The 55,651-nt window shown below is 72.1% G+C and carries 50 protein-coding genes and 2 pseudogenes (1 of these 52 only partly in view); 20 read left to right on the top strand and 32 right to left on the bottom strand.

Annotated elements, in window-relative coordinates:
* The first annotated feature begins 160 nt into the window (after positions 1-160).
* Positions 161-1,489 carry a ferredoxin reductase family protein gene (locus ACK1X7_RS38745; protein ID WP_390795346.1) on the top strand — a complete coding sequence of 443 codons (1,329 nt, stop codon included), beginning with the start codon at positions 161-163 and terminating at the stop codon, positions 1,487-1,489.
* A gap of 86 nt (positions 1,490-1,575) precedes the next feature.
* Here the strand turns inward: ACK1X7_RS38745 and ACK1X7_RS38740 are convergent, their stop codons facing one another.
* Positions 1,576-2,784 (bottom strand): RNA-guided endonuclease InsQ/TnpB family protein, encoded by a 1,209-nt coding sequence (locus tag ACK1X7_RS38740; protein ID WP_413116371.1) that lies wholly within the window; start codon positions 2,782-2,784, stop codon positions 1,576-1,578.
* Between the two features lie 160 nt (positions 2,785-2,944).
* On the opposite strand from ACK1X7_RS38740, the gene ACK1X7_RS38735 reads away from it, so the two are divergent.
* From ACK1X7_RS38735 to ACK1X7_RS38720, 4 genes are all read left to right on the top strand, one after another.
* Positions 2,945-3,418 (top strand): FMN-binding protein, encoded by a 474-nt coding sequence (locus ACK1X7_RS38735; RefSeq protein WP_413116370.1) that lies wholly within the window; start codon positions 2,945-2,947, stop codon positions 3,416-3,418.
* Positions 3,415-4,206: an FAD:protein FMN transferase gene (locus ACK1X7_RS38730; protein WP_390795330.1), complete on the top strand. Its 792-nt coding sequence runs from the start codon at positions 3,415-3,417 to the stop codon at positions 4,204-4,206. Before ACK1X7_RS38735 ends, ACK1X7_RS38730 begins: the two co-directional genes overlap by 4 nt.
* 235 nt (positions 4,207-4,441) lie before the next feature.
* The gene (locus ACK1X7_RS38725; protein ID WP_216343672.1) at positions 4,442-5,998 is read left to right on the top strand and encodes an alpha/beta hydrolase; all 1,557 of its coding nucleotides are present in this window, start codon (positions 4,442-4,444) and stop codon (positions 5,996-5,998) included.
* Entirely contained in the window at positions 5,995-7,203 is a 1,209-nt protein-coding gene (locus tag ACK1X7_RS38720; RefSeq protein WP_413116369.1) for a serine hydrolase domain-containing protein, read from the top strand. Before ACK1X7_RS38725 ends, ACK1X7_RS38720 begins: the two co-directional genes overlap by 4 nt.
* 78 nt (positions 7,204-7,281) lie before the next feature.
* Here the strand turns inward: ACK1X7_RS38720 and ACK1X7_RS38715 are convergent, their stop codons facing one another.
* Entirely contained in the window at positions 7,282-7,680 is a 399-nt protein-coding gene (locus tag ACK1X7_RS38715; protein WP_385147830.1) for a DUF488 domain-containing protein, read from the bottom strand.
* 51 nt (positions 7,681-7,731) lie between these two features.
* Between ACK1X7_RS38715 and ACK1X7_RS38710 the strand changes: the two genes are divergently transcribed.
* The gene (locus ACK1X7_RS38710) at positions 7,732-8,322 is read left to right on the top strand and encodes a pyridoxamine 5'-phosphate oxidase family protein (protein ID WP_385147827.1); all 591 of its coding nucleotides are present in this window, start codon (positions 7,732-7,734) and stop codon (positions 8,320-8,322) included.
* 66 nt (positions 8,323-8,388) lie between these two features.
* Positions 8,389-9,414 (top strand): bile acid:sodium symporter family protein, encoded by a 1,026-nt coding sequence (locus ACK1X7_RS38705; RefSeq protein WP_413116368.1) that lies wholly within the window; start codon positions 8,389-8,391, stop codon positions 9,412-9,414.
* Positions 9,415-9,553: 139 nt separating this feature from the next.
* Here ACK1X7_RS38705 and ACK1X7_RS38700 read toward each other — a convergent pair whose 3' ends face one another.
* From ACK1X7_RS38700 to argC, 5 genes are read right to left on the bottom strand one after another with little or no spacing between them, the layout of a single operon-like run.
* Positions 9,554-10,120, bottom strand: a complete 567-nt coding sequence (locus ACK1X7_RS38700) for an arginine repressor (protein WP_014056149.1) — start codon at positions 10,118-10,120, stop codon at positions 9,554-9,556.
* Positions 10,121-10,128: 8 nt separating this feature from the next.
* Positions 10,129-11,331, bottom strand: coding sequence for an acetylornithine transaminase (locus ACK1X7_RS38695; RefSeq protein WP_413116367.1), 1,203 nt, complete (start codon positions 11,329-11,331; stop codon positions 10,129-10,131).
* The gene (gene argB / locus ACK1X7_RS38690; RefSeq protein WP_385147819.1) at positions 11,328-12,290 is read right to left on the bottom strand and encodes an acetylglutamate kinase; all 963 of its coding nucleotides are present in this window, start codon (positions 12,288-12,290) and stop codon (positions 11,328-11,330) included. The genes ACK1X7_RS38695 and argB overlap by 4 nt, the downstream gene beginning before the upstream one ends.
* A complete protein-coding gene (argJ, locus tag ACK1X7_RS38685; protein WP_385147816.1) occupies positions 12,287-13,441 on the bottom strand; it encodes a bifunctional glutamate N-acetyltransferase/amino-acid acetyltransferase ArgJ in 1,155 nt (384 codons plus the stop codon). The genes argB and argJ overlap by 4 nt, the downstream gene beginning before the upstream one ends.
* Positions 13,438-14,466, bottom strand: a complete 1,029-nt coding sequence (argC, locus tag ACK1X7_RS38680; RefSeq protein WP_398159708.1) for an N-acetyl-gamma-glutamyl-phosphate reductase — start codon at positions 14,464-14,466, stop codon at positions 13,438-13,440. The genes argJ and argC overlap by 4 nt, the downstream gene beginning before the upstream one ends.
* Positions 14,467-14,675: 209 nt before the next feature.
* Here argC and ACK1X7_RS38675 point away from each other — a divergent pair, with 209 nt between their 5' ends.
* A complete protein-coding gene (locus ACK1X7_RS38675) occupies positions 14,676-15,371 on the top strand; it encodes a DUF4232 domain-containing protein (RefSeq protein WP_390795325.1) in 696 nt (231 codons plus the stop codon).
* Positions 15,372-15,388: 17 nt separating this feature from the next.
* On the opposite strand, the gene ACK1X7_RS38670 is transcribed toward ACK1X7_RS38675, so the two are convergent.
* On the bottom strand, positions 15,389-16,189 hold the full coding sequence (locus tag ACK1X7_RS38670) for an SGNH/GDSL hydrolase family protein (protein WP_413116366.1): 801 nt from the start codon (positions 16,187-16,189) through the stop codon (positions 15,389-15,391).
* Complete coding sequence (locus tag ACK1X7_RS38665) at positions 16,176-16,745, bottom strand: PadR family transcriptional regulator (RefSeq protein ID WP_385147804.1); 570 nt, start codon at positions 16,743-16,745, stop codon at positions 16,176-16,178. Before ACK1X7_RS38665 ends, ACK1X7_RS38670 begins: the two co-directional genes overlap by 14 nt.
* 110 nt (positions 16,746-16,855) lie before the next feature.
* Between ACK1X7_RS38665 and ACK1X7_RS38660 the strand changes: the two genes are divergently transcribed.
* Entirely contained in the window at positions 16,856-17,287 is a 432-nt protein-coding gene (locus ACK1X7_RS38660) for a nuclear transport factor 2 family protein (protein WP_390795324.1), read from the top strand.
* 70 nt (positions 17,288-17,357) lie between these two features.
* Here the strand turns inward: ACK1X7_RS38660 and ACK1X7_RS38655 are convergent, their stop codons facing one another.
* Together ACK1X7_RS38655 and ACK1X7_RS38650 are read right to left on the bottom strand one after the other, a co-directional pair.
* Positions 17,358-18,938, bottom strand: a complete 1,581-nt coding sequence (locus ACK1X7_RS38655; RefSeq protein ID WP_385147799.1) for an alpha/beta hydrolase — start codon at positions 18,936-18,938, stop codon at positions 17,358-17,360.
* Between the two features lie 229 nt (positions 18,939-19,167).
* Positions 19,168-21,387 (bottom strand): NADP-dependent isocitrate dehydrogenase, encoded by a 2,220-nt coding sequence (locus ACK1X7_RS38650; protein ID WP_385147796.1) that lies wholly within the window; start codon positions 21,385-21,387, stop codon positions 19,168-19,170.
* 131 nt (positions 21,388-21,518) lie between these two features.
* Between ACK1X7_RS38650 and ACK1X7_RS38645 the strand changes: the two genes are divergently transcribed.
* The gene (locus ACK1X7_RS38645; protein ID WP_216343687.1) at positions 21,519-22,040 is read left to right on the top strand and encodes a GNAT family N-acetyltransferase; all 522 of its coding nucleotides are present in this window, start codon (positions 21,519-21,521) and stop codon (positions 22,038-22,040) included.
* Between the two features lie 9 nt (positions 22,041-22,049).
* Here ACK1X7_RS38645 and ACK1X7_RS38640 read toward each other — a convergent pair whose 3' ends face one another.
* Both ACK1X7_RS38640 and ACK1X7_RS38635 read right to left on the bottom strand, forming a co-directional pair.
* The gene (locus ACK1X7_RS38640; protein ID WP_093466036.1) at positions 22,050-22,622 is read right to left on the bottom strand and encodes a histidine phosphatase family protein; all 573 of its coding nucleotides are present in this window, start codon (positions 22,620-22,622) and stop codon (positions 22,050-22,052) included.
* A gap of 415 nt (positions 22,623-23,037) precedes the next feature.
* Positions 23,038-24,492 (bottom strand): PLP-dependent aminotransferase family protein, encoded by a 1,455-nt coding sequence (locus ACK1X7_RS38635; protein WP_398159709.1) that lies wholly within the window; start codon positions 24,490-24,492, stop codon positions 23,038-23,040.
* On the opposite strand from ACK1X7_RS38635, the pseudogene ACK1X7_RS38630 reads away from it, so the two are divergent.
* Both ACK1X7_RS38630 and ACK1X7_RS38625 read left to right on the top strand, forming a co-directional pair.
* Positions 24,491-25,447, top strand: a pseudogene (locus ACK1X7_RS38630) (DMT family transporter); the annotation flags it as partial. The gene ACK1X7_RS38635 and the pseudogene ACK1X7_RS38630 overlap by 2 nt on opposite strands.
* A 247-nt stretch (positions 25,448-25,694) precedes the next feature.
* Entirely contained in the window at positions 25,695-25,901 is a 207-nt protein-coding gene (locus tag ACK1X7_RS38625) for a DUF1918 domain-containing protein (RefSeq protein ID WP_014056134.1), read from the top strand.
* Positions 25,902-25,919: 18 nt separating this feature from the next.
* Here ACK1X7_RS38625 and ACK1X7_RS38620 read toward each other — a convergent pair whose 3' ends face one another.
* On the bottom strand, positions 25,920-27,152 hold the full coding sequence (locus ACK1X7_RS38620) for a glycoside hydrolase family 10 protein (RefSeq protein ID WP_398159710.1): 1,233 nt from the start codon (positions 27,150-27,152) through the stop codon (positions 25,920-25,922).
* Positions 27,153-27,495: 343 nt separating this feature from the next.
* On the opposite strand from ACK1X7_RS38620, the gene ACK1X7_RS38615 reads away from it, so the two are divergent.
* The 4 genes and pseudogenes from ACK1X7_RS38615 to ACK1X7_RS38600 form a co-directional block, all read left to right on the top strand.
* Entirely contained in the window at positions 27,496-29,814 is a 2,319-nt protein-coding gene (locus ACK1X7_RS38615; RefSeq protein ID WP_390795323.1) for a xyloglucanase, read from the top strand.
* A gap of 154 nt (positions 29,815-29,968) precedes the next feature.
* Complete coding sequence (locus ACK1X7_RS38610) at positions 29,969-30,826, top strand: 3-hydroxybutyryl-CoA dehydrogenase (RefSeq protein ID WP_385155207.1); 858 nt, start codon at positions 29,969-29,971, stop codon at positions 30,824-30,826.
* Positions 30,827-31,235: 409 nt separating this feature from the next.
* Positions 31,236-32,375 carry a methyltransferase domain-containing protein gene (locus ACK1X7_RS38605; RefSeq protein WP_390795554.1) on the top strand — a complete coding sequence of 380 codons (1,140 nt, stop codon included), beginning with the start codon at positions 31,236-31,238 and terminating at the stop codon, positions 32,373-32,375.
* A gap of 773 nt (positions 32,376-33,148) precedes the next feature.
* A pseudogene (locus ACK1X7_RS38600) lies at positions 33,149-33,286 on the top strand (XRE family transcriptional regulator); the annotation flags it as partial.
* On the opposite strand, the gene ACK1X7_RS38595 reads toward ACK1X7_RS38600, so the two are convergent.
* Positions 33,269-33,529, bottom strand: a complete 261-nt coding sequence (locus tag ACK1X7_RS38595; protein ID WP_385155201.1) for a helix-turn-helix domain-containing protein — start codon at positions 33,527-33,529, stop codon at positions 33,269-33,271. The pseudogene ACK1X7_RS38600 and the gene ACK1X7_RS38595 overlap by 18 nt on opposite strands.
* A 186-nt stretch (positions 33,530-33,715) precedes the next feature.
* Positions 33,716-34,528: an MgtC/SapB family protein gene (locus ACK1X7_RS38590; RefSeq protein WP_385155198.1), complete on the bottom strand. Its 813-nt coding sequence runs from the start codon at positions 34,526-34,528 to the stop codon at positions 33,716-33,718.
* Positions 34,529-34,743: 215 nt separating this feature from the next.
* On the opposite strand from ACK1X7_RS38590, the gene ACK1X7_RS38585 reads away from it, so the two are divergent.
* Positions 34,744-35,001, top strand: a complete 258-nt coding sequence (locus ACK1X7_RS38585) for a hypothetical protein (protein WP_211122818.1) — start codon at positions 34,744-34,746, stop codon at positions 34,999-35,001.
* A gap of 24 nt (positions 35,002-35,025) precedes the next feature.
* Here ACK1X7_RS38585 and ACK1X7_RS38580 read toward each other — a convergent pair whose 3' ends face one another.
* The 3 genes from ACK1X7_RS38580 to ACK1X7_RS38570 form a co-directional block, all read right to left on the bottom strand.
* Positions 35,026-35,589 carry an NUDIX hydrolase gene (locus ACK1X7_RS38580; RefSeq protein WP_385155193.1) on the bottom strand — a complete coding sequence of 188 codons (564 nt, stop codon included), beginning with the start codon at positions 35,587-35,589 and terminating at the stop codon, positions 35,026-35,028.
* Positions 35,590-35,637: 48 nt separating this feature from the next.
* Positions 35,638-36,978 carry a transcriptional regulator gene (locus tag ACK1X7_RS38575; RefSeq protein WP_385155190.1) on the bottom strand — a complete coding sequence of 447 codons (1,341 nt, stop codon included), beginning with the start codon at positions 36,976-36,978 and terminating at the stop codon, positions 35,638-35,640.
* 105 nt (positions 36,979-37,083) lie between these two features.
* Entirely contained in the window at positions 37,084-37,743 is a 660-nt protein-coding gene (locus tag ACK1X7_RS38570) for a trimeric intracellular cation channel family protein (RefSeq protein ID WP_385155187.1), read from the bottom strand.
* A 234-nt stretch (positions 37,744-37,977) separates the two neighbouring features.
* Here ACK1X7_RS38570 and ACK1X7_RS38565 point away from each other — a divergent pair, with 234 nt between their 5' ends.
* On the top strand, positions 37,978-39,228 hold the full coding sequence (locus tag ACK1X7_RS38565; RefSeq protein WP_385155184.1) for a metal-dependent hydrolase family protein: 1,251 nt from the start codon (positions 37,978-37,980) through the stop codon (positions 39,226-39,228).
* Between the two features lie 187 nt (positions 39,229-39,415).
* On the opposite strand, the gene ACK1X7_RS38560 is transcribed toward ACK1X7_RS38565, so the two are convergent.
* From ACK1X7_RS38560 to infC, 8 genes are all read right to left on the bottom strand, one after another.
* Positions 39,416-40,633 (bottom strand): PP2C family protein-serine/threonine phosphatase, encoded by a 1,218-nt coding sequence (locus tag ACK1X7_RS38560; RefSeq protein ID WP_398158703.1) that lies wholly within the window; start codon positions 40,631-40,633, stop codon positions 39,416-39,418.
* Positions 40,634-41,095: 462 nt separating this feature from the next.
* Entirely contained in the window at positions 41,096-43,621 is a 2,526-nt protein-coding gene (gene pheT, locus ACK1X7_RS38555; RefSeq protein WP_385149121.1) for a phenylalanine--tRNA ligase subunit beta, read from the bottom strand.
* Entirely contained in the window at positions 43,621-44,742 is a 1,122-nt protein-coding gene (pheS, locus tag ACK1X7_RS38550) for a phenylalanine--tRNA ligase subunit alpha (RefSeq protein WP_361512132.1), read from the bottom strand. The genes pheT and pheS overlap by 1 nt, the downstream gene beginning before the upstream one ends.
* 220 nt (positions 44,743-44,962) lie before the next feature.
* Positions 44,963-46,219, bottom strand: coding sequence for a sensor histidine kinase (locus tag ACK1X7_RS38545; RefSeq protein WP_413116365.1), 1,257 nt, complete (start codon positions 46,217-46,219; stop codon positions 44,963-44,965).
* A gap of 44 nt (positions 46,220-46,263) precedes the next feature.
* Complete coding sequence (locus ACK1X7_RS38540; protein ID WP_390795557.1) at positions 46,264-47,097, bottom strand: TrmH family RNA methyltransferase; 834 nt, start codon at positions 47,095-47,097, stop codon at positions 46,264-46,266.
* A gap of 414 nt (positions 47,098-47,511) precedes the next feature.
* The gene (gene rplT, locus ACK1X7_RS38535) at positions 47,512-47,895 is read right to left on the bottom strand and encodes a 50S ribosomal protein L20 (RefSeq protein WP_078639975.1); all 384 of its coding nucleotides are present in this window, start codon (positions 47,893-47,895) and stop codon (positions 47,512-47,514) included.
* Between the two features lie 97 nt (positions 47,896-47,992).
* Positions 47,993-48,187: a 50S ribosomal protein L35 gene (gene rpmI / locus ACK1X7_RS38530; protein WP_020867203.1), complete on the bottom strand. Its 195-nt coding sequence runs from the start codon at positions 48,185-48,187 to the stop codon at positions 47,993-47,995.
* Between the two features lie 148 nt (positions 48,188-48,335).
* Positions 48,336-48,953 (bottom strand): translation initiation factor IF-3, encoded by a 618-nt coding sequence (gene infC, locus ACK1X7_RS38525; RefSeq protein WP_240529178.1) that lies wholly within the window; start codon positions 48,951-48,953, stop codon positions 48,336-48,338.
* Between the two features lie 398 nt (positions 48,954-49,351).
* On the opposite strand from infC, the gene ACK1X7_RS38520 reads away from it, so the two are divergent.
* The gene (locus tag ACK1X7_RS38520; protein WP_014056105.1) at positions 49,352-49,717 is read left to right on the top strand and encodes a DUF1844 domain-containing protein; all 366 of its coding nucleotides are present in this window, start codon (positions 49,352-49,354) and stop codon (positions 49,715-49,717) included.
* A 79-nt stretch (positions 49,718-49,796) separates the two neighbouring features.
* Here ACK1X7_RS38520 and ACK1X7_RS38515 read toward each other — a convergent pair whose 3' ends face one another.
* The 4 genes from ACK1X7_RS38515 to ACK1X7_RS38500 all read right to left on the bottom strand — a co-directional run bounded on the left by ACK1X7_RS38515 (position 49,797) and on the right by ACK1X7_RS38500 (position 54,086).
* Positions 49,797-50,597, bottom strand: coding sequence for an aquaporin (locus ACK1X7_RS38515; protein WP_385149129.1), 801 nt, complete (start codon positions 50,595-50,597; stop codon positions 49,797-49,799).
* Between the two features lie 153 nt (positions 50,598-50,750).
* Positions 50,751-51,485, bottom strand: coding sequence for an SseB family protein (locus ACK1X7_RS38510; protein ID WP_216347370.1), 735 nt, complete (start codon positions 51,483-51,485; stop codon positions 50,751-50,753).
* A gap of 292 nt (positions 51,486-51,777) precedes the next feature.
* Positions 51,778-52,995, bottom strand: a complete 1,218-nt coding sequence (gene mycP / locus ACK1X7_RS38505) for a type VII secretion-associated serine protease mycosin (protein WP_385149132.1) — start codon at positions 52,993-52,995, stop codon at positions 51,778-51,780.
* Positions 52,992-54,086 carry a hypothetical protein gene (locus ACK1X7_RS38500; protein WP_413116364.1) on the bottom strand — a complete coding sequence of 365 codons (1,095 nt, stop codon included), beginning with the start codon at positions 54,084-54,086 and terminating at the stop codon, positions 52,992-52,994. Before ACK1X7_RS38500 ends, mycP begins: the two co-directional genes overlap by 4 nt.
* A gap of 212 nt (positions 54,087-54,298) precedes the next feature.
* Between ACK1X7_RS38500 and ACK1X7_RS38495 the strand changes: the two genes are divergently transcribed.
* A complete protein-coding gene (locus ACK1X7_RS38495) occupies positions 54,299-55,495 on the top strand; it encodes an amino acid deaminase/aldolase (protein ID WP_385149138.1) in 1,197 nt (398 codons plus the stop codon).
* Between the two features lie 38 nt (positions 55,496-55,533).
* Here ACK1X7_RS38495 and ACK1X7_RS38490 read toward each other — a convergent pair whose 3' ends face one another.
* Positions 55,534-55,651, bottom strand: the end of a protein-coding gene (locus tag ACK1X7_RS38490) for a DUF2510 domain-containing protein (RefSeq protein ID WP_413116363.1). It continues 842 nt past the right edge of the window; the window shows 118 of its 960 coding nt (coding positions 843-960); the start codon falls outside the window, past its right edge — the gene reads right to left on this strand; the stop codon is at positions 55,534-55,536.

Raw genomic sequence — 55,651 nt, 5'->3', positions numbered from 1 at the left:
ATTCCGGGCCCGAACCTGTGAACCCCGACCGAAACCTGTGAATCCCGGCGGCCTTTGAGTCATCCCGTGCTCGCGGCCGTATTCCCTTGCGCCGGAGCCCAAGGGAAGGGGACAGGCCGTGACGACGCTACTGAACAGCCGGGCCGGGCGGCGGCAGGCCATGCGCCGCATCCAGCCTCGCCGTTCGCCGGCCGTGCCGTTGATCCTGCTCAGTTGGGCGGGCGCGGCGGCGGTGCTGTCGCTGTGGTGGCAGAACACTCCGAACGTCGAGGGCACCGCACAGTGGCTGACCCACGCCGGGCGGCTCAGCGGGCTGCTCGGTGGCTATGTCCTGGCCCTCGTCGTCCTCCAGATGGCGCGCGTTCCGGCCCTGGAGCGGCGGGTGGGGTCGGACCGGGTGGCGCGGTGGCACGCGATGAGCGGGCGGTACGCGCTGTGCCTGATCGTGGCGCATGTCGGGCTGATCATCGCGGGATACGCGGAACAGGCCGGCACCGGCTTCGTCGACCAGTCGGTGACCGTGGTCACGGACTACCCGGACATGATCAAGGCGACGGTCGGCACCGGGACGCTGGTCGTCATCGGGCTGATCTCGGCCGGGATGGTGCGCCGCCGGATGTCGTACGAGGTCTGGTACTACCTGCATCTGCTCACCTACGCCGCGGTCTTCCTGACCTTCTGGCACCAGCTCGCGACCGGTGCGGAGTTCGTCGGGAACCAGACCGCGGAGACCGCCTGGTACGCGCTGTACGGCACGGTCACCGCGCTGGCGCTCTGGTACCGGCTGCTGGTGCCGCTGCGGCTGAATCTGCGGCACCGGATGCGGGTGGAGGCCGTCGTACCGGAGGCGCCCGGGGTGGTGTCGGTGCTGATCAAGGGGCGCAAGCTGCACCGGATCGGGGCACAGGCCGGGCAGTTCTTCCGGTGGCGGTTCCTGGCCCCGGGCATGCGCTGGGGCTCCCATCCGTACTCGCTCTCCGCGCCGCCCCGGCCCGAGCTGCTGCGGATCACGGTGAAGGCGGTGGGCGGCCACAGCACCGGACTGGCCTCGCTCCAGCCGGGGACGCGGGTGTGGGCGGAGGGGCCGTACGGCGCGATGACCGCGGCACGGCGCAGCCAGGGCAAGGTGCTGATGATCGCGGGCGGGGCCGGGATCACCCCGATCCGGGCGCTGTTCGAGACGCTGCCGGGCAAGGGCAGCGATCTCACCCTGCTGTACCGGGCCCGCAGCGTCGGGGATCTGGCGCTGTGGAACGAGCTGAAACAGATCGCGACCGAGCGCGGGGCCCGGCTGCTGTACGCCGTGAACGGCCCGGACGGCGCCCGGCCGGAGATCACCGCGGAGCGGCTGGGCCATCTGCTCCCCGATATCGAGGACCACGACGTCTATTTGTGCGGCCCACCGGGCCTGGCCGAGCACGCGTACGGGGCGCTGCGTGAGGCGGGCGTTCCGGATCGCCGGATCCACCACGAATCCTTCGAGCTGTGACCGAGACATTCGAGCCGTGACCCAGTTGTTCGAGCCCCCAGTCGTTCGAGCTGTGACCGAGGGGAAGCCTTGACTTCCGCCTCCGCTTATAGGCGGGGGATTCCAGCGGTTGCCCGCTGGGGTTCCTGCTTCACCGACGACCGCCCCGTCCGGGAGGACTCCCGTTGAGGTCTCACACCGTCTCCACAGGCAGACACCGCCAGCCCGGCGGCCAGGATATTGCGTGCCGCGTTCACATCGCGGTCATGCACGGTGCCGCAGTCGCACGTCCACTCACGGACGTTCAACGGCAGCTTCCCACGGACCGTGCCGCAGGCCCCGCACAGCTTGCTGGACGGGAACCAGCGGTCGACCGTCACGAGTTCACGCCCGTACCAGGCGCACTTGTACTCCAGCATCATGCGCAGATCCGTCCACGCCGCATCCGAGATGGCACGCGCAAGCTTGCCGTTCTTCAGCAGGTTACGGACGGTCAGGTCCTCGATCACGACCGTTTGGTTCTCACGGACGAGACGAGTCGACAGCTTGTGCAGGAAGTCCCGGCGCCGGTCAGCGATCCGCGCATGCACCCCTGCGACGCGGCGGCGGGCCTTCTCCCGGTTCGCCGAGCCCTTCGCCTTACGGGACAGCTCCCGCTGCGCCTTCGCGAGCCGCTTACGGTCGCGCCGTTCGTGCCGGGGGTTGGCGATCTTCTCCCCGGTGGACAGGGTCACCAGAGAGGTGACCCCGGCGTCGATACCGACCGCCGCGTTCGTGGCGGGGGCCGGGGCGATGGTGTCCTCGACGAGCAGGGAGACGAACCAGCGCCCGGCGGCGTCGCGGGACACCGTCACCGTCGTGGGCTCGGCACCCTCCGGGAGGGGACGCGACCAGCGGATGTCCAGCGGCCCGGCCGTCTTCGCCAGCGTCAGGCGCCCGTCGCGCCACGTGAAGGCACTGCGGGTGTACTCCGCCGACGCCCGCGACGTCTTCCGCGACTTGTAGCGCGGATACTTGGCCCGTTTGGCGAAGAAGTTCCCGAACGCCGTCTGAAGATGGCGCAGCGCCTGCTGGAGCGGGACCGAGGACACCTCCGCCAGGAAGGCCAGTTCCCCGGTCTTCTTCCACTCCGTCAGCGCGGCGGACGACTGCACACAGGAGATGCGACGCTGCTCGCCGTACCAGGCCCGCGTGCGCTCATCCAACGCCTTGTTGTACACGAGGCGGACGCAGCCGAACGTGCGCGACAGCTCGGCCGCCTGCTCGTCCGTGGGGTAAAAGCGGTACTTGAACGCCCGCTTGACCTGCTGCGTCACACCTCACACTCTATCAGCTCGCGTGTGAGTAGCGGATGTCGGCCGGAATTCGGTGAACGCCGGATCGCCCTGACGGCGATCCGGCCTTCCCTGCCCTGCTCCGCAGGAGCTTCGTTTCCTCCCCGGCCTGAAAGGCCGGGGTATCCACGAAGGAGTCCCGATGAAGAGGAAGCATCCGCTGCGCCGCATCGTCCTGGGCACGGCCGCCACCGTCTCCGGTGTGGTGCTGCTGCTCGCACTGAAGCAGCCGGGTTCGGGGGGCGGTGGCGCCGTCGCCCAGAACCAGCCGGGGCAGGCGCCCCCGGTCGCGGCCACGGCACCGCCGGGCGGCGGCGCGGGGGCCGGGGCGGGCGCGGGCGGCGCCCGTACGGTCACCGGCGACGTCGCGCAGACCCAGTACGGCCCGGTCCAGGTGAGCCTGACCGTCAGCGGCGGGAAGATCACCGGCGCACAGGCGGTCAAGACGCCGAACTCCGGGCCGCGGAGCGAGCAGATCGCCAAGGACTCCATCCCGAAGCTCAATCAGCAGGCGGTCTCCGCGGCGAAGGTGGACACGGTCTCCGGTGCCACCTACACGAGCGAGGGCTATGCCAAGTCCTTGCAGAGCGCTCTCGACAAGGCGGGTGCCCGATGACGTACCAGACGGACCGACCCGAGCCGCTGCGCCATGTCGAGCACGTCATGGGCACGGTCTTCTCCTTCGACCTACGCGAGGTCGCGGCCGCCGACCGGCCCCGGGTGCAGGCCGCGCTGGACGGGGCCGTGGTGGGGCTGCACCGGGTGGACGAGCTGTTCTCCACCTATCGCCCGGACAGCGAGATCAGCCGGCTGCGGCGCGGTGAGCTGACGCTGTCGCGGTGCGACCCGGAGGTCCAGGATGTGCTGCGGATGTGCGAGGAGGCCGAGCACCGCAGCGGCGGCTGGTTCAGCGCCCGCTACGCCGGTGGCCGGCCCGATCCGACGGGCCTGGTCAAGGGCTGGGCCGTGGAGCGCGCCGCCCGGATGCTGGTCTCCTCGGGCGCCGGGTCGGTGTGTGTGAACGGCGGCGGCGACGTCCAGGTGCACGGCGGCCCCTGGCGGGTGGGCATCGCCGATCCGCTGCGCCGGGGCGAGCTGGCGGCGGTCGTGGAGGCACATGGCGAACTGGCCGTGGCCACCTCCGGCCCGGCCGAGCGGGGCTGCCACATCCTGGACCCGCGCACCGGACGCCCCCCGGCCCAGGGCCTGGCCTCGGTCACCGTGATCGCCACCAGCCTGGCCGACGCGGACGCCTGGGCCACGGCGGCCTGCGCGATGGGCGCCGACCGCGCCCGCCCCTGGCTGGGACGGCTCGCCGACGCCGAGGCGTTCGTCATCACCGCCGACGGCGCCACCTGGCACACCAGCGGCTTCGCCCGCTATACGGCGGGGCTGTGCGTGTAGGGCCGGTGTCCGATCCGAGCGTCCCACTGACACTCCGAGCGGGAGTACTCAGGCACTCTGAGCAGGAGTACTCAGGTACCCGCCCCTCCCCTCCCCAGTGCGCTGCTTGGGAGTGGAGTCCGCTGCCTGTCAATACCGCACTCACCAGGAAATGTGAACCGGGCAGCCGCATGGTCCGGCGTCATGTGCGCTCCTAGCGTCGTGGGTGACAGCTTCGTCCGATCCGAGGAGCACCATGCGCGTCCCGTCCGCGGCCACCATCAGCCTGGGTCTGGCCGGTTTACTCACCGCGGCCGTGCCCGCCACGGCCGCACCACGTCAACCCACTGACGGTGCCCCTGCCCACCACCAGCGCCTCGTCTGGGGGCCCTGCTCAAAGGCTCAGACGGAGCTGAACGCGGCGGGGGCGGAGTGCGCCAAGGTGACCGTCCCCCTCGACTACTCCGACCCCGGCGGCCGTACCATCCAGGTCGCGATATCGCGGATCAAGGCCACCTCCACGGCCGGCAGGCGCGGCATTCTGCTGTCCAACCCCGGTGGCCCCGGCGGGACCGGTCTCGCCAACACCCTCGCGCTCCGCCCGGCGCTGAAGGAGGTGGCGGACACTTACGACCTGATCGGCTTCGACCCGAGGTTCCTCGGCGAGAGCACCCCCATCCGTTGCGCGCCCGGACATCCCTCGCCGCCACCCGGCCCGGTCACCTCCCCGCGCGAGGACTTCGAGGAGACGGTCCGGTCCGCGCGGGACACGGCTCGGCGCTGCCAGGAGTACGGGGACAACGCGGAGCTGCTGCCGCACGCCTCGACCCGGAACGTGGCCCGCGACATGGACGCGATCCGGGCCGCGCTGGGCGAATCCGGACTGTCCTACTACGGCGTCTCCTACGGTGCCGACCTGGGCGCCGTATACACCCAGTTGTTCCCCCGCCGGGCCGACCGCGTGGTCATCGACTCCTCCACCGATCCGGCCGCCACCCAGTACGAGCTGTTCCAGCGGGCCGGCGACCCGCTGGAGGCGGGGCTGGACGAGTGGGCCGGATGGGCCGCCCGGCACAACGACCGGTACCGGCTGGGCTCGACCGGCAGCCAGGTGCGGGCCACCGTTCAGGAGCTGCTCGATCACGCCGAGCGCCGACCGGTGGCGGTCGGCGGACAGCATCTGAACGCCCCCGTGCTGCGGCTGTTGCTCCGGCAGCTCGTCCAGCACCAGGAGAACGACGCCGCCCTGGCCTCGGTGGTGCGCGATCTGGCCGACGCCGACGCCGGGAAGCCGGTCGAGCCCGGCCCGGAGCTCGCCGCCATGCTCCAGTTGCTCAACTCGCCGGACCTGGAGGACAGCATGGTGGGCGGGGCGCTGTTCATGTGCGGTGACGGCGGCTGGCCCGCTGGAGGCTGGCCGAAGAACCCGGAGACGTACTGGCACAACAGCGTTCGCAGCCGCGCCACGCAGCCGGTCTTCGGCCCGGTGGTCAACGGGATGATCGCACCGTGCGCGTTCTGGAAGACCGAACCGCGCGAGCCGGGCACCTCCATCCACAACAACGTGCCCGTCCTGATGTTGCAGGCCCGTCGCGACAACAACGTCCCCTACGACGGCGCCCTGGCACTGCACCGCAGGCTCACCGGCTCGCGCCTGGTGACCGCGGACATCCGCTCGCACGGTGTCTACGGGCGGGGCATCGACGGCCACCAGCCCGTCCCCTGTGCCGACCAGGCCGTCAACGACTACCTGCGCGGCGGAACGCTGCCGGCCGACGACATCACCTGCGCCCCCACGGGAGCCGCCCGATGAGCCCGAGGGGACCGGTCATCAGCCGGCGCAAGGGTATGGCGGCTGCCGCGGCGGCCGTTCTGGTGGGCACCGGCTCCGGCACCGCCTCGGCGGTGCCCACCGCCGCGCGGCCACGCGGACACGACGCCCTCCAGGCCGACGTAGACGCGATCCGGGCGACCGGGGCCACCGGAGTGCTGGCGGAGGTGCGCAGCGCGCGGGGGCGCACCCTCGCGCGGGCCGGCACAGCGGATCTGACGGCCGGTCGCCCGGTGCCCTGGGACGCCTATTACCGCCTCGGCAGCGACACCAAACCCTTCACCGCCACCATCGCCATGCAGTTGGCCGGCGAAGGCAGACTCGCACTGACCGACGCCGTCGAACGGTGGCTGCCAGGGGTGGTCAAGGGGAACGGCAACAACGGCGGCAAGATCACCATCGCCAATCTGCTCCGCCAGACAAGCGGCCTGAACGACTACCTCGCCGCAGCGGGCGGAGAGGACGTGTTCACCCCCGAGGGCTACCTCAAGACACGGTTCCGGGCCTCCACGCCGCGGGAACAACTGGAGGCCGCCCTGAGCGAGCCTCCGCTGTGGGTGCCGGACGCCGCCGACCCGGCGGAGGAACAGCGCTGGGGCTACTCCAACACCAACTACGTCATCGTGGGCCTCATCATCGAACAGGTCACCGGAAACCCCTGGGCCCAGGAGATCCACGAACGCATCATCGAACCGCTCGGGCTCAGGAACACCCTCATTCCGGGCACCTCCGCGTATGTCCCGCAGCCGACCGCGACGGCATACACACAGTTCCCCGGCAGCCCGCATCTGACCGACACCTCCCTCGCCTCCGGCGGCGGCGCGGACGGCGGCATCATCAGTACCACCCACGACCACGCCGTCTTCCTGCGCGCGCTGCTGGGCGGCCGGCTGCTGCGCCCCGCCCAACTGTCCGCGATGAAACGGACCGTGGCGGCCGACGGCTGGATTCCGGCCGACGGCGTGCGCTACGGCATGGGCATCGCCTGGCGGCCCGGGGGACGGAACGGCGAGGGCATATGGTTCCACGGCGGAACCCACCTCGGAATCGTCTCGGAGAGCGGCGTCACAGCCGACGGCAGCCGCGCCGCGACCACCGCCACTTTCACGCTGCGCACCGACGAGGCACCAGCCGAGGCCCAGGCCAGGGCCGCCCTCCGCCTCGTCGACCACGCCCTGGCCCAGTGATGGCCGCTGATCTCCGTCGATGTCACGTCCCGGTGCTTCCACGACGACGACACACCGAGCGGCTGACCGTCACGGCGCTCACTCCTGGCCGCGGATCGCCTCGGCCAGCACCTGGACATGGCCGTGCTCGAGGTCCTTCACGGCCGTGAGGAGGGTCAGGGGGCCGGAAGTGGCCAGGGCGTGGAGGTGGTCGACGGCCGCCTGGCGCTCCGGGGTGGTGAGTTCGGCGCGGTAGCGGCGGGTGAATTCGGGGAAGCGGTCCGGTTCATGGCCGTACCAGCGGCGCAGTTCGGTGGAGGGTGCGACGTCCTTGGTCCATTCGTCCAGGTGGGCGTCGGCCTTGGCGAGGCCACGGGGCCAGACGCGGTCGATCAGGACACGGGTGCCGTCGTCCGGGCCGGGGGTCTCGTACACCCGGCGGATACGGATCGCGGGCCCGGTCGCGGACGCGCGCGCGGAGGCTTTCTTGGCGGCCATACACCCATGGAACCATCGCCCGGGCGGCCACCCGCGAGGATAATGCGCCACATGGGCAAGGTGTACGAACGCATCGACGGCAGACTCCGCACCTTCATCGAAGAACAGAAGATCTTCTTCACCGCCACCGCCCCGCTGGACGGGGACGGCACGGTGAACCTCTCCCCGAAGGGGCTCACCGGCTCCTTCGCCGTACTCGACGAACTGACCGTGGGCTACCTGGACTTCGCGGGGAGCAACGCGGAGACCATCGCCCATCTGCGGGAGAACGGCAGGATCACCCTGATGTGGTGCGCCTTCACCGGCCCGCCGAACATCGTGCGGGTGCATGGCCGGGGCGAGCCGGTGTTCCGTGACGATCCGCGCTTCGGCGCGCTGCTGAAGCACTTCCCGGGCATCGACATGGACGCCCACGGGCTGCGGGCGGTCATCGTGGTGACGGCCGAGCTGATCCGGGACACCTGCGGCTACGCGGTCCCCTTCATGGACTATCGCGAGGAGCGCACACTGCACGGCGACCGCTTCCGGCGGGAGGACGACGCGTCGCTGGACCGCTACTTCCACAAGAAGGAGCACATCGCCAGCAGCATCGACGGTCTGCCGGGGCTTCCGCTGCCGCTGCCGCCTCTCGGCTCACCATAGTGGGTGTAGTGACCACATAACGAGACGGTGTTGCGGAAGGTGCCTCCGGAAGCGTTCGATCACGCGGTGCGATCCGAATCGAAGAGCTCCGCGGCGGACCCCTCGACGACGGCGGCGCAGGCGCCCTCGCCGTCGCCGGAGTCCACCTCCGCCGACCGGGCGGCCCGGCGGGCCGTCACCGTCTTCCCCATCCTGGTCCTCGCCGCCGGGGCGGCGGGCCTCACCACGCCCGGCACCTTCAGCGGCTGGGCACCGAATGTGCCGTATCTGCTCGGCGTGATCATGTTCTGCATGGGGCTGACCATGACCCCGCAGGACTTCTCGGGTGTGGTCAAGCGGCCGTGGGCGGTGGCCCTTGGCCTGGTCGCGCACTATGTGATCATGCCGGGGCTGGGGTGGCTGATCGCCAACGCCCTCGGTCTCTCCCCGCAGTTGGCGGCCGGAGTCATCCTGGTCGGCTGTGCGCCGAGCGGAACCGCCTCGAATGTGGTCACCTATCTGGCACGCGGCGATGTGGCCCTGTCGGTCTCGGTCGCCACCGTCTCCACGGTGCTCGCGCCCCTGGTCACCCCGCCGCTGACGCTGCTGCTGGCCGGGGAGTTCCTGCCGGTGGACGCGGGGTCGATGGTCACCGACATCCTCAAGACCGTGCTGCTGCCGGTGATCGGGGGCCTGGTCGTACGGCTGGTCGCCGGGCGGTACATCCACCGGGTGCTGGGGCTGCTGCCCTGGCTGTCCGCCGTCACCATCGGCGTGATCGTCGCGGTCGTGGTGGCCGCCAGCGCGGACGCCATCAAGTCGGCGGCGGCCCTGGTGCTGCTCGCCGTGGTGCTCCACAACGGGCTCGGCCTGGCGCTGGGATACGGCGCCGGGAAGGTGGCCCGGCTGGGCGCGCCCGCCAGCCGGGCCATGGCCTTCGAGGTCGGCATGCAGAACTCCGGGCTCGCCGCCTCCCTGGCCGCCGCCCACTTCAGCCCGCTGGCGGCGCTTCCGGCCGCCGTGTTCTCCGTCTGGCACAACGTTTCGGGCGCGGTGGTGGCGGCCTGGATGTCGTACCGGGCGCGCGGGGCGGAGAAGTCGGCGAGCGCCTAGGGGGTCTCCGGGCGGTTTTCCCCTCCCCGCCCTTTCCCGCTACCAGGGGCTCCGCCCCCTGGACCCCGGCGCCTGGGGCAGAGCCCCACCACGCGGCGGAGCCGCACATCGACACGGCCCCGCGCCCAAACGGGGCGCCTCAGCGTTCCTTCTGGGCCAGGCGCAGCAGATGGTCCGCCAACTGCTGGCCGCCCACCGGGTCGCGGCTGATCAGCATGAGGGTGTCGTCGCCCGCGATGGTGCCGAGGATGTCGTGCAGCTCCGCCGAGTCGATGGCCGAGGCGAGGAACTGGGCGGCGCCCGGTGGGGTGCGCAGCACCACGAGGTTGGCCGACGCCTCCGCCGAGATCAGCAGCTCGGCCGCCAGCCGGGCCATCCGCGCCTCGCTCGCCGACTCGCCGAGCGGGGCGCGCGGCGTGCGGTCGCCGCCCTCGCTCGGCACCGCGTAGATCAGCTCGCCGCCGGTGTTGCGGATCTTCACCGCGCCCAGCTCGTCCAGGTCCCGGGAGAGCGTCGCCTGGGTGACGGAGAGCCCGTCGTCGGCGAGCAGCTTGGCGAGCTGGCTCTGGGAGCGCACGGCCTGCCGGTTCAGGATGTCCACGATCCGGCGGTGGCGTGCGGTGCGGGTCTGCGGCACGGCCGGTCCGCCGTGGTTGGCGTCCTGCACGTCGGTGTGCTGCGCGTCGGTGTGCTGCGCCTCGGTCATCGGTGTCGTCAGTCTCCGGCTCGTCGTTCCCCGTCACCCTCGCGTGCGGCGTCCAGAACGGCGGGCAGCTCCCGGAGGAAGGTGTCCACTTCCTCGTCGGCGATGACGAGCGGCGGGGCGAGCCGGACCACATCCGGCGCGACCGCGTTCACCAGGAGTCCCGCGTCCTGAGCCGCCTGCTGCACCTGCGGTGCGAGGGACTCTGTGAGCACGATACCGAGCAGCAGCCCGGCGCCGCGGACCCGGGCTACCAGAGAGTGGTCGAGCGATTCGATTCCGTTACGCAGCCGCTCCCCCGCCCGCTTGACCCGGTCCAGGATGCCGTCGGCGGCGATCGTGTCGAGGACGGCGAGCGCGGCGGCGCAGGCGACGGGGTTTCCGCCGAAGGTCGATCCGTGCTGACCCGGGGTCAGCAGGTCGGCCGCGGGCCCGAAGGCGAGGGTGGCGCCGATGGGCAGCCCGGCGCCGAGCCCCTTGGCGAGGGTGACGACATCGGGCTCGACGCCCTGCGCCTGGTGCTCGAACCAGTGCCCGGTCCGCCCGATGCCGGTCTGGATCTCGTCGAGCACCAGCAGGGTGCCGGTGGCCCGGGTGATCTCCCGCGCCGCCGCCAGATAGCCGGCCGGCGGCACGACGACGCCGTTCTCGCCCTGGATGGGCTCCACGATGACGAGGGCGGTGTCGGTGGTGACGGCCACGCGCAGCGCCGCCACGTCCCCGTACGGCACATGCGTGACGTCGCCGGGCAGCGGAAGGAACGGCTCCTGCTTGGCGGGCTGGCCGGTCAGCGCGAGGGCGCCCATGGTGCGGCCGTGGAAGCCGCCGGTGGTGGCCACCATATGGGTGCGCCCGGTGCGCCGCCCGATCTTGACGGCGGCCTCGACCGCCTCCGCGCCGGAGTTGGAGAAGTACACGCGTCCGGAGCGGCCGAAGAGCTGGAGCAGCCGCTCGGCGAGCGCCACCGGGGGCTCGGCGACGAAGAGGTTGGAGACATGGCCGAGGGTGGCGATCTGGTCGGACACGGCCCGGACGACGGCGGGGTGGGCATGGCCGAGGGAGTTGACGGCGATACCGCCGACGAAGTCGAGGTATTCGGTGCCGTCCGCGTCCCAGACCTTGGTGCCCTTGCCGTGGGTGAGCGGGAGGCGGGGGGTGCCGTAGTTGTCCATGAGCGCCCCCTGCCAGCGCTGCTTCAGCTCCGCGTTGCTCACTGGTCCTCCCCCTGGTTGTCCTGGTGACCCTTGTCCTGCTGGTCGATCACGGTCCCGTCCGGCAGGACCATCGTGCCGATGCCCTCGTCGGTGAAGATCTCCAGCAGGATGGCGTGCGGTACGCGTCCGTCCAGCACACGGGCGGTGGTGACCCCGTGGCGCACGGCGTACAGACAGCCCTCCATCTTCGGCACCATGCCGCTGGCCAGCTCCGGCAGCAGCTTCTCGAGCTGGCTCGCGGTGAGCTTGCTGATCACATCGTCGCTGTTGGGCCAGTCGGCGTAGAGGCCCTCGACATCGGTGAGCACCACCAGCGTCTCGGCGCCCAGCGCGACGGCGAGGGCGGCGGCGGCCGTATCGGCGTTGACGTTGTAAACTTGGGCCCTTTCATCAAAATCGTCGGCGCTGCGGGCGATGGAGGAGACGACCGGGATCCGGCCGTCGTCCAGCAGGGCCTGGACCGCGCCGGTGTCGATCTCGGTGATCTGGCCGACCCGGCCGATGTCCACCTGTTCGCCGTCGATCTCGGCGAAGTGCTTGGTGGCGGACATCAGATGCGCGTCCTCACCGGTCATGCCGACGGCGAGCGGGCCGTGCCGGTTGAGCAGCCCGACCAGTTCGCGCTGGACCTGTCCGGCCAGCACCATCCGTACGACGTCCATGGCGTCGTCGGTGGTGACCCGCAGTCCGGCCTTGAACTCGCTGACCAGACCGTGCCGGTCGAGCTGCGCGCTGATCTGGGGGCCGCCGCCGTGGACGACGACGGGGCGCAGGCCCGCGTGGCGCAGGAAGACGACGTCCTGGGCGAAGGCGGCCTTCAGCTCGTCGTCGACCATGGCGTTGCCGCCGAATTTGATCACCACGGTCTTGCCGTGGTGCCGGGTCAGCCAGGGCAGTGCCTCGATGAGGATGCGGGCCTTGGGCAGGGCGGTGTGTTTCCGGGCGGTCGGCTCGCTCATGACGAATACGCGCTGTTCTCGTGGACGTAGTCGGCGGTCAGGTCGTTGGTCCAGATGACCGCCGAGGCGCCGCCCGCCGCCAGGTCGGCGGTGATGCGGACCTCTCGGTAGCGCATGTCGACCAGTTCGCGGTCCTCGCCCACCGAGCCGTTCTTGCACACCCAGACGTCGTTGATCGCGACGTTGAGCTGGTCCGGTTCGAAGGTGGCCGAGGTGGTGCCGATCGCGGAGAGCACTCGGCCCCAGTTGGGGTCCTCGCCGTGCACGGCGCACTTGAGGAGGTTGTTACGGGCGATGGAGCGGCCCACCTCCACGGCGTCGTCCTCGGTGGCCGCGCCCACGACCTCGATCCGGATGTCCTTGGAGGCACCCTCGGCGTCCCCGATCAACTGGCGGGCGAGATCGGCGCAGACCTCGCGGACCGCCTCGGCGAACTCGGCGGCCTCGGGCGTGACCCCGGAGGCGCCGGAGGCCATCAGCAGCACCATGTCGTTGGTGGACATGCAGCCGTCGGAGTCGATCCGGTCGAAGGTGGTGCGGGTGGCCACGCGCAGCGCGGTGTCCAGCCCGGGGGCGTCCACATCGGCGTCGGTGGTGAGGACGACGAGCATGGTGGCCAGCCCCGGGGCCAGCATCCCGGCGCCCTTGGCCATACCGCCGACGGTCCAGCCGGCGGGGCTCTGCGCGACGGCCGTCTTGTGCACGGTGTCGGTGGTCCTGATGGCGATGGCGGCCTTCTCGCCGCCGTGCGGGGAGAGCGCCTCGGCGGCCTTGCCGATCCCGGACAGCACCGCGTCCATGGGCAGCCGGACGCCGATGAGTCCGGTGGAGGCGACGGCGATCTCGCCCGCGCTGTGGCCGAGGGCGTCCGCGACCTTCTCGGCGGTGGCGTGGGTGTCCTGGAAGCCCAGGGGGCCGGTGCAGGCGTTGGCGCCACCGGAGTTGAGGACGACGGCCGAGACCTGGCCGCCCTTGAGGACCTGCTCGGACCACAGGACGGGGGCGGCCTTGACGCGGTTGGAGGTGAAGACGGCCGCGGCGTCGAGGCGCGGGCCGGTGTTCACGACGAGTGCGAGGTCGGGGTTTCCGTTCTCCTTGATGCCTGCCGCGACGCCGGCGGCCGTGAAGCCCTGGGCTGCCGTAACGCTCATGGAGCGACTCCGATCGTGGAAAGTCCCAGCTCCTCGGGGAGGCCGAGGGCGATGTTCATGCTCTGCACCGCGCCACCGGCGGTGCCCTTGGTGAGGTTGTCGATGGCGCTGATCACGATGGCGCGGCCGGCCGCCTCGTCATGGGCGACCTGGAGCAGCGCGGCGTTGGATCCGTGGACGGCGGCGGTGGCGGGCCACTGGCCCTCGGGGAGGAGGGTGACGAACGGCTCGTCCCGCAGCGCCTTCTCGTACGCGGCGCGCAGGCTCTCCCCGGTCACCCCGGGCCGGGCCTTGGCACTGCACGTGGCGAGGATGCCGCGGGGCATCGGGGCGAGGGTCGGGGTGAAGGAGACCGAGACCCGCTCCCCCGCCGCGGCCGACAGGTTCTGGATCATCTCGGGGGTGTGCCGGTGGCCGCCGCCGACGCCGTACGGGCTCATGGATCCCATGACCTCGCTGCCCAGCAGATGCGGCTTGGGCGCCTTGCCCGCGCCGGAGGTCCCGGAGGCGGCGACGATCACCGCCTCGGGCTCCAGCAGCCCCGCGGCGTACGCCGGGAAGAGCGCGAGGGAGACGGCGGTGGGATAGCAGCCCGGAACCGCGATGCGCTTGGTCCCCTCCAGCGCGGAGCGGGCCCCGGGCAGCTCGGGGAGGCCATAGGGCCAGGTGCCGGCGTGCGGCGAGCCGTAGAACTTCTCCCAGTCCGCCGCGTCCTTCAGCCGGAAGTCGGCGCCGCAGTCGATGACCAGCACCTGGTCGCCGAGCTGCTCGGCCACGGCGGCGGACTGTCCGTGCGGCAGCGCCAGGAAGACCACGTCATGTCCGGCCAGCGCCTCCGCGGTGGTGGGCTCAAGCACTCGCCCGGCCAGCGGAAGCAGATGGGGCTGGAGCCCGGCGAGGGGCTGCCCGGCGTTGGAGTTGCCGGTCAGGGTGCCGATCTCCACCTCGGGGTGGGCGAGCAGCAGACGCAGCAGTTCGCCGCCCGCGTATCCGCTCGCGCCCGCCACCGCAGCACGTATGGCCATTGCCGTCTTCCTCCCTCACACGATGGCATGACTATACGATTGATCGCAGTGTTATGCAAAGCCCTCCCCGCCGCTCACGGTTCGTTTGCGGGACGTGAGTGAGACGTGAGTGCGGCGTTTCCAGAACGTCAGCGGCCCCGGGAAGAGTGGTGTTCACACCGCGGGACACCAAAGAAGGCTCCCGCACAAGGCGCAGGAGAAACCTGATCATGCGTACTTCCCGGATTCGTACCGCCGCGCTGGCCACCGTCACCGCCGCGCTGGCGCTGGGCCTGACCGCCTGCGGCGGCGCCGACGGCGACTCGAAGGCGGCGGGCGGCGACAAGGCCGCCGGTACCTCGCAGAGCCGGTCGGTGTCCAACGGGGACGCCAAGGGCGGCGCGGAGCAGGTCAAGAGCGGCGGTGACACCAAGACGGGCGAGCGCTCGACGACCGCCTCGGGCGGGTCGGACGAGCTCACGAACAAGGCCGCCACCGCCGCCCAGCAGTGCCGCGGCGACGAGATGATGGTCACCGCGGTGCACCAGCTCGCCGGGCAGCAGGGCGACCACCTGCTGATCACCGCGTCGAACGAGGGCGACAAGCCGTGCTGGGTCACCTCGTACCCGTCCGTGAAGCTCGACGGCGACGTCGACAGCGAGACACTCCCGCTTTCGAAGAAGGACGACACGGCCGGCGACAAGCGCATCACGCTCCGGCCCGGCGGCACGGCGTACAGCGCGGTGAACCTCTTCGACTACGGCTCGAAGAACCAGACGGCGCAGTCGTTCGCCATCGCGCTGCGCGGCGCGGACGGTCAGGACGGCCCCTTCTACTCCGTCGACTCCAAGGGCGAGCAGCCGGAGTTCCGCTGGAACGAGGCCGACGTGCTGAACTGGAGCACCGAGAAGCCGTACGACTTCTGACGGTCGCACCGCTCCGCTCAGCCCGGGCGCCTCGCGTCCACCGGGCCCAGGTCCGGGCGCTTGGCGGTGTGACCGTCGCCGGAGGAGCGGCCACGGAGGCGCCGGGTGAGCCAGGGGCCGAGGAAGGTGGCGGTCCAGCGCAGTTCGCCGGGGGCGGCGCGCCATCCGGTGGGCACGGGTGTCGCCAGCGGGGGCAGGGGATGGGTCCAGGTGTCGTCGGTGCCGGGCAGGCCGAGGGCGTGGGCGAGGGCGGCGGCGATGCGCTGATGGCCGAGGGGGCTGGCGTGCAGACGGTCGCTGCTCCACAGCCGGGGGTCGGCGACGACGGGGTGCCGGCTGGTTTCGGCGACGGTGACCCCGTGGCGCCCGGCGGCTTCGCGGATGCGCTGGTTCAGGGCGACGACGCGCGGGGCGAGGGGACGCGCCAGCGGGGTGATGCGGGCGGGGTCGGGGAAGGTGAGCGTGGCCACGCGGGCGCCCTGGGCGGTGAGCGCGGCGAACATCGCCTCCAGGTGGTGGGCGACATGGTCGGCGTCGAAGCGGGGGCGCAGCAGGTCGTTGACCCCGGCGACGACGGTGGCCAGGTCGGGGCGGAGGGACAGCGCGGGTGCGAGCTGCTCGGTGTGGACCTGCGCGGCCAGGCGGCCCCGTACGGCGAGGTTGGCGTAGGAGAGGCCCGGGTTGTGGTGGGCGAGGTGTTCCGCGAGGCGGTCGGCGAAGCCGCGCAGACCGGTGGCCTCGTCGCCGTCGCCCAGCCCCTCGGTCTGGCTGTCGCCCAGCGCGACATAGCGGCGGTAGGGCACGTCAGTGCCGGGCATGGGTGTGCTCCCTCTGTCGCAGGACCGTGATCGTGCGCTCGCACCAGTCGCGGTTGCCCTGTTCGAGGGCCAGACCGCGCAGACAGGTCAGATACGGGCCGATGGGGCGGCCGCGGCGAAGGAACTCCTCCTCGGCGAGGTCACCGCGGATCTTGCGCAGCAGCTTGCCGAAGAGGTCGATCTTGGCCTGGGCGAAGGCGGCCCGCTCGGTGAGCTGGCCGATCAGGGTCTCGGTGTCGACGTGGTCGGCGGCCTGGACCTTGACGAGCAGGTCGTCGCGGATGAAGGAGGGCTTCGCGAAGGCGGCCGTGAACTCCTCCAGCTCCGCCAGCCCGGCGTCGGTCACCCGGAACAGCCGCTTGGTGGGGCGGGTCTCCTGGGCCACCTCCCGGCCCGCGATGAGCCCGTCCTTCTCCAGACGGGTCAGCTCGGCGTAGAGCTGCTGCGGCTGGGCGTGCCAGAAGTTCGCCACGCCGATGTCGAACGCCTTGGTGAGCTGGTATCCGCTGAGCTCCCCCTCGAGCAGTGCTGCCAGCACGGCGTGCCGTAGGGCCATGGGACCGCCTCCTTCATGCCGCTGCCTTCATGCCTCTGCCGCCGGACACGGAACCATGGTAGTCATGAAAATGACTAATCACATCCATGACTAGCGAAGGTGGGGCCGCGATGAACGCTGCCGACCGTTTCCGTGCCGCCGTCGACGACAAGGACCTGACGGCCCTGGACGAGCTGTTCACCGAGGACATCCGCCTCTACAGCCCCGTCAAGTTCACCCCCTTCGAGGGCAAGCCGATGGTGCTGGGCCTCTTCGGGGTCCTGCTGCGCACCTTCGAGGACTTCCGTTACGTCGGCGACTACACCGGCACCGCGCGGACCAGCACCGACGGCACCTCCGCCGCGTCGGCGGTGCTGCTCTTCCGCGCCCGGGTGGGCGACAAGGAGATCCACGGCATCGACCTGCTGCACTTCGCCGACGACGGCCGGATCAAGGAGTTCACCGTCATGGTCCGGCCCCAGTCCGCCGTGCACGCCCTCGGCGAAGCGGTCCTCGCCGGGCTGGTCGAGGACGGTCTCGCACCGGCGCCCGCGGGCCGGTAGACGCACCTACGTGAGGTGGGGCCCCAGCCCTGCTGGAGCCCCACCTCACCGCATCGTCCGGCGGAACGGATCAGAAGCCGTTCGTCGTCCCCGGGAGTCCCGAAGGCGCGGGCAGGGGCAGCTTCTTGAAGCCCTGCTCGCGCTGTGACGCGGGCGTACGGCACGTCAGGTCCTGCGCCGGGAGACGGCCGGTGGACAGATAGCCGGTGGCCGACTTGTCCGCGCACGACTTGGTGTAGCCGTAGACGCCGTGGCCCTCGCCTCCGGCGACGGTGACCATCCGCGAGCCCTTCATGGCCCGGTGCATACCGCGACCGCTGGCCAGCGGCGTCTGCGAGTCCCACTCGTTCTGGAGGATCAGCGCGCCGACCTTGTTGTCGACCTTGGTGGCGGGCTCGCTGCCGTCCTTCTTCCAGAAGGCGCACGGCTTGATGGTGGATCCGAAGTCGCCGTACAGCGGATACTTCGCCTTGTCCCGCAGCGCGTCGCTACGGTACTGCTCGGGGTCGCGCGGCCAGTTGCGGGTGTCGGAGCAGACGACGGACCAGAAGGCGGCGGTGCCGTTGTCCGGGGCCGCGGCGCTGCCGAAGGCCGGCCGGCTGGGACGGCTGGGCGCCGTGGACTCGCCGGTGCGGGCCGGAGCCCCGTCGGCCGCCTTCTTCAGCCTGGCGATGGCCTCCGCGCCCTCGCGCACCGTGAAGAGCGAGGCCCGGATGCCGCCGCGGATGTCGTCACCGGTCAGCTTCTGGCCGTCGAGCTCGATCGGCTCACGGTCGGCCTGGGCGACGAGGTCCCAGAAGGTCTTGCGAACGGCCTCGGGGGTCTTGCCCAGTTTGTAGGTGCTGTGCCGCTGGGCGGTCCACTCGCTCCACCGCGTGAAGGCGGGTTCGGCGCCCTCGGCCCAGATCTGGATCATGCCGCGCCATATCCGCTCCGGGTCCACGGAGCTGTCCAGCACGAAGCGGTCGGCGCGCCGGGGGAACATCTGCGTGTAGACGGCGCCGAGGTAGGTGCCGTACGAGTACCCCAGGTAGGAGATCTTCTTCTCGCCCAGCACGGCCCGGATGACATCCATGTCGCGCGCGGTGTTCCGGGTGGTGATGTGGCGCAGCTTGTCGCCTTGTTCCTTGTCGCACTTCTCGGCGACGGTGCGCGCCCACTTCACGTCCCGGGTGAACGTCTCGTCCCGGTAGGGGCGTTCCCAGCTCTCCTCCTTGCCGGTCAGACCACAGGTGACGGGGGAACTCCGGCCGACCCCGCGGGGGTCGAAGCCGATGAGGTCGTACTTCCGCGTCACCGACTTCGGCAGCTCAGTGGCCAGCGAGAGCGGCATGCCGATGCCCGGGCCGCCAGGGCCGCCGGGGTTGAGCAGCAGCACACCGCGGCGCTCGGCCGCGGTGCTGGTCTTCATGCGCGATATCGCGAGATCGGTCTTCTTGCCGTCGGGGCGGCTGTAGTCCAGCGGGACCTTGATGGTGGCGCACCGGTAGGAGGCCGGAGTGTCGTCGGCGCAGCGGTGCCAGGCCGGCTTCTGACCGAGGTACGGCTCCAGGGGGTTGCCCGCGGCGGAGGCGGTGGCCGGGGCGAGGGCCGGTACCAGGGCCGCGAGGGTGCTCGCCGCCAGGACATGGACGAATGGTCTGGTTCGCACGTGGGGAGTCCTTATGGGCAGTCTGTGTTGTGACGCAATCACCCTTTCTCATGGGGCAGTTGAGGAGAAACCCTCGCTGGGATGGGATGCCCTACGCCGCTGGGGGTACGGACCGGCGGGCAAATGGCTCTGAAGTCTTACGCCATCGGCAGCAGGACAGGCCATGGCGGAGAAAACGCAGCGCCCCGGCCGGAGAGTTCCGGCCGGGGCGCAGCGGTGCGCCGGGGCGTCAGCCGAGGGTGGCGAGGGCCTGGTTGAAGGTCGCGGACGGGCGCATGACCGCCGCGGCCTTGGCCGTGTTCGGCTGGTAGTAGCCGCCGATGTCGGCCGGGGAGCCCTGGACGGCGAGCAGCTCGTCGACGATGGTCTGCTCCTGGGCGGTGAGCACCTCGGCGAGCTGGGCGAACGCCTTGGCCAGGGCCGCGTCGTCGGTCTGCCGGGCCAGCTCCTGGGCCCAGTACAGGGCCAGGTAGAAGTGGCTGCCGCGGTTGTCGATACCGCCGACGCGACGGCTGGGCGACTTGTTCTCGGCGAGGAAGGAGCCGGTCGCCCGGTCCAGGGTGTCGGCGAGGACCTGGGCCCGCGCGTTGCCCGTCTTCTGCGCGAGGTGCTCGAAGCTGACCGCGAGGGCGAGGAACTCGCCCAGGCTGTCCCAGCGCAGGTAGTTCTCCTTGACGAGCTGCTGGACGTGCTTGGGCGCCGAGCCGCCCGCGCCGGTCTCGAACAGCCCGCCGCCGTTGATCAGCGGGACGACCGAGAGCATCTTGGCGCTGGTGCCCAGCTCCAGGATCGGGAACAGGTCGGTCAGGTAGTCACGCAGGACGTTGCCGGTGACCGAGATCGTGTTCTCGCCGCGGCGGATCCGCTCGAGCGAGAGCTTGATCGCGTCGACCGGCGAGAGGATCTTGATGTCCAGGCCCTCGGTGTCGTGCTCGGGCAGGTACGCCTTGACCTTCTCGATGAGGTTGGCGTCGTGGGCACGGCCCTCGTCGAGCCAGAAGACGGCCGGGTCGCCGGTGGCGCGGGCGCGGGTGACGGCCAGCTTGACCCAGTCCTTGATCGGCACGTCCTTGGTCTGGCACATCCGGAAGATGTCACCGGCGCCGACGACCTGCTCGATGACCACGTTGCCCGCCGCGTCCAGGACGCGGACGGTGCCCGTGGTGGGGATCTCGAAGGTCTTGTCGTGGCTGCCGTACTCCTCGGCCTTCTGCGCCATCAGGCCGACGTTGGGCACCGAGCCCATCGTGGCCGGGTCGAAGGCGCCATTGGCGCGGCAGTCGTCGAGGACGGCCTGGTAGATCCCGGCGTAGCTGCTGTCCGGGATCACCGCGAGGGTGTCGTGCTCCTCGCCGTCCGGGCCCCACATGTGGCCGGAGGTGCGGATCATGGCCGGCATGGAGGCGTCGACGATGACGTCGGACGGCACATGCAGGTTGGTGATGCCGCGGTCGGAGTCGACCATGGCCAGCTCCGGGCCCTCGGCCAGCTCGGCGTCGAAGGACGCCTTGATCGCCGCGCCCTCGGGCAGGGCCTCCAGGCCCTTGAGAATGCCGCCCAGACCGTCGTTCGGGGTCAGCCCGGCGGCGGCGAGCGCCTCACCGTGCTCGGCGAAGGTCTTGGGGAAGAAGGCCCGTACGGCGTGGCCGAAGACGATCGGGTCGGAGACCTTCATCATCGTGGCCTTCAGGTGCAGCGAGAACAGCACGCCCTCCGCCTTGGCGCGGCCGACCTGCGCCGAGAGGAACTCGCGCAGCGCCGCGACGCGCATCACGGAGGCGTCCACGACCTCGCCCGCCAGCACCGGCACCGACTCGCGCAGCACGGTGGTGGAGCCGTCGTCGCCCGCCAGCTCGATGCGCAGCGAACCGGCCTCCTGGATCACCGCGGACTTCTCGGTGGAGCGGAAGTCGTCGGTGTCCATATGGGCCACATTGGTCTTGGAATCGGCCGTCCAGGCGCCCATGCGGTGCGGGTTCGCCTTGGCGTAGTTCTTCACCGAGGCGGGGGCGCGGCGGTCGGAGTTGCCCTCGCGCAGCACCGGGTTCACGGCGGAGCCCTTGACCTTGTCGTAACGGGCGCGGATCTCCCGCTCCTCGTCGGTCTTCGGGTCGTCCGGGTAGTCCGGCAGCGCGTAGCCCTGCTCCTGGAGCTCGGCGACCGCGGCCTTGAGCTGCGGGATCGAGGCCGAGATGTTCGGCAGCTTGATGATGTTGGCTTCAGGGGTCTTGGCAAGGTCACCGAGCTCGGCGAGGGCGTCGGGGATGCGCTGGCCCTCTTCGAGGTGCTCCGGGAACTGGGCGATGATCCGTCCCGCCAGAGAGATGTCCCGGCTCTCCACGGTGACCCCGGCCGTCGAGGCGTATGCCTCGATCACCGGCAGGAACGAGTACGTCGCGAGGGCAGGGGCCTCGTCCGTGTGCGTATAGATGATGGTCGAGTCAGTCACCGGGTGCTCCGCTCCACGTCTGCAACATTGCTCGACATCAAGATATCTGGTGCCGGGCCCTTTCCCGAAAGGGCCCTGGGCAGAACGACGCGCCCTGGCCACCGCCCGCGGTTCCTGGGATCGTCCCGACCATGCCGAGAACCCTGCGGGGCGCACAGGTGGTGCTGCGCCCCACCGACCCCTCCGATGTCCCCGTCCTGGCCGCGATCCGCGCGAAGCCCGAGGTCCACGCGCGCTGGCGGGGCGGCGAGGACCTGGTGGCGGCGGTGCGCGAGGACCTGGCCGAGCCCGGCGCCGAGCATCTGAGCATCGAGTACGGGGGCGCGGTGATCGGCATGATCCAGTGGGCGGCGGAGGACGAGCCCGACTACCGGCATGCGAGCATCGACATCTATCTGGACCCGGCGGTGCACGGGCGGGGGCTGGGCACCGACGCCGTACGCACCCTGGCCCGCCATCTGATCACCGACCACGGCCACCACCGGATCGTGATCGACCCGGCGGCGGACAACGCCGCCGCGATCCGCTGTTACGGCAAGGTCGGCTTCCGGCCCGTGGGCATCATGCGCTCCTACGAGCGCGGCCCCGACGGCACGTGGCACGACGGCCTGCTGATGGATCTGCTGGCCGAGGAGATCACCGAGGCGCCGTGAGCGCTGCCCTCACACCCCGTCCACGCGCAGCCGCCACTCGCCCGCCCGGCCGGTGAGGGTGACGGTGGAGAGCGGGCGTATGTCGACGTTCCAGTAGCAGTGCGGCGGCGCCTTGATGGCGTACATCAGGGCGGCGCGGACCACCCCCGGGTCGGCGACGGCCACCATCTTGGCGTGGTCCTCGGCCGGGCGGGTGTCCAGCCAGCCGCCGATCCGCATGATGAACGCGTGCAGCGACTCCCCGCCGTGCGGCACCGAGCGCGGATCGCCTAGCCAGGCGTCCACCTCGCCCGGTTCGCGTGCCATCACATCGGCGAGGGAGCGGCCCGCCCAGCGGCCCATGTCGCAGTCGCGCAGGGCGAGTTGGACCAGCGGGGTGAAGCCCAGCGCATCGCCGGTCTCCCGGCTGCGGGCCGACGGCGAGCAGTAGCGCAGCTCGGCCGCGGCCAGCGGTACGAGCGCGGGGGCCGCGCGCTCGGCGGCGAGCCGGCCCTCCGGATCCAGCGGCCGGTCGTCACCGAAGCGCTCCCCCAGCCGGGAGGAGCTGCGACCGGCGGCGACCAGCGTCAGCCGAAACGTCATCCCGGCATCGTACGGTCACGGCCGCGGCTCCAGGACCCGTAACCAGGAAGAAGAGCAGGGCCTTTCGGTGTGCGCCGGGTCACCGGGCGGCTCGAAGCGGCCCTCTCATGAACACCGTGCGCATCGTGGGTGGCGGGCAGGGTGCGACGCGGGCCGCCGGGGCGCCCTGAAGGGCGCGGGCTGTGTCGATGTGCGGCTCCGCCGCGTGGCAGGGCTCCGCCCTTGGACCCCGGGCCTGGGGGCAGAGCCCCGGTACCGGGGCCTGGGGGCCAAGCCCGGTTTCGGGGTCTGGGGCGCCCGGTCCGGGGTCTGGGGCGGAGCCCCGCACGCGGCGGAGCCGCATATCGTCAGGTATCGGGAAGGGGCGGGGAGGGGAACAGCCCGCCGCGGGCGGCAGGACCCGCACCGGACACCGCTACGCCCCCGCCAGCACCTCGTCCCACGCCGTGCTCAACCGCCGTACGCCCTCGGCCAGTTCGCCGACGCCCGCCACCGACGCGAAGCTCAGCCGCACATGCGGCGCGGGCGGTTCCGCGCAGAAGTACGGGCCGCCGGGGGCGACGGCGACCCCGGCACGCAGCGCGGCGGAGTCCAGCGCGGTCTCGTCGGTGCCCTGGGGCAGCCGCAGCCACAGGTGGTAGCCACCGGGCGGGACATAACGCAGCTCCAGGTCGGGCAGTTCGCGCCGGACGGCGGTGACGAGCGCGTCGCGGCGGGTGCGCAGCTCGGCGGCGACGTTGCGCAGATGGCGGGGCCAGGAGGGGGCGCCGACGAGTTCCAGGGCGGCCTCCTGGAGCGGGCGGGGCACGAAGAAGCTGTCGACGACCTGGATCGCGCGCAGCCGTCCCAGCGCGGGGCCGCGGGCGGCGAGCGCGCCCACCCGCAGGCTGGGCGAGGTCGGCTTGGTGAGCGAGCACACATGGACCACCACCCCGTCGGGGTCGTCGGCGGCGAGCGTGGGGGCCAGCGGGGGCGCGTCCTCATGGACGAGCCGGCGGGCGAAGTCGTCCTCGACCACGAACGCGCCCGCCGCACGGGCGATCCCGATCACCTCACGGCGCCGCTCGGGGGCGAGCATCGCCCCGGTGGGGTTCTGGAACAGCGGCTGGCAGACGAAGACCCGGGCGCCGGTCGCCCGCAGCGCCTCGGCGAGCAGCTCGGGCCTGACCCCCTCGGTGTCCACCGGCACCGGGACGGGGCGCAGCCCGGAGGCGCGGGCGGCGGCGAGCACCCCGGGGTAGGTCGGGGATTCGACGAGGACGGGCGCGCCGGGCGGGGCGAGGGCGCGCAGCGCGCAGGTGAGGGCGGACTGGCCGCCCGCGGTGATCAGCACGTCGGCGGCGCCGAGGGTTCCGCCCGGGCCGCCGATCTCGCGGGCGAACCAGGCGCGCAGCTCGGGGAGCCCCTCCACCGGGGGGCGCTCCCATGCCCCGGGCCGCCGTCCGGCGCGGGCCAGGGCGGCGGACAGTGCCCGCTCCGGCTGGAGCGAGGAGTGCAGATAGCCGTTGTTGAACTCCAGGATCCCGTGCGGTGGGGCGGCGAGCGTGGCCAGGACGCCGGAGGCGTCGACCGAGCGCCGCACCGGCTCGCCGGCCGTCTCCACGCTCAGCGCGACCTCCTGCCAGGAGGTGTCGCCCGGGCGGGGAGCCCGGGCCCCGGGGCGGTCGGCGCGGAAGGCACCGGCGCCGGGGCGGGTGACCACCAGCCCTTCGGCGGCGAGGGCGGCGAGGGCGCGGGAGACGGTGACCGGGCTCACCCGGTGGCGCTCGACCAGAACACGGCTGGACGGCAGCTTCTCTCCAGGTGAGTAGCGGTCCAGCTCCTTCCGCAGCGATTTCGCGAGTTCGGCCACACTGCTACGCTGTTCCATGACAGCACAGGATAGCGCTACTGAAGACAGTGCGATAGCGGTGAGCGGCGGCCCCACCGGGTGCCGGGACGACACCGCCCCGGGCCGGGACGACACCCCGTCCGCCGCCCGCACCGGCACCGTGCTCGCCATGCTCGGCGTGGCCGCCTTCTCCCTGACCTTCCCCGGCACCGCCTGGGCGCTGACCGGCCTCGGCCCCTGGTCGGTGACCACCTGCCGGGTGGTGCTCGCCGCACTGATCGCGGGCGGCGCGCTGGCCGCCCTGCGGGTGCCGGTGCCGGACCGCCGCCACTGGCCGGGGCTGCTGGTCGTGGCGGCCGGGGTCGTCGTGGGCTTCCCGCTGCTGACCACGCTCGCCCTCCAGACCTCCACCACGGCACACGCGGCCGTGGTGGTCGGCCTGCTGCCGCTCACCACCGCCGCCCTCTCCGCCGTACGCACCGGGGTGCGGCCCTCGCGCACGTTCTGGGCGGCGGCGCTGGCCGGGGCCGCGGTCGTGATCGCCTTCGCGCTCCAGCAGAGCGGCGGCGCGCCCACCGCGGGCGATCTGTATCTGTTCGCCGCGCTGCCGGTGTGCGCGGCGGGCTATGCCGAAGGCGGACGGCTGGCCGGCCATATGCCGGGCTGGCAGGTGATCGGCTGGGCACTGGTGGGCTGTCTGCCGCTGGCGGTGGCGGGCGCGGTGCTCGCGGTGTCGGCCGAGGACGTCCACCTCGGCGGCCGCGCGGTGGCCGGACTGCTGTGGCTGGCGGTGGGCTCGCAGTTCGTGGGCATGGTGGTCTGGTACCGGGGGATGGCCGCCATCGGGGTGACCCGGGCCAGCCAGCTCCAACTGGCCCAGCCGCTGCTCACATTGGTGTGGTCGGTGCTGCTCCTCGGCGAGAAGCTCACCCCCGCCGCCCCGATCGCCGCCGTGGCGGTGCTGGTGTGCATCGGGGTGACGCAGCGGGCACGGGTCCCTGCGGCGAGGACCGTGCGCACCCCGGCGGTGGCGGGCCGGGCACAGGGGCCCACGGCGGCGGACCGGATCCCCGAAGCGGCCGACCGGACTCCCGAAACGGCGGACCGGATCCCCGAAGCGGCGAGCCGGGTCCCCGAAGCGGGGGACCCGAATCACCCCCTGGCGGGGGCAAACCAGGACAACCGGCCATAGACTGGCCACAGGGATCGCATTGCCCTCCAGCGGACAGGAGGTCACGCACATGGAGGCGACCGTAGGCGACAAGCTGCTGGTGCACGGCAGGGTTGTCGGGATTCACGATCGTGTAGCGGAGATCATCGAAGTGCTCGGGACCGACGGGGAACCGCCCTACCGCGTGCGTTACGAGGACGACGGACACGAGTGCCTGTTCTCCCCCGGGCCCGACTCGGTCGTCCGCCATCTGGCCGCCGGACCCGGGCAGCGTTAGCGAGCCCGGTGCCCCGGCTCAGCGGGGCGGACGGACACGATGGGGATAGTGGTCGGCGACCACACGCGCCATGGCGCCGTTGTGGTCGGCGGCCACTTCCTTGGCCGAGAAGTACACATTGCCGCGCACCTGCGGAAAGCCCTGGTCGAAGGTGAGGTGCCGGGACAGCTCCGCCGGGTCCTGCCAGGGTGCGGGCTGCGCCGGATCGCCCGCCTTGTAGAGCGCCTCGCCGATGTAGAGGTTCACCCCCGTGCCCCGGACCGCCTCCGACCACCAGGGCACGAGCGCGGCGTAGTCGGCGGCGGCGAAGCCGATGTTCCAGTAGACCTGCGGGACGATGTAGTCGAGCCAGCCCCGCCGCACCCAGCCGCGGGTGTCCGCGAAGAGGTCGTCGTAGGTCTGCACCCCTGCCGTGGTGGCGGAGCCCAGCGGGTCGGTGGCCTGGTTGCGCCAGACGCCGAAGGGGCTGATGCCGAACCGCACCCGCCGCTTCAGCCGCTTGACGCGCACGGCCGTCTCGTACACCAGCCGGTCGATGTTGTCGCGCCGCCAGGCCGCCCGGTCCGGGAAGTCCGCGCCGTAGCGCGCGTAGGCCGCGTCGTCGTCGAAGACCTGGCCGGCCACCGGATAGGGGTAGAAGTAGTCGTCCCAGTGGACGGCGTCGATGTCATAGCGCGCGACCGCGTCCAGCATGGCGTCCTGGACGAAGCGGCGGACCTCGGGCAGCCCGGGGTTGTAGTAGAGCTTCCCGCCGTACGGCACCACCCACTCGGGGTGCACCCGGGCCGGATGGGTGGGGATCAGCCGGGAGGGGTCGGTGTGGTTGGCGATCCGGTACGGGTTGAACCAGGCGTGCAGCTCGAGGCCGCGCCGGTGCGCCTCGTGCACGGCGGTGCCCAGCGGATCCCAGCCCGGGTCCCGGCCCTGGACGCCGGTGAGGCACTCGGCCCACGGCTCGTACGGTGAGGGCCACAGGGCGTCCGCCGTCGGCCGTACCTGGAAGACCACCGCGTTGAGCCGGCGGCGCACGGCGGTGTCCAGGAAGCTCAGCAGCTCGGCCCGCTGCGCGTCCGCGGTGAGACCCGGCTTGGACGGCCAGTCGCGGTTGGCGACGGTGGCCAGCCACATCCCGCGGAACTCGGGCCGGTGCCCACCGCCCCGCCCCTGTGCCAGCGCGTCCCCCGCGGTGACGGTGGCGGCCAGGGCTCCGGCGGCCGCCGCCGTCAGACTTCTGCGCGTGATCCGACCCATGCCCAACTCCTCGCCTCGGTCGTGTCGCCTACGTGGCGCCGCCGCCCGCCACCGGCCCGGACCGCGGCCCCGGGAGGCCGTCACCCTTCCGGCCCCGGGCAGGCATCGCGCCGGAGGAGGCAACTCCCGCTGATGATGGGGCCCTTGTGGGGCGCCCGGCAATGCCTATCGCGAATCCGGGCCACGCAAGCCCAACCCCCCTTGAGGACCGCTTGACTTCACCCTTCTCGCACGGCCATCCGGCCGCTAGCATCGGATGACGCACGCATGGGAGCGCTCCCAAATAGCCTCGCCCGCAGGGCCCGCACCCCTCACTACCCCCACGTCCGGAGAGGAAGTTCCCGTGCGCAGCAAAGGCAGCAGACCGCTCGGCGCGCTCATGGCCGCGCTGGCACTCGTCGGCGGCTTACTCACCGCCGCCGCCTCCCCCGCGGCGGCCCGCCCCGAACCGGCCCCCGCCCGGGGCACGGCCCAGGCCGACGCCTACACCTGGAAGAACGTCCGCGTGGACGGCGGCGGCTTCGTCCCCGGCATCGTCTTCAACCGCAAGGAGAAGAACCTCGCCTACGCCCGCACCGATATCGGCGGGGCGTACCGCTGGGACCAGTCCGGCAAGCGGTGGGTGCCGCTGCTGGACTCGCTGGACTGGGACCACTGGGGCTGGACCGGGGTGGTGAGCCTGGCCAGCGACTCCGTGGATCCCGACAAGGTCTATGTGGCGGCCGGTACGTACACCAACGGCTGGGACCCGGGCAACGGTGCCGTCCTGCGCTCGTCCAACCGGGGCGCCACCTGGCAGTCCACCACCCTCCCCTTCAAGCTGGGCGGCAATATGCCCGGCCGCGGCATGGGGGAACGGCTGGCGGTCGACCCCAACCGGAACAGCGTGCTCTACCTCGGCGCGCCGAGCGGCAACGGGCTGTGGCGCTCCACCGACTCCGGGGTCACCTGGTCGAAGGTGACGTCCTTCCCCAACCCCGGCACCTATGTCCAGGACCCGAGCGACACCAGCGGCTATCTGAGCGACAACCAGGGCGTGGTGTGGGTGACCTTCGACGAGCGCACCGGTTCTTCCGGCAGCGCGACGAAGACCGTCTACGTGGGCGTGGCCGACAAGAACAACACCGTCTACCGCTCGACGGACGCGGGCGCCACCTGGTCGCGGGTGGCCGGGCAGCCCACCGGCTATCTCTCCCACAAGGGCGTCCTCGATACGAAGAACGGCTATCTGTACCTGACCACCAGCGACAAGGGCGGCCCCTACGACGGGGAGAAGGGCCAGGTGTGGCGGTACACCACGGCCACCGGGGAGTGGAAGAACATCAGCCCCATGACGGACGCCGACACCTACTTCGGCTACAGCGGGCTCACGGTGGACCGCGCGACGCCCGGCACGCTGATGGTGACCGGCTACAGCTCCTGGTGGCCGGACACCCAGATCTTCCGCTCCACCGACTCCGGCGCCACCTGGACCCGGGCCTGGGACTTCACCAGCTATCCCAACCGGTCCCTCCGCTACACCCAGGACGTCTCGTCCGTCCCCTGGCTGACCTTCGGCGCCAATCCCTCGCCGCCCGAAGTGACCCCGAAGCTGGGCTGGATGACCGAGGCGCTGGAGATCGACCCGTTCGACTCCCGCCGGATGATGTACGGCACCGGGGCGACGGTCTACGGCACCCAGAACCTCGCGAACTGGGACACCGGCGGCACCATCACCATCACCCCCATGGTCAAGGGCCTGGAGGAGACGGCGGTCAACGATCTGGCGAGCCCGCCCACCGGCGCCCCGCTGCTCAGCGCGCTCGGTGACATCGGGGGCTTCCGCCACACCGACCTGGACGCGGTGCCCGCGAGGATGTACACCTCGCCGACGTTCACCACGACCACCAGCCTGGACTACGCCGAGACCAACGCGAACACCGTGGTCCGGGTGGGCAACAACGACTCCGCCCCGCGGATCGCCTTCTCGACCGACAACGGCGCCAACTGGTTCCAGGGCAGCGAGCCGTCCGGGGTCACGGGCGGCGGCACGGTGGCCGCGGCGGCCGACGGCAGCGGCTTCGTCTGGGCCCCGGAGGGCACCTCGGCCGTCTACCACACCACCGGTTTCGGCAGCTCCTGGTCGGCGTCGAGCGGCATCCCGGCCGGGGCGGTCGTGGAGTCCGACCGCAAGAACCCGAAGAAGTTCTACGGCTTCAAGGCGGGCACCTTCTACGTCTCCACCGACGGCGGCGCCACCTTCACCGCCAGGGCGTCCGCCGGGCTGCCGGCCGACGGCCCGGTGCGGTTCAAGGCGCTGCCGGGCGCCGAGGGCGACATCTGGCTCGCGGGCGGCAGCGCGGCCGGGGCGTACGGGCTGTGGCACTCCACGGACTCCGGCGCGACCTTCACCAAGCTGAGCGGCGTCCAGCAGGCGGACACCATCGGCTTCGGCAAGGCGGCGCCGGGCGCCTCGTACCAGGCGCTCTACACCAGCGCGAAGATCGGCGGGGTGCGCGGCATCTTCCGCTCCACCGACGCCGGGGCGAGCTGGACCCGGATCAACGACGACGCCCACCAGTGGGGCTGGACGGGCGCCTCGATCACCGGCGACCCACGCGTCTACGGCCGGGTCTACGTGGCCACCAACGGCCGCGGCATCCTGCGCGGCGACACCTCGTGACCGCGGTGTGAGAGCCCCGTGCACAAGACGGGGACGGGGGCGGGCCGGGGCCGGGAATCCGGCCCCGGCCCGCCCCTCGCCGATAACCGGAGGGTAACGTCTGGGGCGACAGGGGGACGGCACAACGGACAGTTGGACCAGCGAAAGGCACGATGTGACCGACATCGAACGCGTCGGAGTGGTGGGCTGTGGCCAGATGGGTGCGGGCATCGCGGAGGTGTGCGCCCGATCCGGCCTGGACGTCATGGTCGCCGAGACCACGGGTGAGGCCCTGGAGATAGGGCGCACCCGGCTGACCAACTCCCTCGGCAAGGCCGCCGAGCGCGGCAAGATCACCGAGGAGCAGCGCGACGCGACGCTGGACCGGCTGAGCTTCACCACCGACCTGGGGGAATTCGCCGACCGTGACCTCGTGATCGAGGCGGTCGTCGAGAATGAGCAGGTCAAGACGGAGATCTTCCAGGTCCTCGACCAGGTGGTGACCCGTCCGGACGCGATCCTCGCCTCCAACACCTCCTCCATCCCGCTGGTCAAGCTGGCCGTCGCCACCTCCCGCCCGGATCAGGTGATCGGCATCCACTTCTTCAACCCGGCGCCGGTGCAGGCGCTGGTGGAGCTGATCCCGGCGCTCACCACCGGTGACGAGACCATCAAGCGCACCGAGGCGCTGGTCCACGACGTCCTGGACAAACACGCCATCCGCGCCCAGGACCGCGCGGGCTTCGTGGTCAACGCGCTGCTCATCCCGTATCTGCTCTCCGCCATCCGGATGTTCGAGTCCGGGATCGCCAGCCGCGAGGACATCGACAACGGCATGGAGATGGGCTGCGCCCATCCGATGGGCCCGCTGAAGCTGTCCGATCTGATCGGCCTGGACACGATCGCGGCGATCGCCGACTCGATGTACGCCGAGTACAAGGAGCCGCTGTACGCCGCTCCCCCGCTGCTGCTGCGCATGGTGGACGCGGGCCGGATGGGACGCAAGTCGGGCTCGGGCTTCTACTCGTACTGATGACCAGCGCTGACACCCGCTCGAAGAGGTAGCCCGCAGGTCTCTGCGGACATCAGTAGGGCGGCCATCCCGGACCACGGACAGCCGCCCCTACCGAGGATCGTGCCGTTCACGCGCACGGTCCGGCCGCCGGTGGGTGAGGGCAGTCTGGACGATGACGTGCGGGGCACGGGCCATACGCCCAGCCCGGTGCCACACCTCGGCGCGCGCACCCCCAGGCAAGCACCCGTGCGCCGTACCGCACACCCCAAGCCCGCGCCACCATGGCCCTCACTTCAACGAGACGAGGGAGCGCCATGGGCAAGCACAGCGGCAAGCCGGACGTAGCCGAAGGCGACGGGCACAAGCCCGACAAGCCCATCCCTCCAGCCCAGCCGACCCCACCCAGGCCCCAGCCGAAGTAGGCGGCATGCTCACCGCGAACGGCCCCGCCGCACTCACCCAGATGCTCAGCCACGGCGGCCACCTCTCCGCCGACTGGCGCGGCCCATTTCTGCGCGTCGACCGTGCCCGGTTCATCCCTGACCGCATCTGGGTCCGCGGCGACGACGGCTACACGCCCCTCGACCGAGCCGCCGACCCCGACCGGTGGGAGCATCTCGCCTACGCCGACGAGGCACTGGTAACCCAGGTCGAGGACCCGCCCGACGCCGAGGTGGCGCGCACGCCGTCCAGCTCGGCGAGCATGCCGCGCATCGTCGCCCGCATGCTCGCCGCACTCCGAGCCGAGGACGGTCACCGCGTACTGGAGATCGGCGCGGGCACCGGCTACAACGCAGCACTCCTCGCGGCCCGGCTCGGCGACGAGCAGGTCACCTCGGTGGAGGTCGACGCCGAACTGGCCGAGCGGGCGCGCGCCAGCCTCAAGACCGCGGGGTACGCACCCACCGTGGTCACCGGTGACGGCGCTGAGGGCTGGGTGGCGCGTGCGCCGTACGACCGGCTCATTGCGACCTGCTCCGTGCACGACGTGCCGCGCGCCTGGATCGAGCAGACCAAGCCGGGCGGGATCATCGTGATCCCGTGGGGCACCATGCTGCGCAACGGCGTGCTCCTCCAGCTCACCGTCGAGCACTGCCCCGACGGACCTGTGGCATCCGGCCGGGTTGTGGACGACGCGGCGTTCATGTGGATGAGGGCACAGGCACCGCCGCGGGACGTCATGGCCATCACCCGGGCCGGGGGCGAAACCCACGACAGCCACACCGGACTCGACCCGCACGTCCTCGGCAACGATGACGCCTGGTTCGCGGTCGGAGTGCTGGTTCCCGGCTGCCAGTGGGCTACGGGCCAGGGGCCTGACGGTGCGTGGACGCTATGGCTCGCCGACGCGGGCACCGGGTCGTGGGCGTCGGTCGACTACGAGCCGGACGCTGTCGAGTACGACGTGCAGCAGCACGGCCCGCGCCGGCTGTGGGCCGAGGTCGAGGCGGCCCACGCCTGGTGGGCGGATGCTGGTCGCCCGGCCCGCACGCAGTTCGGGCTCACGGTGACGCCTGCCGGTCAGCAGGTGTGGCTGGACGACCGGGGCAACGCGCTGCCGGTGTAGGGGGCCTACTCGGCGGCGGCCGGCAGCCGAGTCCGGCCGCCGGCTCGACCGCGGCGTCGGCCCCGGGGCCACCCTGCTCGTAGCGCAGATGCAGCAGCGCCACGGTGGCGCGTGCTTCGCCTCGGGTGATCAGCGGCTCGCGCTTGCCGGGCTCCTCGATCATCGCCCACGTCTGCGCCTCGTCCATGCGCTGCCCAACCGCCGCATGGGCGCCGTGGTCACGGCCATACTGGGCGGAGTGTGTGCCCGCGCGGGGGAGCTCAGTCAGCTCAGAGCAGCCGGGCGCCGGTCCGGTGGGCGCGGGTTCGAATCTGCGCCCCCTGAGGGCGCGCAGGTACGACGGAGCCCCACCCGAGATCAGATCGGGCAGGGCTCCTCTGCTGTGCTGCCTACTCCCCAGTGGGACCCGCGGGTCCGCCGGGCGCGGACGGGAAGGACGGCCGGGATGGGGCCGATGGGCGGGACGGGCAGACCTGCCCGGACGGGTACAGCCTCCAGCCGCTGCCGGACGACCCCGACGCCCTCGTCTGCCGCCGCAACGGACCACCTGCCCCGGAGCCCGACCCGAGCCCGACCACGCCGACCGCGCTTGCTCCCGACCGGCGCCGCCTCTGACACAAGATGCCCCCTCGTCTGAATCTTCGGACCGGGCGAGGGGGTTTCGTCGTGTCAAGGAAGCGCGGCGGCCCCACCGAAATGGGGGCCGACCGACCGTGCCCCGGCACTGACCGGGGGTACCGTTCAGAGTGTCTACGTCAGAACGGAGCACCAGTATGCCCCATCAGACAGACATGCCGGACGGAACACGGACCAACGGGCAAAGGCTCAAACGTCTGCGCATGCGCCGCCGTTGGGATCAGCGGAAACTCGCCGAAGTGACCGGCTACTCTCTCTCAGCCGTGAGGAAGTTCGAACAGGGCCAGCGCAGTCTGGACCGCGCCGAAGTGATCCTGGCCTTCTCCAAGGCTCTGGAGGGTGTCGAGCCCTGGCGCCTGGTACCCCTGTTCGATTCGGTTCACGGACCGCCGGTCCATGTCGCACTTCTCAGCGAGCTTCTCCTGAGTGAGGTTGCGCCAGGTCCGCAGTTCGCGGATGCGGTCGCCGACGGCCCTGCGACGGGCAAGGGTCCAGTCGGGCGGCGGGGCGGACGGCACTCGTCAACGGTCGAGCTCCCCCGCTGCTGCTGCGGATGGTGGACGCGGGCTGGATGGGACGCAAGTCGGGCTCGGGCTTCTACTCGTGCTGAGCACGCACCGGGCGCTGTCGCCTCGTACTCCTCCTCGTCGCCCCGAGCCGTCGAGGTCACTCCGAGCCGTCGAGGTCACTCCGAGCCGTCGAGGTCACTCCGAGCCGTCGAGGTCATGGCCCGCGTCGGCGCCGAGGACGCCCTCCAGTTCGGAGATCGCCCCGACCAGCCGGAGGACGTCCCCGGTGCCCTCGAGGGCGAGCTGCACCTCGGCGACACCGGTATCGGCGGGCCGGGCCTCCTCCTCGGCGCGGACGATCCGGGTGGTGCGGTCCCGGCCCTTCCAGGGCGCCCGGTCCACCCGGACCCGCAGCACCCGGTACCCGGCGGCCGTACACAGCTCCAGGACGCGAGGCAGCAGCCCGGCGCCCACCCGGTAGGAGAGCTGCAACTCCACCCGTTCGGCCGACCAGAGGGCCGGCAGCCGGCGGGTGAGCAGCGGATAGCCGCGGATCACCAGGAAGTGCACCGCGGTGACCGCGGTGGCCAGCAGGGCCAGACCACCGCCGCAGGCCATGCCCACCGCACAGGTGAGCCAGACGGTCGCCGCGGTGGTCAGCCCATGGACGGCGTCGCGCCGCACGAAGATCAGGCCGCCGCCGATGAAACCGATACCGGAGACGACCTGCGCCGCCACCCGTGAGGGGTCCAGGCCCACATGGTCGCGCAACAGCACATCGGTGAAGCCGTACTGGGAGACCTGCATGAACAGCGCGCTGCCCACGCCCACCAGGGTGTGGGTACGCAGCCCGGCGCTCTTCTGCTGCACCGCCCTCTCGAGCCCGATCAGAGTGGACAGCACCAGCGCGATGCCGAGCTCGGCGAACTGCCTCACTCCCTGGTCGACACCGAATGCCCACATCGGAGCGGCGATCAGTCGCACATCCGTCCCTTCTGCCCGGTCCATCCGATCCATCCGGTCTGTCCGCCCCGCGCGGTCCCTCCCCCGACCGCCGTCCCCCATGAGTACCCGCCGCGTACCCGCTGAGTACCGCCTTTCGCACGGGGTGTGCGCCGGTGACTCACACACCATCCCCACACACGCTCCCGCACCACCTGAGCATGCGCTTGACTCGGAGCGTCACCACTGCACGGACGTTACATCCGGAAGGGGATCAACCCGTGACCACCGAGCCCGAGCAAGCCGCGTTAGCCGTGGAGCTGACGGAACTGCGCCGGACCGTCGAAGTGGGCTTCACCCGCGTCGACGGCCGGCTGGCCCTGCTCGACCACCGAGGAGAGCAGGCCGAGGAGGATGTGAACCAACTGGGCGGACGGATGCGGATGCTGGAGCACGGACGCTGGCCGCTGCCCTCCATCGCCGCCCTGACCGGGGTGACCGCCCTGGCCCTGGCGATATGGCAGGCAGCGGGACACTAGCGCCGGTGCGGACGGCGGCCCGGCCTACCCGAGCCTGATGTGGTGGAGCAGCAGCAGCGCCGCCGCCATATTGGCCGCGGGCACCTCACCGCGTGCGACCAGGTCGGGCACCAGCTTCAGCGGCACCCACTCGCGGCGGTCCGACTCGAAGTCGTCCTCCGGGGGCCCGACGTACGACGCCTCCTCGGCCCAGTAGATGTGGTGCCGTGCGTCGGTGAGCCCGTTGGACGGCTCGACGGAGAGCAGATGGCGCAGCGGGCCGGGGCGCCAGCCGGTCTCCTCCTCCATCTCCCGGGCCGCGGCGTCGGCGATGTCCTCACCGTCCTCGACGACGCCCGCGGCCAGCTCCCAGCCCCAGGCGTCGGTGATGAACCGGTGGCGCCACAGCAGCAGCACCTCGTTGGCCGCGTTCACCACCGTGGCCACGGCCACGGGACGGAGCCGGATCAGATAGTGGTCCAAATGGCGCCCGTCGGGGAGCCGGACGTCGGCGAGGTTGACCCGGAACCATCGGTTCTCGTACACGGTCCGCTCCCTGAGGTTCTTCCATCGCACTGTCAGCCACCTTTCGTCGAAACGGGAGGCCATCGTGGGCCACCCGCTGACGAGAGTGCGGACCGCGAGCGGAACCGCTGGTCACAGAGGAACGCGCAGTGCCCCGTCGATGAGCGCGGCGGCCTCGGCCGTCGCGGCGCTTCCGCTGGCCGCGAGGTGCTCCCGTACCGCCCGCAACCGGTCGCGTAACCGCTGGGACTCCATGCCCCGCGCGCGCTCGGTCATCTCCACCGCCGTGGCGCCCGCCCGGTCCACGTCCCCCTGACGCAGCTCGATATGGGTGAGCATGGCGAGCCGGTGCACCCGGCCCCGGTCGTGCGCGGGGGTGCCGACCGCGGCGGTGGCGTGCTCGCGGGCGCCGCCGAGGTCGCCGAGGCTCAGCAGCGCCTCGGCCACCTGGACGTTCACCAGACCCGGCTGGACGTAGCCGGTCTCATCGGGCTCCTGCCCCGGTCTGATCCGGTCGGCGGCGGTCTCGGCACGCCGGATGCAGGACAGCGCCCCGGCGCCGTCGCCGAGCCGGGCGTACGCCTTGGCCTGCATGGCGTAGAGGTCGGCGGCGAGCGCGGGGGTGATCTGGGAACCCGCGGCGCGCAGCGCCGATTCGGCGAAGGCGACCGCCTGCCGGTACTCCTTCATGAAGAGGGACTGATTGACCAGCAGCGCTATGACATAGGCCCCCAGGCCCCGGTCGCCGCTGGCCTTGGCGAGCCGCAGCGCCTGGTGGAAGTAGCGCTGGGCCAGGCCGTGGGTGTTGGAGTCGTACGCGCAGATCCCGGCGATGGCCACCAGGCCGCCGGTCGCCCGGTGCAACTGGCGGCCGGTGTCGTCGGCGTAGCTGCCGCGCAGCAGCGGTGCGGCCTCGGAGTTGAGGAACCCCACCACCCGGGTGCGGGTCGCGACCCCACCGGCCTTCCTGTACATCTGCTCGTAGTGGGCGCGGGCGGCGCGCAGCGTCTCGATGTCGGTCATGCTGACCCGGGTGAGGCCGCGCCGGGAGACATCGGAGTCCTCGGGAGGGTTCTCCCACTCCCACACCGGGATGACGGCGGGGGTGCCGGTGACCGCCGGGGCCTCGACGACATGCGGGCGCTGCTGTTCGTCGGAGCGCCACAGTGCGGTGGCGCGCTCGACGAATCCGGCGAGCGGGGTGGCGGGGCCGCCCCGGCGGCTGCCGGGGGTGCCGAGGCCGATGTCATCCAGGGTGAGGGCGCGGTGCAGCCGCTCGCCCAGCACCTCGCAGATGAGGTCCGGCACCTGGCCGCGCGGCCGCTGGCCCTTCAGCCACCGGGCCACCGCGGTGTGCTCGTACCGCAGCTTCATCCCCCGGGCCCGGCCTGCCTCATTGACATGCGCGGCCAGTCCGGCGTGGGAGACTCCGGCCTCGTCGAGCACGGAGTCGAGCAGTGTATTGGGCTCCATCTCGCCCTCCCGAAACGCTCGGTGGCGCCAGCGTAGTGGAGGGCGGTTCGCACGGGGTGTGAATCGGGCCGGGGGAAGAGTACTGCTGCCCGGTCATTTCCCTGGCTACCGGGCCGTTTTGTCGTCGGACCCGGCAATGCCGTCTGCGCGGTGCGGCCCTGGCGCGTTGAGCCCGTAGTGAGCGCCGATCATCCGCAGCGTGAAGCAGGCGATGGCCGCCCCCAGCGCGGCGGGCACACCGTAGACGCCGGTGCGTTCGCATGCGACGGTGATCCCAGCCCCCAGCAGCGCGGGGATCGCATACAGATCTGCGTACAGCATCGTCGGCAAGCGCAACACCAGCACGTCCCGTAACGTGCCGCCACCGACTCCGGTCACCATGCCGAGCAGCACGGCCTGCGGCGCGCCGATGTGATACTCCAGCGCGGTGGTCGCTCCGGTCACCGCAAACAGACTGAGGCCGGCCGCGTCGAACACCGTGATCAGCGTCGTGTAGCGCTCCAGGTGCCGCCACAGCAGGAACGTGACCATGCCGCCGGCTACCGCGACCGCCAGGTACCGCCAGTCGCTGAACGTTGCCGGGGGCAGTGCGCCGGCGAGCACGTCCCGGAGCACTCCGCCGCCCAGGGCGGTCACCATGGCGAGCGCGAGCACGCCGACGATGTCCAGACGTGCCACCCGCATCGCGGTGAGCGCGCCGTTCAACGCGAACGCGAAAGTGCCCAGCAGGTCGAGTACGAGGTGCAACATTCCATAGCCGTGCATCGTCGACCCCTCGCACCTCCCGCCGTCGCTCGTCTTGACGTCCCCGGCACTGTCTCACCAGGTCACAGTGCGCGCACCGCTTTGACCCGAACGGCCGACACGCGATGCGCGGCCTGTCGCCGCGCTGGCATCCTGGACCCCGGCGGGACCGATGGCGAGCGAGTGATACCTGGTGGGGCGCGAGCGGAGGGTAACGCTGTGACAAGACGTGGCTGTGACACGGAACAGGGCGCGGTGGTGCTGGTCGCCGACCGGAGCTGGGACGGGCTCGCGGACCGGCCCTCCGGGCGCACCGAGGTGGCCGTGCGCGACGGTCGGATCGCCGAGGTGGGTCCGACTGTCGACCGCATCGGCGCCGAGGTGGTCGAACTCGGCGATCGCATGCTGCTGCCGGGACTGATCGACTGCCACATCCACACCACCGTCGATCCCACCCGGCTCCTGCGTGCCTTCGCATCCGACGGGTCCGCGGCGATCGCGCTGAGCGCCGTGCCGGTATTGCGCAACCTGCTCCACCGCGGCTTCACCACAATCCGCGACCTGGCCACCTTCGCCGCCGAGCCGGTCACGCTGTATCTGCGCGACGCCATCGCCCGTGGTCACATCGTGGGGCCGCGGATGATCGTCGCGCCGTACCTGATCTCCGCGCGGGGCGCGCACGGCGACGCCTCGACACTCCTCGCGTCACACTTCGACCGCGAGATCGGCGCGCTGGCAGACGGCACGGACGAGATCACGCGCAGGGTCCGCGAGAACATCCGTGCCGGCGCCGACTGGATCAAGTTCGGCGCCACCGGCGGCTTCGCCACTCCCTCAGACGATCCCACGCAGACCACCTACACGCAGGAGGAGATGAACGTGCTGGTCGCCACGGCGCTCGACTTGGGCATCCCCTGCACGCCGCATGCCTACGGTGACGAGGGCGTGTCGCGTGCCGTCACCGCCGGTGTTCGCTCGATCGAGCACGGCAACCTCGCTTCGGCGTCGACACTGGCGCAGATGACTGAACGGGGCGTTTTCCTCGTGCCGACCCAGTTCATGGTCCTCGACGCGCTCGACCACCTCGACGACGACAGCTACTGGGAGGGTAAGGATCCAGCGGAACGGGTGAAGTTCACCCGCTACGCCGACCAGCTCCGGGAGTCCGCGCACAACGTGGCCGCAAGCGACGTGCGCATCGCGTTCGGCACCGACGCCGGCATGTTCCCGCACGCCGACAACTGGCGCGAGTTTCCGGCGATGGTCAAGACCGGTATCGCCACCGTGCGGGCCCTTCGCGCTGGCACCAGCGTCGCCGCCGACCTGCTCGACCGGCCCGACCTCGGACGCCTCCAGCCCGGCGCGACCGCCGACCTGATCGCACTGCCCGCCGATCCCTTCGACGACATCACGGCCGTTGCGGACATCGATTTCGTCATGCAAAAGGGCACTGTGCACCGCGGTCCCACCCCTGGTATCGCGGGCAAGCCCCCAACGGGCCACTAGCTAGTGCCGCATCATGCCCCGCTCGCCGCCCTGGCACGGCCGCCCCCAGCTACCGCTGGGAGGTGCCCCCGGCGGCGTTGCCGAACCGACCGAGCAGGCCCGCCCCCGCGAGGCCGGTTCGGCGCCTTGCGGCTGACCGCACCAGGACGCCTCGCTACCGGGCAAACCTTGACTGACGCGGCACTAGCTAGCCCCGGTGGGCGTCGGCGGCCGGGCGGGTGAGGGCCGTGGTGGCGGACAGCGGGCAGCGGTCGAAGCGCAGCGCGAGCAGCGCGACGTCGTCGGTGAGCCGCCCACCGGTATGGCGCAGCAGCGCCGACCGCACCCCCGCCACCACCGCCGCGGGGACGAGCGGCCCGGGGCCCGCGGCCTCGGACAGGGCGCGGCGCAGCGGGAAGAACGTGCCGTGGGCGTCGCGCACGTCCTCGGCGCCATCGGTGTGCAGCACCAGTGTGTCGCCGACGCCCAGGGCGCTCCAGCGGGCGGTGGGGAGTTCGGCGGGCAGCGGGAAGAGGCCGAGCGGCGGCAGCACCTCGCCGGGCGCGGTCTGCCGGGCCATGGCCGGACCGACCGGCTGTTCGTGGAGGCGGTACGGCCAGGGGTGGCCGCAGTTGAGCGCGGTGACCTCGCCGTCCGCGCGTACCTCCAGCAGCAGGACGGTCACGAACTCCTCGTCCACATGGCTGTCCAGCGGGCACTCCCCGCTCGTGCGCGCCCGCAGATGGCGCTCCAGGGCGCGGTCGAGCCGGCGCAGCACCCCGCTGAGCAGCGGTTCCTCATGGGCGGCCTCGCGGAAGCTGCCGAGGACGGCGGCGACGGTGCCGATCGCGGCGAGGCCGTGCCCGCGCACATCGCCGATGATGACGCGGACGCCGTACGGGGTGGCCAACACCTCGTAGAGATCGCCCCCGACGGCGGCGCCCCGGCTGGCCGAGAGGTGGCCGCCCGCCAGCTCGATGCCCTCCAGTCGGGCCGGGAGCGGCCGCAGCACCACGTCCTGCGCGGCGGTGGCCACCGCCCGGAGCTGTTCCAGTTCGCGCAGCAGCCGAAGCTTGCGGCCCGCCGTGAGATAGCAGGCGACGGCCACGCCGAGGGTGGCGCAGCAGGTGACCAGGGCGGCGTGCGGCTCCTTCCCGTCGCCGTCGGGCTCCAGGGCGGTCGGAGGCGCGAGGGCGAACAGCAGGCCGGCGCCGCCGAGCAGCACGATGCATCTGCGGCGGCCGCTGGTCGCGCAGGCGATGGCGGGTGCCGCGGCGAGGAGGGCCACGACCTCGGTGTGGTGCGGGGTCAGCAGCGCCCAGCAGAGGGCGCCGAGCACCCACAGACAGGGGGCCACGCGGGTGACCGCCCGCAGACTCCGTGCCCTCCGTACGAACGCGCCGCCGACTGCCGATGTCCCGATCATGTGTCGCCCCCAACGCCGGCCAATGAGGCGGTCGGCCGGGCCCCTGGACGGTCGATCCCGCGCGGGCCGTGCGACCGGCACGATTCTGGCGACAGCTCCTGCCAATTGGACCAGCACCTTCCGGATCTCACCTGATCGAGTGACCGCACCTCGGGCAGCCACCCGAACACCCCACCGCCCCGCGGACGCGGTGTCGGCTGTTCGCCGCCCACCGAGACGACGCGGCGCCGGGCCACGACCCCAAGCCCCAAGCCCCGCACCCGCGGCCCGCGGCCCCACCCCGCCGGAATCGCCGACAACGCCCGGCCCACCCCGCCACGACACTCGCGGCGCCCCACGCAAGAGGGCGACCGCGCACCGGCCGGCCCGCAGAGCGGCGCGCCCGGACATGGCAATGGGGCGCGCCCCGTTGTGGGGTGCGCCCCATTGCCATGGTGCGGCGACCGGCGGAGCCGGTCGGGGTCAGGCTCCGCGGAGGGTGGCGCCCGTGCGGTTGGCCGCTGCCGAGACCGCGGCATCGCGGGAGGCCGCGATCTCCTCGGCGGTCAGCGTGCGGTCCGGGGCGCGGAAGCGCAGCGCGTAGGCCAGCGACTTCCTGCCCTCGCCGAGCTGCTCACCGGTGAAGACGTCGAACAGGCGGAGCGATTCGAGCAGTTCGCCCGCGCCCTCGCGCAGCGCCGTCTCCACATCGGCCGCGGCGACCGAGGCGTCCACGATCAGCGCGACGTCCTGGGTGGCCACCGGGAAGGTGGAGACATGGGGTGCCGTCACGCCGCCGGTGCCGGCCTGTTCCAGGCGGTCGAGTTCGATCTCCATCGCGCAGGTGCGCTCGGCCAGGCCCAGGGCCTTGGTGACCCGCGGGTGGAGTTCACCGGCGTTGCCGACGAGGATCTCCTCGCCGTCGACGACGGCCAGCAGCGCGGCGCAGCGGCCCGGGTGCCAGGGGTCCTGCTGGTCCTGGCGGACGATCAGCTCGGCGCCCGCCTCACGGGCCACGATCCGGCCCGCCTCGACCGCGTCGGCCCAGCTCACCGGGGTGCCCTTGCCCCACCAGCCGGCCTGCTCACGGTCGCCCGCGAGGACGACGGCGACGCGGCGCGGCTGGTACGGCAGCGCGGCGTCGAGCCCGGCGATCTCCTCGTCGGTGGGACGGCGGTCGACAGGCAGGCTGGCCGCGGCCGGCTCATGACCGGTGGCACGGAAGACCAGGCCGGTCTCGAAGAGCGCGAGGTCGTGCTCACCGCGCCCGGCGTTGCGGCGCAGTGCGGCGAGCAGCCCGGGCAGCAGCGTGGTACGGAGCGCGGGCTCGGCGTCCGAGAGCGGGTTGACCAGCCGGACCAGATCGCGCCGCGGGTCGTCCGCGGCCAGCCCGAACTGGTCGAGGACCGCCTCGCCGATGAACGGGTAGTTCAGCGCCTCGACATATCCGGCCCCGGCCAGCGCCCGGCCGACCCGGCGGTGCAGCCGCTGACGCTCGGTCAGCCCGCGCCCGGCGGGCGGCTGCGGCAGCGTCGAGGGGAGGTTCTCGTACCCCTCGAGCCGGATGACCTCCTCGGCGAGGTCGTTGGGGTCGGTGAGGTCGGGCCGCCAGCTCGGGACGGTGACGGTGAGGTCGTCGGCGCCGTAGACGTCGCAGCCGATCTGCTGGAGGCGGCGCACCACGGTCTCGCGGCCGTAGGACACCCCCGCGACCTTGTCCGGGTGGTCGGCGGGCAGCGTGATGGTGTGCGGGGCGCTGGGCGCGATGATCTCGGTGACGCCCACCTCGGCGGTGCCGCCCGCGAGCAGCACCAGCAGGTCGACGGTGCGCTGCGCCGCCGCCGAGGTGGCCTCGGGGTCGACGCCGCGCTCGAAGCGGCGGGACGCCTCGGAGGACAGCTTGTGGCGGCGGGCGGTGCGGGCGACCGAGACGGGGGCGAAGTGGGCCGCCTCGATGACGACCTCGGTGGTGCCGGCCACCCGGCCGGTCTCCGCGTCGGCGGTGGCGTCCGCGATCTCGGTGTTGGCGCCGCCCATGACACCGGCGAGGCCGATGGGCCCGCTCCCGTCGGTGATGACGAGGTCCTCGGCGTCCAGTGCGCGCTGGGTGCCGTCGAGGGTGGTGAGCTTCTCGCCCGGCTCCGCGCGGCGCACGCCGATCGCCCCGTTGATCCGGGAGCGGTCGTAGGCGTGCAGCGGCTGGCCGATTTCGAGCATCACGTAGTTGGTGATGTCGACCGCGAGCGAGACCGGGCGCATCCCGGCCTTTTGCAGCCGGCGCTCGAGCCAGATCGGGGAGTGCGCCTCGGGGTCGAGCCCGGTGACGGTGCGGGCGGTGAAGCGGTCGCAGCCGATCGGGTCGGTGACCTGGACCGGGTAGCCGTGGCTGTTGGGCGCGGGCACGTCGATCAGGGCCGGGTCGCGCAGCGGCAGCTCGTAGGCGGTCGCGGTCTCGCGGGCGATGCCGCGCATCGACAGGCAGTAACTGCGGTCGGGGGTGACCGCGATGTCGAGGACCTCGTCGACCAGCTCCAGCAGCTCGATGGCGTCGGTGCCGACCTCGTACTCCGGCGGCAGGACGATGATGCCGTCATGGTCGTCGGACATGCCCAGCTCGCTGGCGGAGCAGATCATGCCCTCGGAGGTCTTGCCGTAGGTCTTGCGCGCGGAGATCGCGAAGCCGCCGGGCAGCTCGGCGCCGGGCAGCACGACCACGACCTTGTCGCCGACGGCGAAGTTCCGCGCGCCGCAGACGATGTTCTGCTGCTCACCGGTGCCGTTGGCCTGCCCGACGTCCACCTGGCAGTAGCGGATGGGCTTCTTGAACCCCTCCAGCTCCTCGATGGCCAGCACCTGCCCGACGACCAGGGGGCCCTTGAGGCCGGCGCCGAGCTGCTCGACCGTCTCGACCTCGAGCCCGGCCGAGACGAGTTTGGCCTGTACGTCACGGCCGGTCTCACCGGCGGGCAGGTCGACGTACTCCCGCAGCCAAGAAAGCGGGACCCGCATCAGATCTCCATCCCGAAGGGCCGGGTGAAGCGCACATCACCCTCGACCATGTCTCGCATGTCTTCCACGTTGTGCCGGAACATCAGCATCCGCTCGATGCCGAAGCCGAAGGCGAACCCGCTGTACTTGTCCGGGTCGACACCGCAGGCGATGAGCACCCGCGGGTTGACCATCCCGCAGCCGCCCAGCTCGATCCAGCCCTCGCTGGAGCAGGTGCGGCAGGGCCGGTCCGGGTTGCCCACGGACTCGCCCCGGCACACGTAACAGAGCATGTCCATCTCGGCGGACGGCTCGGTGAACGGGAAGAAGTTCGGCCGCAGCCGGGTGGACATGCCCTCGCCGAACAGCGCCCGCACCATGTGGTCGAGCGTGCCCTTCAGGTCGGCCATGGTCAGGCCCTCGTCGATGGCGAGCAGCTCGACCTGGTGGAAGACGGGGGTGTGGGTGGCGTCCAGCTCATCGGTGCGGAAGGTGCGGCCCGGGCAGATCACATAGATGGGCGGCTCGCGGTCGATCATCGACCGGATCTGCACCGGCGAGGTGTGGGTGCGCAGCACCACATTGGACGACTCGCCGTCCTTCGCGCCGCGCACGAAGAAGGTGTCCTGCATCTCGCGGGCGGGGTGGTCGGGCGGGAAGTTGAGCGCGTCGAAGTTGAACCACTCGGCCTCCACCTCCGGGCCCTCGGCGACCTCGTAGCCCATCGCGACGAAGACGTCCTCGATGCGCTCGGAGAGCGTGGTGATCGGGTGGCGGGCGCCGGCCGGGGTGCGGTCGTACGGCAGGGTGACGTCCACCGCCTCCTCGACCAGCACCCGGGCGTCACGCTCCGCCTCCAGCTCCTCCTGCCGGGCCTTCAGCGCCTGGTTGACCTGGCCGCGGGCCTGGCCGACGCGCTTGCCCGCGTCCGCCTTGGCGTGCGGCGGCAGGGCGCCGATCTCGCGGTTGGCGAGCGCGAGCGGCGAGCGGTCGCCGGTGTGGGCGACCTTCACCTCGCGCAGCGCCTCGAGGTCGCCGGCGGCGGCGATGGCGGCGAGCGCCTCGTCCCGCCTGCGGGCGATCTCTTCCGGTTTCAGTGCCTCGACCTCGACAGGGTCGTACGACTTATTGGGTGCCGACATCTCTTCCCGTACTTCCGTTTGTCCCCCAGCTACCGCTGGGAGGTGCCCCCCGGCTGCGCGACCCCGGCTCGACTGGCTGCGACCGCTGCGCCCCGTGCAAGGGACGCCAAAGGTGCCAAAGCCCGAGTCTAAGGGGCGCGGGAGGGGTGCTGTTCCGGGGGACGCCGCGCGGCGGCCGCCGCGCGGGGTCCGCCCCGTGCCGAAGAAGCCCGCGGGTGGCTCAGGCCAGATAGGCCGGAGTGCCCACGGGCAGGATAAATCGGAACTCCGCGCCGCCGCCGCGGGCCCGGTCGACGGTGATCGTCCCGCCGTGCGCCTCGACGATGCCCTTGACGATGTAGAGCCCGAGGCCGGTGCCGCCGCGCTTGCTGCCCCGCCAGAAGCGGGTGAAGACGCGGCTCATCGACTCCTCCGGGATACCGGGGCCTTCGTCGCTCACGGTGACGGCGGTCCTTTCGACAGGGGGGCCTTCCGCGACCGGCTTGGCCGGTGTCGCGGGCGCTATGTCAATGGTGACCGTTCCCTCGCCGTGGCGCACCGCGTTTTCCAGCAGGTTGCCCAGCACCTGATCGATCTTGTCCGGATCGGCCCACAGCCTGGGCAGCGGCCCCCTGGCCCTGATCAGGAACCGCTCGGCGGTGTGCCCGGCCGCGGTGAGCGCCTGCACATGGCGGCGGACGGCGGCGGCGAGGTCGACCGGCTGGCGGCGCACCTCCAGCCGGCCGGAGTCGATCCGGGAGATGTCCAGCAGCTCGGCGATCAGCCGGGTGACCCGGTTGGCGTCGGCGTCGACGGTCTCCAGCATCAGCCGCTTCTGGTCGTCGGTGAACCGCTCCCATTTGGCCAGCAGCGTGGCCGTGAAGCCCTTCACGGACGTCAGCGGCGAGCGCAGCTCATGGGCGACGGTCGCGATCAGCTCGGCATGGCTGCGCTCGGTACGGCGGCGGGCCTCGGTGCCGCGCAGACAGACCACCACCCGGCGCACCGGCCCGGTCGGCCGCTCGCGTACATAGCGGGCCGAGACCAGCACCTCGCGCCCGCCCGGCAGCAGCAGATTCCGCTCGGGCTGCCCGGCCCGGATGGCCAGCCCGCCATACGGATCGGTCAGCGCCCACCAGCGCCGGCCGTCCAGGTCCTCTAACGGCAGGGCCACCTCGAGCCGGCGGCCGATCGCGTCCGCGGGGTCGGTGGCGGTGATCCGGGCCGCCGCCGCGTTGAAGCAGGTGACCAGGCCGGTCTCATCGGCCACCACCAGGCCGTCGGGCAGATCGTCGGGGTGCGGCGCGAAGCCGTCCGGCGCGCCGCCGGGCAGGCCGGGGCCCGGCCCGGTGGACGAGAGGTCGCGCCCTGCGCCGGGCGGCCCCGCTCCGGGCGGCCCCGCTCCGGGCAGCCCTGCTCCAGGCGGCGCTTCTCCGGTCAGCCCCGCTCCGGGCGCATGGGCGTCGGCCGCCCTGGCGCCGGAGGTCCTGACGTCCATCCCCACACCCCCTCTCGGGTCCCCTCCCAGAGGGGGCAACCCTACTAGGTCGATGTGACGGAGCGGCACCCTGCGGGAGCGCGCTGCGCACGAGCGGAGGCATAGAGGCACACGGCGGCGGCCGTGGCGAGATTGAGGCTCTCGGCCCTGCCGTGAATCGGAACGCGCACCACCTCGTCCGCGAGTGCGCGGGTAGCCTCCGGCAGGCCCCATGCCTCATTGCCGAAGATCCAGGCGGTGGGGGCGCCCAGCAGCCCGTCGTCCAGCTCGGAGTCCAGGTCCCGCTCCCCCGCCCCGTCCGCGGCCAGCACCCGCGCCCCGGCCTCCCGCAGCCCGCCCACCGCGCGCTCGACGGGCACCCCGACGGCGACGGGGAGATGGAAGAGGGAGCCGACGGATGCCCGTACGGCCTTGGGGTTGTAGGGGTCCACGGAGGCGTCCGTCAGCACCACGGCGTCCGCCCCGGCGGCATCGGCGCACCGCAGCACGGTCCCGGCGTTGCCGGGGTCGCGAACGTTGGCGAGGACGGCGACGAGCCTCGGCCGGGCGCGCAGGATCTCCTCGAACGGCGAGTCGAGGAAGCGGCACAGCCCGACGACGCCCTGCGGGGTGACGGTGTCGGACATCTCCGCGATGACCTCGTCGGAGGCGGTGAGCACGGGAAGGTTCGCGGCGCGGGCGGCGGCGAGGATGTCCGCGTGGCGCTCGGCGGCCTCGGGGGTGGCGTACACCTCCACGAGGTGCGCGATGGCCTCCCGTACGGCCTGCGGCCCCTCGACGATGAACCGCCGCTCCTTCCCGCGGAAGCTGCGCTTGGCAAGCCGCCGGGCGGCGGTGACGCGCGGCGATTTGAGCGAGGTCAGCTCGGGAGCGGCCATGGGTTCTCGATTCCTGGTCGTGAGCGACGATCGTGCGGCGGGGCGGATTTCCCCCACCCCGCCCCTCCCCGAAACCGGGGGCAAGCCCCCGGCCCTCCGGGGAACGGCGGCAGCCGGGGCCGCTCGGCCGCGCCGGCGGCCGGGCGCTCCGCGGACCGGGTATGCCAGGTTGTGGGCAATCGTTCCGCGGGGCGGAACGGGTGGGCACAACCGGCCACCGGCCCGCACCCGGCAACGAAACGCCAAGAGCCAACGCCCGCGCCCCGCCCCAGCCGATCCGCGAAGCGGAACACGGTGGGCACAACCCGGCCACCCGGCCCGCACCCGGCAGCGAAACCTCAGCGGCACCCACATGCGCGGACCCGCAGGTACGCGTTCACCTGCGGGTCCATGGCGTACGGCTCAGCGCAGCGCTTACGCGGCCTTCGGCGCGTTGACGTCGCTCGGCAGCGCCTTCTGCGCCGCCTCGACCAGCGCGGCGAACGCACCGGCGTCGTTCACGGCGAGGTCGGCCAGGATCTTGCGGTCCACCTCGATGTTGGCGGCCTTCAGCCCCTGGATGAAGCGGTTGTACGTCATGCCGTTGGCGCGGGCAGCGGCGTTGATCCGCTGGATCCAAAGCTGCCGGAAGTCGCCCTTGCGCTTCTTGCGGTCGTTGTAGTTGTAGACCAGAGAGTGGGTGACCTGCTCCTTGGCCTTGCGGTACAGGCGGGAGCGCTGGCCCCGGTAGCCGCTGGCCTGCTCGAGGATCGCCCGGCGCTTCTTGTGGGCGTTGACTGCCCGCTTGACGCGTGCCACTTGTTAACTCCTTGTACGGGGCCGCGGGTGACTCACGCGGCCCGGAAACGAATAGGTCCCGGTCTGGCGCTCGCCCCGCCGAAGCGGGGCGGGGGCGTCACTTGCCGAGAAGCTTCTTGATCTTCTTGGCGTCGGCGGGGGCCATCTCGACCTTTCCGGCCAGGCGGCGCGTCAGCGTGGACGGCTTGTGCTCGAGAAGGTGGCGGCGACCGGCGCGCTGGCGCACCACCTTGCCGGAGCCGGTGAGCTTGAAGCGCTTGCTGGCACCGCTGTGCGTCTTGTTCTTCGGCATGTCGCCGTACTCTCCTCGTCAGGGCGCTGTCCGGGCGGCCGCGGCGCGGGGCTGGCCACGATCCGGGCGTCCGGAAGCGTCATGTGTTTCGGTTGGACTCCGGAGCCGTGCGGCTCCGGGTGGGCGGTCGAGGCTCTCGCCTCGCCCATCACGCCTCGGCGGGCTCCTCGGCGGGCTCCTCGACGGAGCTGACGCCCTGGCGCTCCGCCTTGCGGGCGGCCTGCGCCTCGCGGGCTTCGGCCATCGCCTCGGTCTTCTTCTTGTGCGGACCGAGAACCATGATCATGTTGCGCCCGTCCTGCTTGGGGTTGGACTCGACGAAGCCCAACTCCTGGACGTCCTCAGCGAGCCGCTGCAACAGCCGGTAGCCAAGCTCGGGCCGCGACTGCTCACGGCCACGGAACATGATCGTGATCTTGACCTTGTCACCCTGCTTGAGGAACCGGACGACGTGACCCTTTTTGGTGTCGTAGTCGTGCGGGTCGATCTTCGGCCGGAGCTTCATCTCCTTGATGACCGTGTGCGCCTGGTTCTTGCGCGCTTCACGGGCCTTCATGGCCGACTCGTATTTGAACTTTCCGTAGTCCATGAGCTTGCAGACCGGCGGACGGGCGTTCGCCGCCACCTCGACCAGGTCGAGGTCGTACTCCTGCGCAAGCTCCAGGGCCTTGGCAAGCGGCACAATGCCGACCTGCTCGCCACTGGGACCGACGAGTCGCACCTCGGGGACGCGAATCCGGTCGTTGATGCGGGGCTCGGCGCTGATGGATCCTCCTCGGTTGCACCACGCGACCGCCTGGCGGACTGCCGCGTAAGTCTGTTTCGGTTGAGACCACCGCGCCGTGACGCACAAAACGCCCCGGACGGTACACAGGCGGGGCTCCTCATTGACCGGGAGCACCGCCGCGATATCACCGCGGGGCGCAGCCTGACCGATGACCTGCCGACCCGGGGGGTCGGGAGGTGGGAGCTGGGGAGCCTCCACTTGTGGGCCGGACACGCACGTGACCGGCCGGTCGTTTATCTACGATACCAGGACTGGCCCGGGATGCTCACCCGGTGCGTCCTCGGCGTTCCTGTGAACCCACCCGCCCCGTGCGTACGGCGCGGGGCGGCCGCCTAGGCTGGGGCCCACCATCCCTCAGGAAGTGAGCCCCGACCACCATGAGCGACGCCAACGCCGGGCAGCCGCCGGCCCCCGACTTCGACCGGATGACCCGGGACATCGCGGATGTGCCCGCGGTCGAGGTGATCACCACGGTCGCGGTGCACCTGATGAGCGCCGCCGCGGTCAACCTGGGCCTGGCCGAGGAGGGCCCCCAGCACAAGGACCTGGACGAGGCGCGGAAGCTGATCAACGCCCTGGCGGGGCTGGTCACGGCCAGCGCCACGGAGATCAGCTCCTTCCACGCCGCTCCGCTGCGGGACGGGCTCAAGTCCCTTCAGCTCGCCTTCCGCGAGGCGTCGGTGGTGCCGGACGAGCCGGGGCAGGGGCCCGGCGAGAAGTTCACCGGCCCGGTCTTCGGCTGACGGCTGCCCCCTGGGGCCCGTGCCTCTCCTCCGGACCCGGGCCCCCGAGACCGGCCCTGACTCGGGCTCGGGCTCGGGCTCAGGCCGCCTCCGGGCCCTTGGTCTCCTGACCGCCCGCCTCGGGGCGGTGGCCGCCGCGCAGCCGCCCCCACGGTCCGGTCGCCGGGGGCGGATGGGCCTCCTCCCGGTCGGCCTGGCCCGCCGGATGGAGATGGGTGAACCGGTGCACCACGGCGGCGAGCACCCCGCCGACCAGCGGTGCCACGATGAACAGCCACAACTGGCCCAGCGCATCGCCGCCCGCGAAGATCGCGGGGCCGAAGCTGCGCGCCGGATTGACCGAGGCCCAGGTCAGCGGGATGCCGATCAGATTGACCGCGGCGAGGGCCAGGCCCACCGGGATCGGTTCGCCGCCGACCAGCGCCACCGAGTGGGTCACCGCCAGGAAGACGAAGACCAGCAGGAAGGTCAGCAGCACCTCGGCGAGGAAGGCCCCGCCCGCGCCCATGCCCACCGGTGAGCGGCCGCCGTAGCCGTTGCTGCCGAAGGCGTCGGCCGTCTGGAGCCTGGGCACCTGGTTGGCGAGCAGGAAGAGCACCGCCGCGCCCACGATCGCGCCGACGAACTGCGCGACCCAGTACTGGACGGCCGTACGGATGTCGATGCGCTTGGCCAGCAGCACGCCGAGGGTCACCGCCGGGTTGATGTGGCAGCCCGAGATGCGTCCGAACGCGTAGGCGATCGCGATCAGCGTGAAGCCAAAGGCGAGCGAGATCCCGAGGGCGTTGATGTAGTCGCCCGCCAGGACCAGCGAACCGACTCCGAAGAGGACCAGCATCGCGGTCCCGATGAACTCCGCTACGACCGTTCTCGTCTCCATGGCGCTCTCCTCACGCAGATTCCGACCGCCAGTCGCCTAAGCATTGTGGGGGGAATCGGGACGATTCGCCTGTTGGTCCTCATGGGGAAGGCCGGGGCGCGCCCCCGCAACGGGATGGGCCCCGCCTCATCAGCGGGCCGGGGCCCCGTCCCCTCAGCGGCTGAAGAGCGGTTCGCCGGGGACCTTCGCGTCCGGCGGCAGCAGCGCCAGGGTCAGCCCGCGCACCAGCCGTGCCCGCAGTACCTCGTCGGCGGCCAGGGCGCCCGCCACCCGGTGCGCCGTCTCCCGCGCGGGCGCCTGAGGCACCAGGGCGAGCGCGAGCATCCCGTCGGCGTCCGCCGCCGGGGCCAGATGGGCCCGGAGCACCTCCGGCTCGGCGGCCAGCACGGCCCGCACGGCCTCGGTCACGGCCGGGTCGGCGAGCGGATCGGCGCTGGTCCGCCCCTCGGCGAGGGCCAGCAGCGCGGGGCCGGTGAGCTGGTACGGCACCGGGCCCGCGAGGTCCAGGACCAGCGTGTCCGCCTTCTCATGGGCGGCGGCCTCCAGCGCCTGGCGCAGCGGTACGGCCACGGGCCGGGCATCGGCGCGCCAGCGGGCCAGCGTCTCCAGCGAGGTGAAGGCGGGCAGGGCGCGCCGGCCGCCGGGGGCCTCCAGCGTGGGCACCGCCATGTCGCTGCTCTTCTCGCGACGCAGACCGTCGGGCCCTTCCTCCACCTCGCCGAGGATCGCCATCACGGGGACGAGGAGGCGGGCGTCGGCGAGCGCGGCGAGCACCTCGGGCTCGGCCGAGCGGTCATCGGCCCAGGCGGCGAGGGCCGCGGTCAGCCGGGGGTCGGCGGAGCCGTCGTCGCCGGAGAAGCCAGGGTCGGGAATGTTCTTGAGCGCCACGCCATGAGGGTATCGAGGGCGGCGATGGCCCGACGCGGCGGGCGGCGGACGGGGCGGCGCGGCGCGGCCGGCGGACGACGTGACGGGGCAGGGGCTGAGCGCGGCGCTCGCCGACGCACTCAGCCCCGTGACCGTGGCCCGGGGCTCCGGCGCGCATCGCGTCACCGACGCGACGCAGGCCGACGACCGGCCTCAGCGCGCACGCAGCACATCACCACGACCAGCGCGCGCCGGGCCCGAGCCGACGACGCGGCGGGCGACGTGGCCTCGGCGCGCCCGGATCGACGTGGCCTCAGCGCGCCCGGATCCCCGTAAGCGCCGCGCGGAGCCTGCGTGGCATCCGCAGGGGGCCCGAGCCGCGCCATAGGGCGACCGCGGCGACCACCAGGGCCGCGCCGCCGATTCCGGCGAGGAGCGCCATCTCGTTGGGACCGGAGTCGTCGTGCGCGCCCTGGGCGTGGCCGGGGCCGTTGCCGAAGTAGCGCTGTGGGGAGGAGGCCACGGCGGGGCGCTGGGCCTCCGGTTTCATCTTGCCGCCCGCGGCGATCGCCGCCGCCGGGTCCACCAGGCCCGCGCCGAGGGCGTCGCTGTGGCCGCCCTCCGGGACGTCCTGGGCGGTCTCGGTGAGGAGGTCCCGGATCTGGCGCGGGCTCAGCTCGGGGTGGGCGGCGCGGACGAGGGCGACGGAGCCGGAGACGAAGGCGGCGGCGGCGCTGGTCCCCCAGCCCTCGTAGTAGCGCTTGTCGGGGTCGGCGATGACCACGTCGACGCCGGGTGCGCAGACGGTGGCGTACCAGCGGCGGGTGGAGAAGGCGGCGCGGGAGCCGTAGCGGTCCACGGCGGTCACGGCGATCACCCCGGGATAGGCGGCAGGATACGAGACCCGGTCGCCCTTCTCGCCGCCGTTGCCCGCGGAGGCGACCACGGCCACGCCCTTGCGCAGCGCGTACTGCACGGCGGCGTCCTCGGCGGCCTCGGGGTGGGCGGAGGCGCTGTCGTCGCCGAGCGAGAGGTTGATGACGTCGGCGCCGTGGTCGGCGGCCCAGCGGATACCGGCGGCCAGCGCGCCACCACGGGACGAACGGGCCTTCTTGCGGGCGGCGTCGGAGTCCTCGAGGATCACCCGCACCGGCAGGATCCGCGCCTTGGGCGCGACGCCCAGGACGCCCTCGCCGCCGCCCGCGCCATGGCCGTGACCGGCGATGATCCCGGCCATGGCGGTGCCGTGGCGGGCCCAGGCGCGTTCGCCGCGCCGGGCGCCGAAGCCGATGAGGTCCTTACCGGGCAGCACTTGGCCTTCGAGGTCGGGGTGGCTGTCGTCGACGCCGGTGTCGAGGACGGCGACGGTGACCCCGGAGCCCTTGGTGGTCTGCCATGCCTCGTGGACACGGAGGGTGTCCAGTGCCCACTCCTGGGCCTGTATGCCGTCGGCGTCCGCGGGCGCGGCGAGCACCAGGGTCAGCCCGGCGGCGGTGAGAGCCACCGCCAGGCGCCGCCCGATCCCGGTCATGACGTGGTCTCCGTGAACGTGGACAGGGCCCGGCGGAATATGGGCTCGATCGCGTCGGCGATGGCTCGGGCGTCGTTGCCGAGGCCCGACTGCGCTGGGGCCGAGGTGGCACCCCGCTGGGTCGCCTCGCCCGCCGACTGCGGGTCGGTGACCTTACGGCCGTCGGCGAAGCCGCTGACGCTGTAGACGACGACGGGGGCGTCGGTGAGGATCCGGATCCGCCAGCTCGCGCGCTGGTCGTCGCCGAAACCGGCCGCCGCGGTGCCCTTGGCGGCGTACGCGCGGGGCATCAGATCGGTGCGCTCGTCCAGTTTCTCGGTCACGAAGCGCTGGTGCAGCGTCCGCATGCCGGTGGGGCCGGAGGTGGTGATCAGCAATCCGACGGTGGTGACGCTGGTGCTGGTGGCGTCGGTGTAGGTGGCGCGCACCAGCCGCTTGCAGCCCACCGGGGCCAGCGCCTTGGCGAGCAGTGGGTCGAATCCGCCGCCGCAACTGCTGTCCGGGGCGACGGCTATTCGGGTCCAGACGCGGTCGGCGCCGCCGGGGCCCTCGCCCCTGCCGCGCAGGGTGCGCGGGAAGAGGTCGTCCACGGGGACGCTGTGCCAGGCGGAGCGGGCGTGGGCGTAGGTGTCGGCGGTGGACGGCGGGGCGTCCGGGTCATCGCCCAGCCAGCTCCCGGCCGCCGCGCCGCCGAGCAGCCCGAGGCCGAGGACGAGGCTCGCGGCGGCGGCCGCCGTACGGCTGGGCGGACGGCGCCGGCCACCCCGCCCGCCGTCGGCGAAGAGCCCGTCGTCGGCGAAGAGCCCGTCGTCGGCGAAGAGCCCGTCGTCGGCGAAGAGCGCGCCGGGGCGTGGCGGTGCGGAGGGGCGTGGGGGCACCCGGGTGCCGGACGCCCCGGCGGTGCCCCTGGAGAACGGGACCTTCGCCCGTACGCCGAGGATGGGGGTGTCCGGGTCCGGGGTGAACCCGGGCGGGGCGGCGGGGCGCGGCGGGGGCGCGGAAGGCTGCGTGGGCGCCGTGCGCGGGGGATGTGCGGGGCGTGGTGGGGGCGTGCTGTGGGGTGAGTGCGCCTGTTCCGCGTCGGTGCTCACCTGCACCACCTCGCAGCCGTCGACACCTGTTTCACCTGGCTCCGTCCGGTTCGCCGCACCACCCACCGCCTTTCGGGCAGGCGGGCCCGTATACGGACAACACGCCGCTGACCTGCCGGTCGTGGCGTGCGCGACACTCTACGGGGAGCCGGGGGCCCTGCGCACCGGGCGCCCTCTACCCAGTGGTAATGGCAGTCTGGCAAGCTGCGTCCATGTCCGCTGCCGCCGCTGACCGGGCCCGGTACGACCGGGCCACCGCCCATCTCGAAGCGCCCGTGGCGATTGTCGACCTGGGAGCCTTCGACGACAACGCCCGGGATCTGGTCCACCGGGCGGGAGGCAAACCGATCCGTGTCGCCAGTAAATCGGTGCGCTGCCGGGCGCTGTTGGAGCGGGTGCTGGCCCAGGACGGCTTCGCGGGGATCATGAGCTTCACGCTCCCGGAGTCGCTGTGGCTGGCGCGCGAGGGGTTCGACGACGTCCTGCTCGCCTATCCCTCCACCGACCGGGACGGCTTCGCCACCTTGACCAGCGACCCCAAGCTGGCCGAGGCCGTGACGGTCATGGTGGACGACCTCGCCCAGCTCGATCTGATCGACAGCGTTCGCGCCGGGACCGAAGAGGTCCGGGTCTGTCTGGAATTGGACACCTCGCTGCGGATGCTCGGCGGGCGGGTGCGGGTCGGGGCGCTGCGCTCACCGCTGCGCGAACCCGAGCAACTGGCCGAGCTGGCCCGGGCGATCGACCGCCGTCCCGGCTTCCGGCTGGTCGGGCTGATGGCGTACGAGGGGCATGTGGCGGGCGTGGGCGACTCGGTGCCCGGCAATCCGCTGCGCTCGCGCGCCGTACGGCTGATGCAGTCCGTGGCACGCCGGGAGCTCGCGGCGCGCCGGGCCGCGGTGGTGCGGGCGGTGCGGGCCGTGGCGGACCTGGAGTTCGTCAACGGCGGCGGTACGGGCAGTGTGCAGCACACCGCCGCGGAGGACGCGGTGACCGAGATCGCCGCCGGATCCGGGCTCTACCAGCCGCGCCTCTTCGACAACTACACCTCCTTCCACGGCCGCCCGGCGGCCCTGTTCGCCCAGCCGGTGGTGCGCCGGCCGGGGGTGGGCGTGGTGACGGTGCTCGGCGGCGGCTATCCGGCGTCGGGCGCGCCGGGCCGGGACCGGCTGCCGGTGCCGTATCTGCCGGAGGGGCTGGTGTACGACTCGATGGAGGGGCCGGGCGAGGTGCAGACCCCGCTGCTGGGCACGGCCGCCGACGATCTGCTGATCGGCGACAAGGTGTGGTTCCGGCATGCCAAGGCCGGTGAGCTGTGCGAGCGGTTCGACACACTGCGGCTGATCGAGGGGGACCGGGTGGTGGCCGACGCGCCGACGTACCGGGGCGAGGGCAGAACGTTCCTCTGACCACCGCGCGCCCGCGGCCCGGACGACCGGCGACGCGCCTAGATGGACCGGCCGTCGCCCGTCAGTGCCTCGATGCCCTTGACGATCTTGTCCATATCGCTGAGCGGCGGCGCCTTGTCGCTCTCGTCGAACCCGAAGCGCACCACGACCATCGTG

The sequence above is a fragment of the Streptomyces sp. CY-1 genome, assembly GCF_047218265.1.
Taxonomy (GTDB): Bacteria; Actinomycetota; Actinomycetes; order Streptomycetales; family Streptomycetaceae; genus Streptomyces; species Streptomyces niphimycinicus.
The sequence above is the reverse complement of the archived record's forward strand: the minus strand, read 5'-3'. Positions and strand labels throughout refer to the sequence as shown.

What these genes read in the sequence shown, in the direction of transcription:
- ACK1X7_RS38590 (WP_385155198.1), bottom strand. Translation starts at nt 34,528, where the DNA reads ATGGACCGGGCAGAAGGGACGGATGTGCGACTGATCGCCGCTCCGATG.
- ACK1X7_RS38720 (WP_413116369.1), top strand. Translation starts at nt 5,995, where the DNA reads ATGAGCCCGAGGGGACCGGTCATCAGCCGGCGCAAGGGTATGGCGGCT.
- ACK1X7_RS38620 (WP_398159710.1), bottom strand. Translation starts at nt 27,152, where the DNA reads ATGGGTCGGATCACGCGCAGAAGTCTGACGGCGGCGGCCGCCGGAGCC.
- ACK1X7_RS38660 (WP_390795324.1), top strand. Translation starts at nt 16,856, where the DNA reads ATGAACGCTGCCGACCGTTTCCGTGCCGCCGTCGACGACAAGGACCTG.
- ACK1X7_RS38635 (WP_398159709.1), bottom strand. Translation starts at nt 24,492, where the DNA reads ATGGAACAGCGTAGCAGTGTGGCCGAACTCGCGAAATCGCTGCGGAAG.
- ACK1X7_RS38580 (WP_385155193.1), bottom strand. Translation starts at nt 35,589, where the DNA reads ATGGCCTCCCGTTTCGACGAAAGGTGGCTGACAGTGCGATGGAAGAAC.
- ACK1X7_RS38575 (WP_385155190.1), bottom strand. Translation starts at nt 36,978, where the DNA reads ATGGAGCCCAATACACTGCTCGACTCCGTGCTCGACGAGGCCGGAGTC.
- ACK1X7_RS38540 (WP_390795557.1), bottom strand. Translation starts at nt 47,097, where the DNA reads ATGGCCGCTCCCGAGCTGACCTCGCTCAAATCGCCGCGCGTCACCGCC.
- pheS (WP_361512132.1), bottom strand. Translation starts at nt 44,742, where the DNA reads ATGTCGGCACCCAATAAGTCGTACGACCCTGTCGAGGTCGAGGCACTG.
- ACK1X7_RS38730 (WP_390795330.1), top strand. Translation starts at nt 3,415, where the DNA reads ATGACGTACCAGACGGACCGACCCGAGCCGCTGCGCCATGTCGAGCAC.
- argB (WP_385147819.1), bottom strand. Translation starts at nt 12,290, where the DNA reads ATGAGCGAGCCGACCGCCCGGAAACACACCGCCCTGCCCAAGGCCCGC.
- ACK1X7_RS38710 (WP_385147827.1), top strand. Translation starts at nt 7,732, where the DNA reads ATGGGCAAGGTGTACGAACGCATCGACGGCAGACTCCGCACCTTCATC.
- ACK1X7_RS38715 (WP_385147830.1), bottom strand. Translation starts at nt 7,680, where the DNA reads ATGGCCGCCAAGAAAGCCTCCGCGCGCGCGTCCGCGACCGGGCCCGCG.
- ACK1X7_RS38725 (WP_216343672.1), top strand. Translation starts at nt 4,442, where the DNA reads ATGCGCGTCCCGTCCGCGGCCACCATCAGCCTGGGTCTGGCCGGTTTA.
- ACK1X7_RS38605 (WP_390795554.1), top strand. Translation starts at nt 31,236, where the DNA reads ATGCTCACCGCGAACGGCCCCGCCGCACTCACCCAGATGCTCAGCCAC.
- ACK1X7_RS38640 (WP_093466036.1), bottom strand. Translation starts at nt 22,622, where the DNA reads ATGACGTTTCGGCTGACGCTGGTCGCCGCCGGTCGCAGCTCCTCCCGG.
- ACK1X7_RS38520 (WP_014056105.1), top strand. Translation starts at nt 49,352, where the DNA reads ATGAGCGACGCCAACGCCGGGCAGCCGCCGGCCCCCGACTTCGACCGG.
- argJ (WP_385147816.1), bottom strand. Translation starts at nt 13,441, where the DNA reads ATGAGCGTTACGGCAGCCCAGGGCTTCACGGCCGCCGGCGTCGCGGCA.
- ACK1X7_RS38670 (WP_413116366.1), bottom strand. Translation starts at nt 16,189, where the DNA reads ATGCCCGGCACTGACGTGCCCTACCGCCGCTATGTCGCGCTGGGCGAC.
- ACK1X7_RS38675 (WP_390795325.1), top strand. Translation starts at nt 14,676, where the DNA reads ATGCGTACTTCCCGGATTCGTACCGCCGCGCTGGCCACCGTCACCGCC.
- ACK1X7_RS38735 (WP_413116370.1), top strand. Translation starts at nt 2,945, where the DNA reads ATGAAGAGGAAGCATCCGCTGCGCCGCATCGTCCTGGGCACGGCCGCC.
- pheT (WP_385149121.1), bottom strand. Translation starts at nt 43,621, where the DNA reads ATGCGGGTCCCGCTTTCTTGGCTGCGGGAGTACGTCGACCTGCCCGCC.
- ACK1X7_RS38495 (WP_385149138.1), top strand. Translation starts at nt 54,299, where the DNA reads ATGTCCGCTGCCGCCGCTGACCGGGCCCGGTACGACCGGGCCACCGCC.
- ACK1X7_RS38645 (WP_216343687.1), top strand. Translation starts at nt 21,519, where the DNA reads ATGCCGAGAACCCTGCGGGGCGCACAGGTGGTGCTGCGCCCCACCGAC.
- ACK1X7_RS38545 (WP_413116365.1), bottom strand. Translation starts at nt 46,219, where the DNA reads ATGGACGTCAGGACCTCCGGCGCCAGGGCGGCCGACGCCCATGCGCCC.
- rpmI (WP_020867203.1), bottom strand. Translation starts at nt 48,187, where the DNA reads ATGCCGAAGAACAAGACGCACAGCGGTGCCAGCAAGCGCTTCAAGCTC.
- ACK1X7_RS38570 (WP_385155187.1), bottom strand. Translation starts at nt 37,743, where the DNA reads ATGCACGGCTATGGAATGTTGCACCTCGTACTCGACCTGCTGGGCACT.
- argC (WP_398159708.1), bottom strand. Translation starts at nt 14,466, where the DNA reads ATGGCCATACGTGCTGCGGTGGCGGGCGCGAGCGGATACGCGGGCGGC.
- ACK1X7_RS38665 (WP_385147804.1), bottom strand. Translation starts at nt 16,745, where the DNA reads ATGGCCCTACGGCACGCCGTGCTGGCAGCACTGCTCGAGGGGGAGCTC.
- ACK1X7_RS38625 (WP_014056134.1), top strand. Translation starts at nt 25,695, where the DNA reads ATGGAGGCGACCGTAGGCGACAAGCTGCTGGTGCACGGCAGGGTTGTC.
- ACK1X7_RS38700 (WP_014056149.1), bottom strand. Translation starts at nt 10,120, where the DNA reads ATGACCGAGGCGCAGCACACCGACGCGCAGCACACCGACGTGCAGGAC.
- mycP (WP_385149132.1), bottom strand. Translation starts at nt 52,995, where the DNA reads ATGACCGGGATCGGGCGGCGCCTGGCGGTGGCTCTCACCGCCGCCGGG.
- ACK1X7_RS38560 (WP_398158703.1), bottom strand. Translation starts at nt 40,633, where the DNA reads ATGATCGGGACATCGGCAGTCGGCGGCGCGTTCGTACGGAGGGCACGG.
- ACK1X7_RS38745 (WP_390795346.1), top strand. Translation starts at nt 161, where the DNA reads ATGCGCCGCATCCAGCCTCGCCGTTCGCCGGCCGTGCCGTTGATCCTG.
- ACK1X7_RS38515 (WP_385149129.1), bottom strand. Translation starts at nt 50,597, where the DNA reads ATGGAGACGAGAACGGTCGTAGCGGAGTTCATCGGGACCGCGATGCTG.